At 31.8% G+C, this 57671-nt stretch carries 50 protein-coding genes and 1 pseudogene (1 of these 51 running past the window's edge); 28 read left to right on the top strand and 23 right to left on the bottom strand.

Features of this window, described 5'->3' with window-relative positions:
- Window positions 1-63: 63 nt before the first annotated feature.
- On the top strand, window positions 64-768 hold the full coding sequence (locus tag ACQY1Q_RS10150) for a YggS family pyridoxal phosphate-dependent enzyme (RefSeq protein WP_431005263.1): 705 nt from the start codon (window positions 64-66) through the stop codon (window positions 766-768).
- Between the two features lie 11 nt (window positions 769-779).
- Here the strand turns inward: ACQY1Q_RS10150 and nhaC are convergent, their stop codons facing one another.
- The gene (nhaC, locus tag ACQY1Q_RS10155) at window positions 780-2264 is read right to left on the bottom strand and encodes a Na+/H+ antiporter NhaC (protein ID WP_431005202.1); all 1485 of its coding nucleotides are present in this window, start codon (window positions 2262-2264) and stop codon (window positions 780-782) included.
- A gap of 80 nt (window positions 2265-2344) precedes the next feature.
- Between nhaC and ACQY1Q_RS10160 the strand changes: the two genes are divergently transcribed.
- Entirely contained in the window at window positions 2345-3367 is a 1023-nt protein-coding gene (locus ACQY1Q_RS10160) for a metal-dependent hydrolase (RefSeq protein WP_431005203.1), read from the top strand.
- 49 nt (window positions 3368-3416) lie between these two features.
- Here ACQY1Q_RS10160 and ACQY1Q_RS10165 read toward each other — a convergent pair whose 3' ends face one another.
- Window positions 3417-4631 carry an aminotransferase class I/II-fold pyridoxal phosphate-dependent enzyme gene (locus tag ACQY1Q_RS10165; protein ID WP_431005204.1) on the bottom strand — a complete coding sequence of 405 codons (1215 nt, stop codon included), beginning with the start codon at window positions 4629-4631 and terminating at the stop codon, window positions 3417-3419.
- Between the two features lie 165 nt (window positions 4632-4796).
- Between ACQY1Q_RS10165 and ACQY1Q_RS10170 the strand changes: the two genes are divergently transcribed.
- Window positions 4797-5255 (top strand): Lrp/AsnC family transcriptional regulator, encoded by a 459-nt coding sequence (locus ACQY1Q_RS10170; protein ID WP_431005205.1) that lies wholly within the window; start codon window positions 4797-4799, stop codon window positions 5253-5255.
- Between the two features lie 14 nt (window positions 5256-5269).
- Here the strand turns inward: ACQY1Q_RS10170 and ACQY1Q_RS10175 are convergent, their stop codons facing one another.
- Complete coding sequence (locus ACQY1Q_RS10175; protein ID WP_431005206.1) at window positions 5270-5743, bottom strand: retropepsin-like aspartic protease; 474 nt, start codon at window positions 5741-5743, stop codon at window positions 5270-5272.
- Between the two features lie 45 nt (window positions 5744-5788).
- Here ACQY1Q_RS10175 and ACQY1Q_RS10180 point away from each other — a divergent pair, with 45 nt between their 5' ends.
- Both ACQY1Q_RS10180 and ACQY1Q_RS10185 read left to right on the top strand, forming a co-directional pair.
- Complete coding sequence (locus ACQY1Q_RS10180) at window positions 5789-6553, top strand: TatD family hydrolase (RefSeq protein WP_431005207.1); 765 nt, start codon at window positions 5789-5791, stop codon at window positions 6551-6553.
- A gap of 1 nt (window position 6554) precedes the next feature.
- The gene (locus ACQY1Q_RS10185; RefSeq protein WP_431005264.1) at window positions 6555-7040 is read left to right on the top strand and encodes a methylated-DNA--[protein]-cysteine S-methyltransferase; all 486 of its coding nucleotides are present in this window, start codon (window positions 6555-6557) and stop codon (window positions 7038-7040) included.
- Here the strand turns inward: ACQY1Q_RS10185 and ACQY1Q_RS10190 are convergent.
- Window positions 7037-7483: a nucleoside deaminase gene (locus ACQY1Q_RS10190; protein ID WP_431005208.1), complete on the bottom strand. Its 447-nt coding sequence runs from the start codon at window positions 7481-7483 to the stop codon at window positions 7037-7039. The genes ACQY1Q_RS10185 and ACQY1Q_RS10190 overlap by 4 nt on opposite strands.
- A 103-nt stretch (window positions 7484-7586) precedes the next feature.
- On the opposite strand from ACQY1Q_RS10190, the gene ACQY1Q_RS10195 reads away from it, so the two are divergent.
- The gene (locus tag ACQY1Q_RS10195) at window positions 7587-8342 is read left to right on the top strand and encodes a UDP-2,3-diacylglucosamine diphosphatase (RefSeq protein ID WP_431005265.1); all 756 of its coding nucleotides are present in this window, start codon (window positions 7587-7589) and stop codon (window positions 8340-8342) included.
- Window positions 8343-8478: 136 nt separating this feature from the next.
- Here the strand turns inward: ACQY1Q_RS10195 and ACQY1Q_RS10200 are convergent, their stop codons facing one another.
- Both ACQY1Q_RS10200 and ACQY1Q_RS10205 read right to left on the bottom strand, forming a co-directional pair.
- A complete protein-coding gene (locus ACQY1Q_RS10200) occupies window positions 8479-8874 on the bottom strand; it encodes a hypothetical protein (RefSeq protein WP_431005209.1) in 396 nt (131 codons plus the stop codon).
- A gap of 173 nt (window positions 8875-9047) precedes the next feature.
- Window positions 9048-11759, bottom strand: a complete 2712-nt coding sequence (locus tag ACQY1Q_RS10205) for a TonB-dependent receptor (RefSeq protein ID WP_431005210.1) — start codon at window positions 11757-11759, stop codon at window positions 9048-9050.
- 226 nt (window positions 11760-11985) lie between these two features.
- Between ACQY1Q_RS10205 and ACQY1Q_RS10210 the strand changes: the two genes are divergently transcribed.
- The 13 genes and pseudogenes from ACQY1Q_RS10210 (at window position 11986) to ACQY1Q_RS10270 (ending at window position 24790) form a co-directional block, all read left to right on the top strand.
- Window positions 11986-12975: an AAA family ATPase gene (locus tag ACQY1Q_RS10210; RefSeq protein WP_431005211.1), complete on the top strand. Its 990-nt coding sequence runs from the start codon at window positions 11986-11988 to the stop codon at window positions 12973-12975.
- Between the two features lie 88 nt (window positions 12976-13063).
- Complete coding sequence (locus ACQY1Q_RS10215) at window positions 13064-13393, top strand: hypothetical protein (protein WP_431005212.1); 330 nt, start codon at window positions 13064-13066, stop codon at window positions 13391-13393.
- 3 nt (window positions 13394-13396) lie between these two features.
- Entirely contained in the window at window positions 13397-14266 is an 870-nt protein-coding gene (locus tag ACQY1Q_RS10220) for a DUF58 domain-containing protein (protein WP_431005213.1), read from the top strand.
- 25 nt (window positions 14267-14291) lie between these two features.
- Window positions 14292-15200, top strand: a pseudogene (locus ACQY1Q_RS10225) (BatD family protein); the annotation flags it as partial.
- A gap of 169 nt (window positions 15201-15369) precedes the next feature.
- Complete coding sequence (locus ACQY1Q_RS10230) at window positions 15370-16374, top strand: vWA domain-containing protein (protein WP_431005214.1); 1005 nt, start codon at window positions 15370-15372, stop codon at window positions 16372-16374.
- A gap of 14 nt (window positions 16375-16388) precedes the next feature.
- On the top strand, window positions 16389-17432 hold the full coding sequence (locus ACQY1Q_RS10235) for a vWA domain-containing protein (protein ID WP_431005215.1): 1044 nt from the start codon (window positions 16389-16391) through the stop codon (window positions 17430-17432).
- Window positions 17413-18270, top strand: a complete 858-nt coding sequence (locus ACQY1Q_RS10240; RefSeq protein ID WP_431005216.1) for a tetratricopeptide repeat protein — start codon at window positions 17413-17415, stop codon at window positions 18268-18270. The genes ACQY1Q_RS10235 and ACQY1Q_RS10240 overlap by 20 nt, the downstream gene beginning before the upstream one ends.
- A 93-nt stretch (window positions 18271-18363) precedes the next feature.
- Window positions 18364-20133: a BatD family protein gene (locus ACQY1Q_RS10245; protein WP_431005217.1), complete on the top strand. Its 1770-nt coding sequence runs from the start codon at window positions 18364-18366 to the stop codon at window positions 20131-20133.
- A complete protein-coding gene (locus tag ACQY1Q_RS10250; protein WP_431005218.1) occupies window positions 20133-20891 on the top strand; it encodes a tetratricopeptide repeat protein in 759 nt (252 codons plus the stop codon). The genes ACQY1Q_RS10245 and ACQY1Q_RS10250 overlap by 1 nt, the downstream gene beginning before the upstream one ends.
- Window positions 20892-20945: 54 nt before the next feature.
- Window positions 20946-21233, top strand: coding sequence for a hypothetical protein (locus ACQY1Q_RS10255; RefSeq protein ID WP_431005219.1), 288 nt, complete (start codon window positions 20946-20948; stop codon window positions 21231-21233).
- Between the two features lie 180 nt (window positions 21234-21413).
- A complete protein-coding gene (locus ACQY1Q_RS10260) occupies window positions 21414-22997 on the top strand; it encodes a SulP family inorganic anion transporter (RefSeq protein ID WP_431005220.1) in 1584 nt (527 codons plus the stop codon).
- Between the two features lie 211 nt (window positions 22998-23208).
- On the top strand, window positions 23209-23838 hold the full coding sequence (locus tag ACQY1Q_RS10265; protein ID WP_431005221.1) for a carbonic anhydrase family protein: 630 nt from the start codon (window positions 23209-23211) through the stop codon (window positions 23836-23838).
- A gap of 559 nt (window positions 23839-24397) precedes the next feature.
- Entirely contained in the window at window positions 24398-24790 is a 393-nt protein-coding gene (locus ACQY1Q_RS10270) for a hypothetical protein (RefSeq protein ID WP_431005222.1), read from the top strand.
- A gap of 69 nt (window positions 24791-24859) precedes the next feature.
- Here the strand turns inward: ACQY1Q_RS10270 and ACQY1Q_RS10275 are convergent, their stop codons facing one another.
- The 4 genes from ACQY1Q_RS10275 to ACQY1Q_RS10290 all read right to left on the bottom strand — a co-directional run bounded on the left by ACQY1Q_RS10275 (window position 24860) and on the right by ACQY1Q_RS10290 (window position 31561).
- Complete coding sequence (locus ACQY1Q_RS10275) at window positions 24860-26809, bottom strand: hypothetical protein (RefSeq protein ID WP_431005223.1); 1950 nt, start codon at window positions 26807-26809, stop codon at window positions 24860-24862.
- 87 nt (window positions 26810-26896) lie between these two features.
- Window positions 26897-29149: an inorganic phosphate transporter gene (locus tag ACQY1Q_RS10280; RefSeq protein ID WP_431005224.1), complete on the bottom strand. Its 2253-nt coding sequence runs from the start codon at window positions 29147-29149 to the stop codon at window positions 26897-26899.
- Window positions 29150-29223: 74 nt separating this feature from the next.
- Window positions 29224-30441, bottom strand: coding sequence for a porin (locus tag ACQY1Q_RS10285; RefSeq protein ID WP_431005225.1), 1218 nt, complete (start codon window positions 30439-30441; stop codon window positions 29224-29226).
- A 235-nt stretch (window positions 30442-30676) separates the two neighbouring features.
- A complete protein-coding gene (locus tag ACQY1Q_RS10290; RefSeq protein WP_431005226.1) occupies window positions 30677-31561 on the bottom strand; it encodes a metallophosphoesterase family protein in 885 nt (294 codons plus the stop codon).
- Window positions 31562-31754: 193 nt separating this feature from the next.
- Here ACQY1Q_RS10290 and ACQY1Q_RS10295 point away from each other — a divergent pair, with 193 nt between their 5' ends.
- Complete coding sequence (locus ACQY1Q_RS10295) at window positions 31755-33833, top strand: M20/M25/M40 family metallo-hydrolase (RefSeq protein ID WP_431005227.1); 2079 nt, start codon at window positions 31755-31757, stop codon at window positions 33831-33833.
- Window positions 33834-33980: 147 nt separating this feature from the next.
- Here ACQY1Q_RS10295 and ACQY1Q_RS10300 read toward each other — a convergent pair whose 3' ends face one another.
- Both ACQY1Q_RS10300 and ACQY1Q_RS10305 read right to left on the bottom strand, forming a co-directional pair.
- Entirely contained in the window at window positions 33981-35324 is a 1344-nt protein-coding gene (locus ACQY1Q_RS10300) for a DUF5689 domain-containing protein (protein WP_431005228.1), read from the bottom strand.
- A gap of 25 nt (window positions 35325-35349) precedes the next feature.
- Complete coding sequence (locus ACQY1Q_RS10305; RefSeq protein ID WP_431005229.1) at window positions 35350-38103, bottom strand: carboxypeptidase-like regulatory domain-containing protein; 2754 nt, start codon at window positions 38101-38103, stop codon at window positions 35350-35352.
- A gap of 166 nt (window positions 38104-38269) precedes the next feature.
- Between ACQY1Q_RS10305 and ACQY1Q_RS10310 the strand changes: the two genes are divergently transcribed.
- Complete coding sequence (locus ACQY1Q_RS10310; protein WP_431005230.1) at window positions 38270-39322, top strand: endonuclease/exonuclease/phosphatase family protein; 1053 nt, start codon at window positions 38270-38272, stop codon at window positions 39320-39322.
- 32 nt (window positions 39323-39354) lie between these two features.
- Here ACQY1Q_RS10310 and ACQY1Q_RS10315 read toward each other — a convergent pair whose 3' ends face one another.
- The 3 genes from ACQY1Q_RS10315 to ACQY1Q_RS10325 are packed head-to-tail and all read right to left on the bottom strand — an operon-like array spanning window position 39355 to window position 41868.
- Window positions 39355-39699, bottom strand: a complete 345-nt coding sequence (locus ACQY1Q_RS10315) for a hypothetical protein (protein ID WP_431005231.1) — start codon at window positions 39697-39699, stop codon at window positions 39355-39357.
- Between the two features lie 49 nt (window positions 39700-39748).
- The gene (recJ, locus tag ACQY1Q_RS10320; RefSeq protein WP_431005232.1) at window positions 39749-41437 is read right to left on the bottom strand and encodes a single-stranded-DNA-specific exonuclease RecJ; all 1689 of its coding nucleotides are present in this window, start codon (window positions 41435-41437) and stop codon (window positions 39749-39751) included.
- Window positions 41438-41442: 5 nt separating this feature from the next.
- The gene (locus tag ACQY1Q_RS10325; protein ID WP_431005233.1) at window positions 41443-41868 is read right to left on the bottom strand and encodes an OsmC family protein; all 426 of its coding nucleotides are present in this window, start codon (window positions 41866-41868) and stop codon (window positions 41443-41445) included.
- A gap of 124 nt (window positions 41869-41992) precedes the next feature.
- Here ACQY1Q_RS10325 and ACQY1Q_RS10330 point away from each other — a divergent pair, with 124 nt between their 5' ends.
- Window positions 41993-42583 carry a carboxymuconolactone decarboxylase family protein gene (locus tag ACQY1Q_RS10330; protein WP_431005234.1) on the top strand — a complete coding sequence of 197 codons (591 nt, stop codon included), beginning with the start codon at window positions 41993-41995 and terminating at the stop codon, window positions 42581-42583.
- A 215-nt stretch (window positions 42584-42798) separates the two neighbouring features.
- On the top strand, window positions 42799-43797 hold the full coding sequence (locus tag ACQY1Q_RS10335; protein WP_431005235.1) for a hypothetical protein: 999 nt from the start codon (window positions 42799-42801) through the stop codon (window positions 43795-43797).
- Window positions 43798-43840: 43 nt separating this feature from the next.
- Here the strand turns inward: ACQY1Q_RS10335 and mscL are convergent, their stop codons facing one another.
- The 3 genes from mscL to ACQY1Q_RS10350 are packed head-to-tail and all read right to left on the bottom strand — an operon-like array spanning window position 43841 to window position 45997.
- A complete protein-coding gene (mscL, locus tag ACQY1Q_RS10340; protein ID WP_431005266.1) occupies window positions 43841-44242 on the bottom strand; it encodes a large-conductance mechanosensitive channel protein MscL in 402 nt (133 codons plus the stop codon).
- Between the two features lie 53 nt (window positions 44243-44295).
- On the bottom strand, window positions 44296-45396 hold the full coding sequence (gene alr / locus ACQY1Q_RS10345; RefSeq protein WP_431005267.1) for an alanine racemase: 1101 nt from the start codon (window positions 45394-45396) through the stop codon (window positions 44296-44298).
- The gene (locus tag ACQY1Q_RS10350) at window positions 45389-45997 is read right to left on the bottom strand and encodes a thymidine kinase (RefSeq protein ID WP_431005236.1); all 609 of its coding nucleotides are present in this window, start codon (window positions 45995-45997) and stop codon (window positions 45389-45391) included. Before ACQY1Q_RS10350 ends, alr begins: the two co-directional genes overlap by 8 nt.
- Window positions 45998-46097: 100 nt before the next feature.
- Between ACQY1Q_RS10350 and ACQY1Q_RS10355 the strand changes: the two genes are divergently transcribed.
- From ACQY1Q_RS10355 to ACQY1Q_RS10365, 3 genes are read left to right on the top strand one after another with little or no spacing between them, the layout of a single operon-like run.
- Entirely contained in the window at window positions 46098-47051 is a 954-nt protein-coding gene (locus tag ACQY1Q_RS10355; protein WP_431005237.1) for a hypothetical protein, read from the top strand.
- A 54-nt stretch (window positions 47052-47105) separates the two neighbouring features.
- Entirely contained in the window at window positions 47106-47714 is a 609-nt protein-coding gene (locus ACQY1Q_RS10360) for a DUF4254 domain-containing protein (protein WP_431005238.1), read from the top strand.
- Between the two features lie 7 nt (window positions 47715-47721).
- The gene (locus ACQY1Q_RS10365) at window positions 47722-48774 is read left to right on the top strand and encodes a glycosyltransferase family 9 protein (protein ID WP_431005239.1); all 1053 of its coding nucleotides are present in this window, start codon (window positions 47722-47724) and stop codon (window positions 48772-48774) included.
- Window positions 48775-48806: 32 nt separating this feature from the next.
- Here ACQY1Q_RS10365 and infB read toward each other — a convergent pair whose 3' ends face one another.
- The 3 genes from infB to rimP form a co-directional block, all read right to left on the bottom strand.
- Window positions 48807-51755, bottom strand: a complete 2949-nt coding sequence (gene infB / locus ACQY1Q_RS10370; RefSeq protein ID WP_431005240.1) for a translation initiation factor IF-2 — start codon at window positions 51753-51755, stop codon at window positions 48807-48809.
- A gap of 122 nt (window positions 51756-51877) precedes the next feature.
- Window positions 51878-53134 (bottom strand): transcription termination factor NusA, encoded by a 1257-nt coding sequence (nusA, locus tag ACQY1Q_RS10375; RefSeq protein ID WP_431005241.1) that lies wholly within the window; start codon window positions 53132-53134, stop codon window positions 51878-51880.
- Window positions 53135-53147: 13 nt separating this feature from the next.
- Window positions 53148-53609: a ribosome assembly cofactor RimP gene (gene rimP / locus ACQY1Q_RS10380; protein WP_431005242.1), complete on the bottom strand. Its 462-nt coding sequence runs from the start codon at window positions 53607-53609 to the stop codon at window positions 53148-53150.
- 154 nt (window positions 53610-53763) lie between these two features.
- Between rimP and ACQY1Q_RS10385 the strand changes: the two genes are divergently transcribed.
- Complete coding sequence (locus ACQY1Q_RS10385) at window positions 53764-54591, top strand: universal stress protein (protein WP_431005243.1); 828 nt, start codon at window positions 53764-53766, stop codon at window positions 54589-54591.
- A 341-nt stretch (window positions 54592-54932) separates the two neighbouring features.
- Entirely contained in the window at window positions 54933-55967 is a 1035-nt protein-coding gene (locus ACQY1Q_RS10390; RefSeq protein WP_431005244.1) for a bestrophin family protein, read from the top strand.
- 63 nt (window positions 55968-56030) lie between these two features.
- Here ACQY1Q_RS10390 and ACQY1Q_RS10395 read toward each other — a convergent pair whose 3' ends face one another.
- Together ACQY1Q_RS10395 and ACQY1Q_RS10400 are read right to left on the bottom strand one after the other, a co-directional pair.
- Window positions 56031-56606 carry a TetR/AcrR family transcriptional regulator gene (locus ACQY1Q_RS10395; RefSeq protein ID WP_431005245.1) on the bottom strand — a complete coding sequence of 192 codons (576 nt, stop codon included), beginning with the start codon at window positions 56604-56606 and terminating at the stop codon, window positions 56031-56033.
- Window positions 56607-56617: 11 nt separating this feature from the next.
- Window positions 56618-57671, bottom strand: the 3' portion of a protein-coding gene (locus ACQY1Q_RS10400; RefSeq protein WP_431005246.1) for an efflux transporter outer membrane subunit. Its footprint extends 347 nt past the window's final position; only the last 1054 of its 1401 coding nucleotides appear in the window; its start codon lies beyond the right edge, outside the window — the gene reads right to left on this strand; its stop codon occupies window positions 56618-56620.

Here is a 57671-nt window from a genome sequence, read left to right on the forward strand (position 1 = left end):
CAACGTATATCATAACCTTACTCTACGCTTTTTCTTTCTGGTTTTTATTACTAAATTTAAACAATTGCTAACTTAAGACGTATAAAAAAGGCTTGCTATCTTGCCAATAGATCAGAGCATGAAGTACAACTATTATTAGCCACCAAAACTGTTGATGTTGAAAGAATAAAAATAGCAATTAACCAAGGAGTTACTCTTATAGGAGAAAATAAGATTCAAGAGATAAAACAAAAGTATGAGGGCTTAGCCGCTATTTATCATCAAAAACATTTTATTGGTCATTTACAAAGTAACAAAATAAAAGAAATTCTAACGTACAATGTTTCATGCATTCAGTCATTAGATCGTTTGAGTTTAGCTGAAAAACTCCAAAAAAGATTAACTTTAGAGAATAAGACAATTAACGCTTTTATACAAGTTAACACTTCAGCAGAAGATAGCAAATTTGGTATTTCTCCTAAAAAAGCAATTGAATTTTCTAAACAACTATCTGATTTTGACAGAATTAATATAAAAGGATTAATGACTATTGGTTTATTTAGTTCTGAAAAAGAAAAAATCAGAGACTGTTTTATTCGTTTAAAACAACTTCAACAAGAAATTATCACCACAAACATTCCAAATATTGAAATGAATGAATTATCGATGGGTATGAGTGGAGATTTAGAAATAGCAATTGAAGAAGGTGCTACAATAATACGGGTAGGAACAGCTATTTTTGGTAAAAGAGCTTATCCGGACAGTTATTACTGGAATGAAAATAAATAGAAGCAATGCTTCTATTTATTTGATAATTGTTTTATTTTAATTCTGAAAGCTGCGAACAACAAAGTCATGAAAGGACTTAACCAGTTAAATATGGCAAAAAATGCATAATCAATTACAGGCACTCCTAATACCCCAGAATGGTAAGCTCCACAGGTATTCCATGGAATTAATACAGAAGTAACCGTACCAGAATCTTCCAAAGTTCTACTTAAATTCTCCGGTGCTAAGCCTTTATCTCTATACGCTTGGGCATACATTTTTCCGGGAACTACAATGGCTAAGTACTGATCTGAAGCCGTAAAGTTTAATCCAATACATGTTGCTACTGTACTTGCAAATAATCCAAAAACTGAATCAAACAGACTTAACATAAAGCTACTAATTCTAGCCAAGGCTCCAATAGCATCCATTACGCCTCCAAAAACCATTGCTAATAAGATTAACCATACCGTTCCTAACATTTTTTTCATTCCTCCGGCAGTAAACAAATCTTTTAACACTTCATTATCAGTAGGCACAGAAGTTTCTACCGTAATTGCTTTCATAACACCTTTATACGCTGATCCAAAGTCTAAAGTTTTAACTTCGGCTATTTGTGCAACTACATGTGGTTGAAAAATTAAAGCAAAAATTCCTCCAAAAATAGTACCTGCCAACAACGCAATTAATGGTGGTGTTTTTTTAACAATAAGTGCAATAACTAATACCGGAACTAAAAACAACCAAGGGCTAACATTAAATGCCTTGTTTATATCTGTCAACATGGCCTGAGTATCTGCCTTACCTGTGGCTGTTTGTGTAAAACCTAAAACTAAGAAAAATATAATGGTAATAGCGAAAGTTGGTATAGTAGTATAAGCCATGTAACGAATATGCGTAAACAAATCTGTACCTGCCATTGCCGGTGCTAAATTGGTTGTATCGGACATTGGAGACATTTTATCTCCAAAATATGCTCCAGACAAAACAGCACCTGCTGTCATTCCTAATGAAATTCCTAAAGCATCTCCAATTCCTATTAATGCAATACCTACAGTAGCCGATGTAGTCCATGAACTACCTGTTGCTACAGAAATAACGGCACAAATAATTAAACAAGCTACTAAAAATATGGTTGGATTTAATATTTGCAATCCGTAATAAATCATTGAAGGAATAATTCCGCTAATTAGCCATGTTCCTGCTAAGGAACCTACCATTAACAAAATTAAAATAGCTCCGGCAGTAGATTTAATATTCTCAGCAACTTCCTCCATCATTCTTTCATAAGAAACCTTATTTCTAAATCCTACAATTGCTGCTACAGCTCCACCTAGTAACAATATAAATTGATTACTTCCACTTAATGCATCATCTCCAAAAACAAACACATTATAAGCTAACATTACAATTAACGCTAAAACAGGAATTAAAGCTTCCCAAATGCTCAGTTCTTTGTTTTCTATAATTTTCTGGTCTTCAATTTTAATTTCGCTTAAATTTTTTTCGTCTTGCATTATTTAGTTTTTTGGAAGTGTAATGTTACGATTTTGAAAAGAATTACACAAATTCAATCAGTTTAGTACATTTGCTTTCTATGGATTCTTTAACTCAAATAGTTTTAGGTGCGGCTTGCGGAGAAGTTGCTCTTGGTAAAAAAATAGGAAATAAAGCTATGCTTTTTGGTGCAATAGGAGGAACCATTCCGGATTTAGATGTTTTTATTGGTAAGTGGTTATATAGTAATGAAATTGACGCCATGGCATTTCATCGTGGTTTTATGCATTCAATAGTTTTTGCCTTATTAGGTTGTTTTCTCTTTGGATGGTTAACCTTTAAACTCTATAATCGCAGAAAACGGAAAGATTCTACAACGCTACAAAATTGGGTTTGGCTCTATTTTTTATCCATTTTAACTCATCCTTTACTCGATTGTTTTACGCCTTATGGTACACAGTTATTTTTACCTTTTTCAAATTACAGAGTAGCATTTAATAATATTTCAGTTGTAGATCCTTTATACACCCTGCCTTTTCTTTTATGCTTGCTCATAGCCATGTTTTATAACAGAAAAAATCCTCGTAGAATTAAGTGGGTTAAAATAGGCTTTTATTGTAGTTCCATATATATGTTGTTTACTTTAGGTAATAAGCTATACATGGATCGTATTTTTAAAAAATCATTTAGAAATGCTAATATTTCATTTGATCGGTTTTCAGTTCAACCAACTATTATGAATACTATTTTATGGTATGGTATAGCAGAAACAAAAGATACTTATAAAGTAGGTTTTTATTCATTATTAGATTCTAAAAGTGAATTGGACACTATTTTAACAATCCCTAAAAACCATCAACTTATCGATAAAAATAATCAAGATATAAAAACCTTAGCCTGGTTTAGTAATAATTACTACAATTTGGTTGCTAACAATGCCAATGATACCATACAATATGTAGATTTACGTTATCCGTTATTAGATCCAAAAGATATAAATTCATCTGTATTCAGGTTTCAATTGGTTCAAAAAGAAAACAGATGGGACATTCTTCCTTTTTCCGGAAAAATGCCTTCTACAAAAAGTATGAAGCCTTTTTTAAACAGACTTTCAGGAAAATAATAAACCCAGCTTTAAAGCTGGGTTTATTTCACTTATTCATAAAAATATGTTATACAGAAGCCATTTGTAATACTCCTACTTCTAACATACATTCTTTCATCATATGATAGGTACGTTCAATATCATTATCTAAACCAATAGAAAAACGAATTAATCCATCCGACAATCCCATTTCTTTTTGCTCATCTAAAGGTATTTCAGAAGAAGTAGAAGTTCCGGGCGCTGAAAATAAAGTTTTATAAAATCCTAAGCTTACTGCTAAATAACCTATATTTCTTTCCTGCATCAATTCCATTAACTCATTTGCTTTTTCTAAAGATCCGGCATCAATTGTTAACATCCCTCCAAATCCATATTCATTATTCATCATTGACTTAAACACTTCATGTGAAGGATGCGATTGTAATCCTGGATACACTGTTTTTACCCCGTCATTTTCAAGTTTTTCAGCTAAATACATTGCATTTTTACTATGCTGTTTCATACGAATATGAAGTGTTCTCATATTTTTTAAGATGGAAGCAGAACGTAAAGAATCCATTGAGGCTCCCAATAACATACTAGCTCCGTCAATTACACTTTTCAGTGAATTTACAAATTCTGAAGTTCCGCACACTACACCTCCCATCGTATCTGAACTTCCATTAATAAACTTCGTTAAACTATGTATTACAACATCTGCCCCTAATTGAGCAGGTGATATTGATAACGGTGAAAACGTATTATCAACAACCAATTTTAAATTGTGTTTTTTAGCCAACTGCGAAAGTGCTTTTATATCTGCTACCTCTAATAATGGGTTGCTTACACTTTCACAATAAATCATTTTGGTATTCCTATTGATAGCAGCTTCAACCAAATCTATTTTAGTTATGTCTACAAAAGACGTTTCAATATTTAACCTAGGAGTGAAGTTTTTAAGAAAAGCATACGTACCTCCGTAAATGGTTCTACTCGATACAATATGATCACCGGCTCCGCATATTTGCAAAATGGTTGGTGTAATGGCTCCCATACCTGAAGCTGTAACATTGGCTGTTTCTGTACCTTCCATTGCTGCCAGTGCTTCTCCTAAATATAGATTTGAAGGTGAAGTATGACGAGAGTATAAATAACATCCGTCTGTATTTCCTTCAAAAGTATCAAACATAGTTTTTGCCTTTAAAAAGGTATATGTAGAAGAATCGGATATAGACGGGTTAACTCCTCCAAATTCACCAAAATATTGCAAATCTTGAATATTGTTTGCCGGTTTAAATTCCATAATAAGCTAATTTAACTGTTTATTTGACTACTAAATACCTTTTATTTTGATAAAAAATCAATACTTTACTATTTATATAGATAATTTTTCTATTTTTAAAAACAAATTCAATAAAACTCTTAAAAAAACAAGTGCTTTTTTAATAATTCTTAGATTTTTTTTCACATGAAGTTAGATAGTATAGATAAAAAGTTGCTTACTCTTATACAAAAAGACAGCAAACAAACTACTAAAAGTTTATCTCTTAAACTGAATTTATCTGTAACTGCGGTTTATGAACGTATACGAAAACTTGAAAAAGAAGGTATTATTACTCAATATGTAGCTTTAATTGACAAAAGTAAAATAGACAAATCTTTACTTGTATTTTGCCATATAAGACTTGAAAAACATACAAAAGAATTTATTGCTGATTTTGAAAAAGAAATTAACGATTTAAAAGAGGTTATTGAATGTTTTCATGTAAGTGGCGAGTATGATTACGTATTAAAAATTTACATTAAAGACATGGACTCTTACCGAGAGTTTATGGTAAATAAAATAACAGGTTTGAAACATATTGGTAGTACACATAGTGTTTTTACCATAGGTGAAGTAAAAAATACTACTGCAATAGATTTATAATTCTTTATCTATTTTTAAAACGGAAGTTTTATTACTTTTTTCTTTTTAGGCTTTTTTAAATACAAGCATCTTTTACTATAGTCTATAAAAGCTTTTCCTTTTTCTAAAATATCAGCACCTATTATTCCATGTACTTCTTTAGCATTTTGTTGAGTTAATGCCGAATTAACATGTAATAAATCAAACAATACTAAATCACATTTATGTGTTTTCCATTTCCCTATTTTCAACCAGTTATTTTCAGATTTTTGTGTTTCCATATTAGTTGCCCCTGCACCAGCCGCCTTTATATCACTTTCTTCTGAAATAAGTTTAAAATACTCTTTTAAATCCAACCCTACGCATGAATTAGAGGCACCGGTATCTAAAATAAAACGTCCTTCAACACCATTAATCTCAGCTTTTAACTCAAGATGATTAGTTTCTATTTTTTTCAATTTTATTTTAATGTATTTCTTTTTCTTTAATACTTTTTTCAAACTTGCCATTTCTCGTACTTTTGTCTCGCAAAGATACAACTCAATTATTAATAAATGATTACCGATACGCATACGCATTTATATTCTGAACAGTTTGATGAAGACAGAAAGGAAATGATTAACAGAGCTAAAGAGGCAGGAGTTTCTCGCTTTTTTATCCCGGCTATTGACAGCTCTTATACTGATAGAATGCTTGATTTAGAAAAAAACTTTCCTGAGGATATTTTTCTGATGATGGGTTTGCATCCAACCTCTGTTAACGAAAACTATTTGGAAGAACTTGCATTGGTAAAAGAATGGTTAGATAAACGTAATTTTTATGCCATCGGTGAAATTGGTATCGATTTATATTGGGATAAAACCTTTTTACAACAACAACAAGATGCCTTTAGAACACAAATAAAATGGGCTAAAGAAAAAAAACTACCTATTGTAATTCATTGTAGGGAAGCTTTTGATGAAATTTTTGAAATTTTAGAAGAAGAAAAAGGAAACGAACTATTTGGTATTTTCCATTGTTTTAGCGGTACTTTAGAACAGGCGAAAAAAGCTATTTCTTACAATATGAAATTGGGTATTGGTGGTGTTGTTACTTTTAAAAACGGTAAAATAGACACCTTTTTAAATCAAATAGACAGCAAACACATTGTTCTAGAAACGGATGCTCCTTATTTAGCTCCAACGCCATACAGAGGCAAACGCAATGAAAGCAGCTATATTACCAATGTAGTTGATAAATTAGTGGATATTTATGGAAAATCTTTCCAAGAAATTTCCGAAATTACAACTCAAAATTCAAAAGAAGTTTTTGGTGTCTGATATACAAACAACGTATTACAAAACGCCCATTGGTATTGCTCAAATTACTGGTGATATGCATGGTGTTCAAACAGTTTCTGTTTTAGACAGTGATTTTGAAATACCTGCTAATTCAACTCAAGATGTAGCCAAACCTCTTCAAGAATGCATACATCAATTGGATGAATACTTTAAAGGAATACGAAAAGAGTTTTCTGTTCAACTCAATCCGCAGGGGACCGAATTTCAACAAAAAGTTTGGGATGAATTACTAAATATTCCTTTTGGAAAAACCAGAACGTACTTAGAACAAACAAAAAAAATAGGTGATGTTAAAGCCATTAGAGCAGTTGCTTCTGCCAATGGTAAAAATCCTGTTTGGATACTTATTCCTTGCCATAGAGTAATTGGATCAGACGGATCACTTACCGGTTATGCAGGAGGTGTTTGGCGTAAAAAATGGTTATTGGAACATGAAAGTGAAAGCAAACAACAAACGCTATTTTAATTCAAGTTTCGTTTTTCTATAAAAAACTTCTTCAATAAAAAACTACATTCTTCTTCTAAAACACCTGATATTACTTGTGTTTTAGGATGTATTCTAGTATTTAAAACACTAAAGCCTAATTTAGGTTCTTTGGCACCATATACTATTTTAGCTATTTGCGCCCAATAACTTGCCCCTGCACACATCTGACAAGGCTCTAATGTTACGTATAAAACGCAATCTTTTAAATACTTTCCTCCTAAAAAATCAGCTGCTGCTGTGAATGCCTGCATTTCGGCATGCGCGGTTACATCATTTAAGGTTTCTGTTAAATTATGAGCCCTGGCAATTATTTGACTTTTATAAACAATAACTGCTCCTACAGGAACTTCTCCTTTATCAAAAGCTGTTTGAGCTTCTTGCAAAGCTTTTTTCATAAAATAAACATCATCAAAAGGGTTCATTAAACTAACTTTGGAATTGATCTATTACAAAAGTAACCAAAAATTAAGTGAGCGAACTCTGCTCAAATTATTTATTTTTGTCAAAATTTTAGGTTTGATTTCAATTAACATTTCTGAACATAAAAAGGTATATTTTGCTTCAGACCAACATTTAGGAGCTCCTACACCAGAAGCTAGTTTTCCTCGAGAACAAAAGTTTGTGAACTGGCTCAATCATATAAAAGATGACGCTGAAGCCATTTTTTTACTAGGAGATTTATTTGATTTTTGGTTTGAATATTCTACCGTTGTTCCGAAAGGCTTTGTGCGTGTTTTAGGCAAATTAGCTGAGCTAAGAGACTCCGGTATTCCTATTTACTTTTTTGTTGGAAATCATGATTTATGGATGAAAGATTATTTTGAAAAAGAACTTTCCATTCCTGTTTTTCATAAACCTCAAGAATTCAAACTTAACACAAAACTATTCTTAATTGGTCACGGAGATGGTTTAGGACCTCATGATAAAGGGTACAAGCGCATGAAAAAAGTTTTTACCTTTCCTTTATTTAAATGGATGTTTAAGTGGTTACATCCTGATTTAGGGGTTCGGCTAGGACAATATATGTCTGTGAAAAACAAACTTATTTCAGGAGACAAGGATGCTAAATTTTTAGGAGAAGATAATGAATGGCTTGTTCAATATTGTAAAAGAAAACTAGAGGCTAAACATTATGATTATTTTGTGTTTGGACATAGGCATTTACCATTAGATATTAAACTTTCTGACAACAGTAACTACATTAATTTAGGCGATTGGATTAACTACTACACCTTTGGTATTTTTGATAAAGAAACTCTTCATTTAAAAGAATATAAATAGTTAACTTTTCCCTTAAAATCAAAGGAAAAGTTAACGTCATTTAGCTAAGCTTTAGTTAAAGCTAACTTTCTTTTTCTTTCTATATATTGAAGGCTAATTTCTCCCGTATTTTCTTAAATAGTTACTATAACTCCTTTTACAAAACAATAGACAATACTCCTAACACAGCAAGAATAAATCCGGCTGGTATTTGATACTTTAATAATTTTAATCGTAAAATTTGCCCTTTTTCTTTTGCTACTTCATTCTTTTCTAATAGGTATTTAGAAATTAAACCATACCCCAAAATAAAGCCTACTATAAATTCAACAGCAGCAACTCCTAAAAAAATAAGCCAACCTGTATTGAATGAAGTAAGGTTTAATACAGATTGAACAATTCCCCAAACTCCCCAAAAAGCTAACACAACTCCAATCCATCCTTGGTATGGGGTTAGTTTATCTAATAAATCTTTAGCATTGGGCTTTTTAGCAATAATAGCAGGAGTTGCAGCTAAAACCCCTCCGATAATTGCAATAATTGATCCTAACATATTTTAATTTTTAACATTACAACAACGAATATATTAAGGGATTAACTCATATTATTTTTCAGTTATTATTCGGAGGTTATCAGTTATTATTCGAGTTATATCTCTGGTCATTTATCTGCCTTAACAAAAAAGCACTCTATAAAAGAGTGCTTTTTAAAATATTTACGATAGTTTTAAAACTTAAATGTTAGTCCTGCTTTAAAAGAAGTTCCGTTAAACCCAAACTGATTAACTTCCCAAGGATATCTAAATCTACCTCCTAAGTTTGTTACAGGATCACCTTTAGGATCAATTTCGTCCGGGAAAACATCAAATAAATTGTTCACCTGTGCTCTGAAAGAAATAGATTTAGTAAAATCATATCCAACGGATAAATCTGTTACAATCTTACCCGTAAAGGTTTGATCTTTGTTAGGATCTGCAGCGTGTTGCCAAGTTACTTCTCCAAAATACGTGTTGTTTATATTAGCTGAAAAATTCCCAATCTTATAATCTGCTCCAAATAAAAACTTCATATTAGGTCTGGCACTAGTAATTCTTGATTGCTCTTTTCTATTGAAAATCTTGTCTTTATATCCGGCTAAATTAGTAGGCGTTTTAACTTCACCATCTAATACTGTTTTGTTTACGTTTAATGCCAAGTTAAGTCCTAATTTTCCAGAAGCAAAATCAATATTTTTATAACGCATAGTATAATCAAATCCCTGAGTAATCGTGTTTACTGCGTTGATAAAAAACTTGATACTTGTTACACTATTATCATTTAAAATTTGCTGAACCGTAGCATTTGGATTTCCGTTATCATCTTCACCAGTAATTTCTCCACTAAACAAAACCCTGTCATCTACTCTTACATTGTAATAATCTAATGAAATAGTGAAATCGTTAGATGCCTTTACAGTTATTCCTGCTGAAATATTTTTAGATGTTTCTGCAAATAAAGGTGCAACACCTAAATCCTTAATAACCTGACTTACATTATTAAAAGTTCCTTGATTAGAAATAGTTCCTCCTGAAACAAGTGTTTGTACATTACTTAAATACACCTGATGTAAAGAAGGTGCTCTAAATCCTGTACTATAAGAGGCTCTTAACACTCCTGCTTCTCCAATTTTATATCTTGAATTTATTTTCCATGAAGTATTTCCACCAAAATCAGAGTAATTTTCATAACGAATAGCTCCGCCAATTAAAAACTTACTAGAAACATCCCAGTCAATCGTTCCATAAACTCCCACGTTAGTTCTTGTTTCATCTAAGGCATTACTAGGTTGTAATCCCGGGAATGATTGCGCACCTCCATCAACATAAGATTCTTCCTGACCTGCAGTAACTTCAAAGCGTTCTTGGCGTGCTTCAACTCCTACACCAACACTTACCTCACCAAAACTTCTATTCACATCAAAATTTCCAATGATATTACTAAAAGCATAAGCTCCTGCATTAAAACTAGTAGGGCTATTGGCTCCTAAACTTGGATTTACTGTGTTTCCAATAGTATAATCTACAGCATTACTTCCGTATGTACCGCTTAAATCAGCATTAAACTCTCCTAATTTAAACTCACCTCCGGCTGTAAATAAAAAATCTTTTATATTTGTTTCAAAAGTAGGCTGAAAACCTTGATATTGTCCATTACCATCAAAAAAAGGGTTCTTTTCGGGTGAATTTTGCCCCGGCACACCAGGCCAATAAGGAACTCTATATAAAGCAAAACTTTTCCCTTTTCTTAGGTTGAAACCTCCAAATGCATATAATTTCGTATTATCATTTAAAGGGAATTCTCCATTTAGATATACATCGCCTTTTTTCATTTCTGGCTGTCCAACAATCATCCCTAATCCAGGATTATTTCTCAACCAATCGGTATTCCCATTTAATATGTCATCTCCTGTTGCTACAACTCCATCCGTTGCTAAGTATCCATCAGCAGCTCCAATTGGTATTGCTCCAATACTATATAATAAACCAAATAAGCCATCTTTTCCAGGCTTCCCTGCTCTATTGGTATAATCTTGATAGCTTAACCCTAATGTTGCATTTAAAAATCCACCACTTCCAAAAGTCAATGTATGATTTACATCTGCATCTGCATTAAAACCATCTCCTCTTGAAGTTACTCCTGAATTAAGATTCACTTGTGTAAAATCAATATTCTTTTTTAGAATAATGTTAACAACACCGGCAACCGCATCTGATCCATATTGTGCAGATGCTCCGTCACGTAAAATCTCAACTCTTTCAATAGCGGCAGTTGGTATACTTTTCATATCAGTACCTACCTCACCTTTACCCGGAGTATCGTTTACATAAACCAAAGCACTTTGGTTTTTTCTTTTTCCGTTAATTAACACCAAAGTTCTACTTGGCCCTAATCCTCTTAAATCTGCCGGATCAAAATGTGCTGTTGCATCTGAAATAGTCTGGTTTGTAGAGTTATAAGAAGGTACAGTATAAGTTAGCATTTGATCTATATTTGTTTGCCCTGTTGCCTGTAATTCTCTAACCCCAACGTTATCAATTGGCACAGCTGAATCTAAAATTGTTCTTGGCTTAGATCGGTTTCCTGTTAATACTACTTCATCTAAAACTCCGCTATCTTCCTTCATAACAATCGTTAAATTTGCTGAAGAACTTGCTTCTCTTTCAATGGTCTTAAAACCTAAAGATGAAAACACTAATGTGGCGGGTATTTTTTTCAAATTAATACTAAACTCCCCGTTATCATCTGTATTCACCCCGTTTGATGTTCCACGTTCTACAACATTCACAAAAGGAATGGGCTCTCCTTTTTCATCTGTTACTTTCCCCTTTATTGTTTGTCCTACGGTAAACGTAAAACACATTAAAGTGAAAGCTGTAATTAGTTTGGTTATTTGCTTCATAATTAATAATTATTTAATAAAAGTGTTCAAAAATTACTTTATTAATACCATTAGTAAATCAATAGTAAAAGATATAAAATTTAATTACATACTCTTTGAAAATCATAAAATTTTATTTTTTTCATAATTGAGATCACTTTTTTAGGTTTAACCATACTTTAACAAATCTTAAAGTGTTAATATTGTAGCTTTGTTAAACAAAAAGCTAACATAATTCAAATTACATATGGATGTAGATGTAAGAGCAATCAATGAAAAAATAGAGCAAGAAAGTGCTTTTGTTGATTTATTAACTACCGAAATGAACAAAGTAATTGTGGGTCAAAAATACATGATTGAACGATTGCTTATTGGTCTTTTAGGTAACGGGCATATTTTACTAGAAGGTGTTCCCGGTTTAGCAAAAACATTAGCTATCAACACACTTTCTAAAGCGGTACAAGGAAGCTTTAGTCGTATTCAGTTTACTCCGGATTTATTACCTGCTGATGTTGTAGGTACGATGATTTACAATGTAAAAGAAAACGATTTCTCTATTAAAAAAGGTCCTATTTTTGCCAATTTTGTATTAGCTGATGAGATTAACAGAGCTCCAGCCAAAGTACAATCTGCCTTGCTTGAAGCTATGCAAGAACGACAAATTACAATTGGTGATGAAACGTTTAAACTTGACGAGCCTTTTTTGGTAATGGCAACACAAAACCCTGTTGAACAAGAAGGTACTTATCCTTTACCGGAAGCACAAGTTGACCGTTTTATGTTAAAAACAGTTATTGACTATCCAAAAATACAAGATGAACAACTTATTCTTCGTCAAAACTTAAACAGTAGTTTTGGAAAAGTTAATGCGGTAGTTTCTATTGAACAGATAATTAAAGCTCGTAATTCGGTTAGTGAAGTATATATGGATGAAAAAATTGAAAAATATATTCTAGATATCATCTTTGCTACTCGTTACCCTGAAAATTACAATTTAGAAAAATTACAACCTTTAATTAGCTTTGGTTCATCACCTCGTGGTAGTATCGCCTTAGCTAAAGCAGCTAAATGCTATGCTTTTATTAAAAGAAGAGGTTATGTAATTCCTGAGGATGTAAGAGCAGTTGTATATGATGTTTTACGACACAGAATAGGTATTACTTATGAAGCGGAGGCTGAAAACATTTCATCAATTGATATTATTAATTCAATAATTAACGAAGTTCAAGTCCCATAAAAACCCAAACTAACTATTATAGATAAGTTCTAACCATACTCTACCAAAGAAAGAAAATTTTACCCCCCTTAAATTAATCTAGTTAGAGATGACATACAAATTAACAACGTACAAAACATTAACAGGAACAAAACAAATTTTAGAGTTACCTAAGAAAAAAAGAACAGAAGCTATTATTTACAAAGACAATACTCCTACCTACTATGTAGATTGTTTTGACTTACAAACTGAATCAAATGTAATTATGAACAGTTTAGTATTAGGTCAAAAAAAGAGTATTAGTGATGTAGTAAAAGAAATAGCCCAAAAAAACAATGTTAACATATCAGTAAAAGAGGCTCCTTTATTTTCTATAGAAAAGTCGCATGAATTGACAGAAATAGAGTTACCTCCTCTTCCTGAAAATTGGTTAAGCTAGTTAATGGACACAAAGGAATTATTAAAGAAAGTTCGTAAAATAGAGATTAAGACACGTAGGCTGTCCAACCACATATTTGGCGGAGAATATCATTCTACTTTTAAAGGACGAGGAATGACTTTTTCTGAAGTTCGACAATACCAGTACGGTGATGATATACGTGCTATTGACTGGAATGTTACAGCTCGGTATAACGAACCTTTTGTAAAGGTTTTTGAAGAAGAACGTGAGCTTACTATGATGCTTGTAGTTGATATTTCCGGTTCTGAATTCTTTGGAACAAACCAACAGTTTAAAAAAGACACCATTACTGAAATTGCAGCTACTCTAGCTTTTTCTGCTATTCAAAACAATGATAAAGTAGGACTTATTTTATTTTCAGATCAAATTGAATTATTTATTCCTCCTAAAAAAGGAAAAAGTCATGTATTACGAATTATTCGTGAGCTTATAGAATTTGAACCTAAAAGTAAAAGAACAAGTGTAAATGAAGCTTTAAAATTTCTATCTAATGTATTAAAGAAAAAAGCAATTGTTTTTATTCTTTCTGATTTTATGGATGAAAAAAGCTATGAACACACCCTTAAAATTGCAGGAAACAAACACGATGTTACCGGTATTAGAGTTTATGACAAATATGACCAAGAAATACCCAATCTAGGAATGGTACCTATGCTTGATTCTGAAACCGGAGAAGTTCATTTAGTTAACACCGGTTCTTCTTCTGTAAGAAAACAGTACAAAACAAATGCGCTTCGTTTAGAAGGTTATTTCAAAACTACTTTTAGAAAAAGCGGTGCCGGTGTTATCAATACTCGAGTTGATGAAAGTTACGTAAAAAAACTGCTGGGATATTTTAAACAAAAAGGATAATTGCCAAGAAACGATGTTTATTAAAATGAAACAAAAATTACTCTACATATTATTCTTGTTCACAGTAATTACTGGCTATGCTCAAACTCCTTTAGTAAAGGCTGAAATTGATACGACCAGCATACGTATAGGTGAACAGTTTAACTATAAAATTACTGTTAATGAAACAGAAAATGTAATTATTCCAAAACTAGACAACTTAAAAGGTTTAGAAGTGGTTGATTCATTAAAAATAGACACTATTAACAACAGACTTATCAAAAAATATGTTCTTACCGGGTTTGATAGTGGAGCTTTTTACATTCCAAGACAACAGATATATATTCGAAATCAAGCCTATTTAACAGATAGTTTATTAGTCAATGTTGCAACAGTTCCTATTGACACTACCAAAATAAAAAAGTTTCCTATTAAAGGAATCAAAGGTGAACCATATCAGTTTGATGATTTCAAAGCATATATTTATTGGGGACTTGCTATTTTATTAATTGTAATTACAACGTTATACTTTGCTTTAAAGAGAACCGACAAGAGTACTTCGGAAACTGCTATTCCTAAATTAGCTCCGTACCAGGAAGCTCTATTAAATTTAAAGCTTCTTGATGAAAAGTTATTATGGCAAAACAATAAGGTTAAAGCATATTATAGTGAACTTACTGATATTATTAGAAATTATATAGAAAGAGAACTTAACATTCCTGCTTTAGAGCAAACCACTAATGAACTTGTTTCTATTTTAACGGACTTTAGTGATTCAAAATCTATTGTTACAGATAAAGAAACCATCGATAAATTACAAAAGCTTTTACAACAATCAGACTTAGTTAAGTTTGCTAAATCTAAACCCTTAGCAATTGAAATTGAATCCGATAGAAAAATTGCAGAATATATTGTAAATCATATAAAACCTGTAATTGCTGAAGAAAATACAGAAACTAGTTACAGTACCCCTGTAACTATTGTACAAAAACCTGAAGTTAAACAACCTAAAACACTAACAAAAATTATAGTAATCGTAGCTATTATTGCCGTTGTTGCTTTAATCTCTTTAGGAATATCTAAAGCTATATCAATGTATAAACCTTTAAAACAACCAGTAGAAAATGTTCAATAATTTTGAATTCCATAATCCAGAATTTCTATGGCTGCTGTTGTTAATTCCTTTATTGGCCATATGGAATTTTTTAACCAGTAAAAAAGATAGTGCTCAACTAACCATGGCTAGTACTCACGCCTTTTTGGTTAAAAAATCATTTGTATCCAAGCTAAAACCTTTACTCTATATTTTTAGACTTTTAGCTTTAGCTTTTATCATTATTGGTTTAGCTAGACCTAGAAATGTATCTATTAGTAAAAAAACAAAAACGAATAGAGGTATTGATATAGTAATGGCTATTGACGTTTCGGCAAGTATGCTGGCTAAAGACCTTAAACCTAATAGACTGGAAGCTTTAAAAAGAGTAGCCACAGAGTTTATCAACAAACGTCCTAATGATAGAATTGGTATTGTTGTTTATGCCGGCGAAAGTTTTACACAAACACCTATTACAAGTGATAAATCTATTGTAAAAAGAACCATTTCTGAAATAAAATGGGGGCAGTTAGAAGGTGGTACCGCAATTGGTATGGGATTAGGTTCTGCGGTAAACAGGCTAAAAGAAAGTAAGGCAAAAAGTAAAGTTATTATTTTATTAACGGATGGTGTAAATAATGCAGGGTTTGTAGATCCAAAAACAGCCACAGAATTAGCAAAAGGCAACAACATAAAAGTATATACTATTGGTATAGGAACCAATGGAATGGCTCCTTTTCCTTGGGCTAAAGACCCAAGAACCGGACAAATTTCATTTAGAAATCAGCAAGTTGAAATAGATGAAGATTTATTAAAACATATTGCCAAAGAAACTGAAGGAAAATATTTCAGAGCCACGGATAATACCAAGTTGAAAGCTATTTATGACGAAATAGACAAACTTGAAAAAACTAAAATTGAAGAATTTAAATATTACAACTACACAGAAAAATACCGTTTATGTGTATTTATAGCAGGTATATTTTTATTGCTTGAGTTTATATTAAAAAATACAATATTTAAAAGTTTTATATAATTACATTCTTAATTATGTACAAGATAGAAGAACCAATATATTTTACCTTTTTTACAGTTATTCCAATAATAATTGTTGTTTATTTATTGGTTTTTTGGTGGAAAAAAAGAACGCAAAAGAAATTTGCTTCACCGGAATTACTGGCAAAATTAGCACCTAATACCTCTACCTTTAAATCTGTTTTAAAATTAGTATTCTTTTTACTAGGGCTTTCCTTTTTAATACTTTCATTAGTAAATCCTAAAATGGGAACAAAATTAAAAACGGTAAAAAGAGAAGGGGTAGATATTGTTTTTGCTTTGGACGTTTCAAGAAGTATGCTGGCTGAAGATATAGCGCCCAATCGACTTGAAAAATCAAAACAAATTATTTCTAAAATAATAGATAAATTAGGAAGCGATAGAGTTGGAATTATTATATATGCCGGAAACGCCTATCCGCTATTACCAATTACTACCGATCATGCTGCCGGTAATATGTTTTTACAAAACGCTAATCCTGATATGGTTTCAAGCCAGGGAACAGCTATAAATGAAGCCCTAAATTTAGCTAGAACTTATTATAATAATGACGAGCAAACAAATCGTTTTTTAGTTATCATTTCTGACGGTGAAGATCATCAGGAGGATACCAAGCAAATAGCCCAGAATATAGCTAATGAAGGTGTAAAAGTTTATACTATTGGAGTTGGTACAGAAAAAGGAGGGCCAATTCCTATAAAACTAAATGGCTCACTTATTGGTTATAAAAAGGATAGAAATGGAGAAACCGTAATTACCCAAAGAAAAACTTCCATTTTACAAGATATTGCTGAAATAGGTAACGGAATTTATATTGACGGTAATAAGACGGAAGTTCCCGTTGAAGCTATTGCCAAGATTATAGGAAATGCTCAAAAAAGTGAGTTTGAAACCAAACAGTTTTCAGATTATCAAGACCAATTTCAATGGCCTTTAGCCATAGGATTATTATTCTTAGTACTTGATATATTCTTGTTTGACAGAAAAACAAAATGGTTGAAGAAAATTGATTTATTTAATGAAGAAGCAAACAACTAAAAGAGTGGAAAATTGTATTAAAATAATGTTCAGTTTACTATTTATAGTTACCTCTATAAATGTTAGGGCTCAACAAGACACACTACAATTACAAAGAGAAGCCAGAGCTTTATTACGTGAAGGGAATAAGCTTTATGACAAACAAAAGTTTGACGATGCTTCTATAGCCTATCGTAAAGCTTTAGGTAAAAACGGTAAGTACGAAAAAGCCAGTTATAACTACGGTAATGCTTTATACCAAAATAAAAATTATAAAGAAGCTGTTGCTCAATATGAGTTAGCTGCTAAAACCGATAAAAATAAAGTTTCTAAAGCAGAAGCGTTCCATAATATTGGGAATGCTATGATGGAGCAAAAACAATATCAGCAAGCCGTAGATTCGTACAAAAACGCTCTAAGAAACAATCCGAATGATGACGAAACCCGCTATAATTTAGCCGTTGCACAAAAGGAATTAAAAAAGGAGCAGCAAAACCAGAAAAACGATCAGGATCAAAATAAAAAAGATCAAAATCAGAAAGACAAGCAAGATAAAAAGGATCAAGACGACCAAAACAAAGAAAACGATCAGAATAAGGATAAGAAAGAAGGAGACGATAAAGACAAACAAGATCAAAATAAAGATCCTAAGAACGATCAGGATCAAAACAAACAAAATCAAGATAAAAAAGAGAATCAAGATAAACCTCAGCAACAAAAACCTCAACCGGGTAAAATGACACCTGAGCAAATGCAACAGTTGTTAGAGAGTTTAAATAATGAAGAGAAAAAGACACAAAAGAAAATGAACGTACAAAAATCAAAAGGAAGAAAAGTACAACAAGAAAAAGACTGGTAAATTTTAACACAAAGCTAGGTATAACCAAAGAATATGATGGTTATGAATAGCTTGGTATAAAATAGTTAAATATTATTTTTAAGCATGTTAAAAATGAATAAAAAGTTAGCATTATACATAGTACTCTTTATTACAATTTTTGCTTTTACAGTAAATGCACAAGAGGGTAAATTAGTGGCTAGTGTTAGCAAAAACAAATTAGGAGTTAACCAACGCTTTAGAATTCAATACACAATAGATAAACAGGGGGCTGATAATTTTAAAGCGCCTAATTTCACCAATTTTAAAATTGTTGGCGGGCCAAGTCAATCTGTAAGTCAATCATGGATTAATGGTAAAATGACTTTCTCACAGTCATACACTTACATTTTACAACCTAAAAATAAAGGAGAATTTAATTTACCTCCGGCTTCTATTGAAATTGATGGGGAAACTGTACAATCTAACACCTTAAAAATTATTGTTATTGATGCTGTTGATGTTCCTCAAAACCCCAATGATCCTGATTATATAGCATCTCAAAACATCCATTTAGTTGCTGAAATATCAAAAACAACGCCTTATGTAGGTGAAGGAATTTATGTAGAATACCGCCTATACTTTAGTGAAAATGTAGGTATTTATGACAATGCTATTACAGAATCTCCTCAATACAATGGTTTTTGGAATCAGGAAGTAAAAAGAAACGGAACTCCTGTTAAAGAAGGAACCTACAATGGTGAAAAATACAGGTATGCAGTTTTACACAAAGCGCTTTTAATTCCAACAAAATCGGGGAATCTTACTATTGACCCTATGAAAATGGATATTGTTGTAGCCGTACCTACCGGTAGAGCCGACTTTTTTGGAAATGTAATTACGCGTCAGGTTCGTAAAGAGTTTTCTTCCACCAAAAAAACTGTAGCCGTTAAAAGCCTGCCTACACTTAACAAACCGGAGAACTTTAATGGTGCTGTTGGTCAATTTTCATTTGATGTATCTTTAAGTAAAGAAATTTTAAAAGCAAATGAGTCTTCTCAAATTCAATTAACAGTTAAAGGAAACGGAAACCTAAAACTATTTGAGTTACCAAAAATAGAAACGCCTAAAGAACTTGAAGTATACCAACCGGAAAGAAAAGAAGATGTTTCCATTACTTCAAACGGACTTAATGGTTCAATTAGTAATAATTATACAGTAGTACCTCAATACAAAGGAAAATATAAAATCCCTTCAGTAAGTTTCTCTTATTTCGATCCGAAAGATGAAGTATATCAAACCATTACTTCTGATGACTTGTATGTTGATGTATTGGAAGGAAAAGAATTAGCTACCACAACAGATAATAACGCGGTAGTAAAACAAGATGTAAAAGTTATAGGATCTAACTTCAGATATATTCAAACAACTACAGACTTACAACCTTTTAGTAATTCAGATTTTTTTAAATCAACGTTGTTTTATGTTTTATTACTCTTACCTATAATTACCATTCCAATAGTAATTCTTCTTAACAAGAAAAAAGAAGAAAGAGATAGAGATATTGTTGGTAATAAACAGCGTACTGCCGACAGATTAGCAAAAAAATACTTATCTGAAGCCTCAAAGCAATTAGGAAACAAAGAAGCTTTTTACGAAGCCTTAGAAAGAGCTTTACACAACTATCTTAAAGCTAAATTAAAAGTAGAAACCTCTGATATTAGCAGAGAAAAAATATCATCGTTACTACAAGGCAAAAATGTTGACACCAGTACAATTCAGCATTTTATAGATGTTTTAAACGATTGTGATTTTGCTCGTTATACTCCTATAGATAATGTACAAATGAATCAAGAGTTTGAAAAAGCTAAACAAGTAATTACCCAACTAGATAAACAGTTATAATGAGAAATATAATTTTACTTTTAGTATTCATTTCAAACATTGTATCTGCACAAAACGCTGATGCATTATTTGCAGATGCTAATAATTTATATAAAGAAGGAAAGTACGAAGAAGCGATAACCCTATATAAACAAATTGAAAATACTAAAGAGGTTTCTTCTGAGCTATACTATAATTTAGGAAATGCTTATTACAAACTAAACAAAGTTGCTCCGAGCATCTATAATTATGAAAAAGCACTCATTTTAAACCCTTTAAATGAAGACGCTAAAAATAACTTAATTATTGCTCAGAAATTGACGCTTGATAGAATTGAAGGCTTACCAAAAACATTATTTCAAAAGTTAAATACTAATTTCCTGGAAAAACTACACTATAACACCTGGGGATACCTTGCTGTTGGCTTTTCTATATTAGGTAGTATTCTTTTTCTTGCCTTTTATTTATCGTTTAACTCTACCAAAAAAAGAGTGTTTTTTGTAACCAGCATCTTTAGTTTTTTAGCCTTAATTTTCACCTTAGTTGTTGCATACCAACAATACAATAGCGCTACAAATAAAAAAGAAGCTATTGTTTTTGCCACTGAGGTAAATGTTAAAAATGCTCCTACAACAAATTCAGACGAAGTTTTTACCTTACATGAAGGTACTAAAGTGCTTGTTTTAGATACTGTTGACAACTGGAAAAAAATAAAACTTATCGACGGTAAAATAGGCTGGCTAGAAACCAATACTATACAAGTAATTCAGAATTTTTAATTGCTAGTTAGCTAACAATTAAACTTATTGTTGTATATTAATCGGTTGAAAGACATGAGTAAATATATACTAGCATATTTCTTTATTACCTTAATGGTCATAACGGTAGCCTTACCTACCTATGTTAGTTTATGCGAAGAAAAATGCGAAACCTCTCTGTCAATAGATGCCGAAAAAGATACAGATGAAGCCATTAACAAAGTAGAAATTAAATTTCTGTGTGCTAATGACGTTGTGTATTCCTATCAACACAAAACCAATCAAAAAAAATTACCTTATTTACTTAAGGTTTATACTTCTATAGATAAAAAACAAGAGTGTCCACCTCCTGAATTACTGTAATTTTTTGACTTTTTACATTGAAACTTACTCCTCAAAAACTGTGAACATATAAATTATTCTCAGTCTATTTAAGTATTCATAAAACTATTCTTCTAAGTCAAAACACGTCAGGTCATTTTTTTATTTCAACACAAAATTAATTTAACATCTCAGTTTATATACTGATAAAACACACTCTTTATGTTTAAAACAATCAAAAATGATTTACCTGCTAGTATAGTAGTGTTTTTCGTTGCATTACCACTCTGTTTAGGAATTGCTTTAGCAAGTGGCGCCCCATTATTCTCAGGTTTAATTGCCGGAATTATCGGAGGAATTGTAGTAGGAGCATTAAGTGGTTCTAATATAGGAGTTAGCGGTCCGGCAGCAGGTTTAGCTGCCATTGTACTAACAGCCATAGGAACGTTAGGCGGCTTTGAAAACTTTTTACTTGCGGTTGTTTTAGGCGGTATTATTCAATTAGTTTTTGGCTTTCTTAAAGCAGGTATTATTGGTTATTACTTTCCGTCTTCTGTTATAAAAGGTATGTTAACCGGAATTGGAATTATCATTATTCTGAAACAAATACCACACTTTTTTGGATATGATGCTGATCCGGAGGGTGACTTCGCTTTTTTTCAAGTAGATGGAGAAAACACCTTTTCTGAAATTCTAAAAACAGCCAATTATATAAGCTTAGGTTCAAGTATGATTGGAATTATTGGCTTAGCCATACTTCTTTTTTGGGACAAAGTATTATCAAAAAAAGGAAAAATATTTCAAATAATACAAGGGCCTTTAGTAGCTGTTATTTTAGGAATCATCTTTTTTATACTTACTCAAGGCAATGAAACATTAGCTATTAAAGCATCACATTTAGTAAGTGTACCGGTTCCGGAAAACACAGCTTCTTTTTTAAATCAATTTAGTTTTCCAAACTTTTCAGCAATAACAAATCCGGATGTTTGGATTACTGCTTTTACCATAGCTTTGGTTGCCAGTTTAGAAACGCTTTTGTGTGTTGAAGCTACAGATAAAATTGACCCTCATAAAAACGTAACCCCTACTAATAGAGAGTTATTAGCCCAAGGAACCGGTAATATCATATCAGGTTTAATTGGAGGGTTACCCATAACTCAAGTTATTGTAAGAAGTTCTGCCAACATACAATCGGGAGGAAGAAGTAAAATGTCTGCAATTATTCACGGTTTTTTATTATTAATCTCGGTTATCCTTATTCCAAAACTTCTAAATAAAATTCCGCTTTCAGTATTAGCGGCAATTCTTCTTGTTGTTGGGTATAAATTAGCCAAACCTTCATTATTCAAACAAATGTATGCTTCGGGTTGGAAACAGTTTGTTCCTTTTGTTGTAACCATTCTAGGAATTGTTTTTATGGATTTACTGAAAGGTATTGGACTTGGATTGGCTGTAGGTATTATTATTATTTTAATAAAGAGCTACCAAAACTCTCATTTTTTACACATTGAAGATATAAGCAATGGTATTCATAAAATTAAAATGACTTTGGCAGAAGAAGTAACCTTTATTAATAAAGGAGCTATTTTAAAAGAGTTAGATAGTTTACCTGTAAATACATATTTGGAGTTAGATGTAAGAAAAACGCATTATTTAGATAATGATATTATAGAAATACTCGAAGATTTTGCCTACAAAGCAAAAGAAAGAAATATAAATATTAAGCTTTATTCTGAAAGAGGCGTTGTTGAAAACCCTGAAAGTTTTATTGAGTTTTTTAAGTTAAGCCCCAAAACAGCTTCTTAATGAAAAAACATGGGCATACAATATTACATACTACTATCAAATTTAAAAAAGAATAAAGCTAGTTGTAAACAAACAACATTAACTTATTATGTTTGCCCCCGAAAAAAGAGTACCATGGCTAAAGGGGTTTAAACTCTTAACAAACTAACTGTTTCTCTTTTAATAACAACTAAATAAAAATATAATAACATAACCTATAATAATACACTAAATGAAAGCGCATACAAAAGAAACCCAAGCTACCATGACTCCTAAGAAAGCGTTACAATTTTTAAAAGAAGGAAATTTACGTTTTCAAAACAACTTAAAAGCTAATCGTAACTTACTTGAGCAAGTGAACGACACCAGAGACGGACAGTTTCCTTTTGCTACAATTTTAAGTTGTATAGATTCCAGAGTTTCTGCTGAATTAGTTTTTGATCAAGGGTTGGGTGATATTTTTAGTATTAGAATAGCCGGAAACTTTGTAAACGAGGATATTTTAGGAAGTATGGAATTTGCCTGTAAACTGGCCGGAACCAAGTTAATTGTGGTATTAGGTCATACAAGCTGTGGAGCTATTAAAGGTGCTTGTGATAATGCTGAGCTAGGTAATTTAACCACCATGCTTAAAAAGATAAAACCTGCGGTTGAAGCTGTAACAGAACCTAAAGATACAGCCCAAAGAAACTCATCAAACGTTGATTTTGTAAATGATGTTGCTGAAAAAAATGTACATCTTACTATAGATAACATTTTAGAACGTAGTGATGTTTTAGCTGATATGCACAAAAATGATGAAGTTATGATTATTGGAGCCATGTATGATCTTAATGATGGAGCTGTAACTTTTTACGAATAAGAAATTTGTATCCTTAATATAAACGATAGAGAGAGACTAAACTTTTGTTTAGCTCTCTTTATTATTTTTATACGAATTACCCCTTAAAAAATTGCGAGCCATTCATCTTACATATACTGCACCAAAATAGCAGTTTCATTAATTCTTATAGCTATCTGTTAACAATATCATCCACTCTAGTGGGGCAGCGGGAATATTCTGTACTCACTACAAAACCTTCCTGCGGGTCGCGGGAACACTCTGTACCCACTACAAAACCTTCCTGCGGGTCGCGGGAACACTCTGTACCCACTACAGACCCTTCCTGCGGGTCGCGGGAGCACTCTGTACTCACTACAAAACCTTCCTGCGGGTCGCGGGAACACTCTGTACTCACTACAAAACCTTCCTGCGGGTCGCGGGAACACTCTGTACACACTGCAAGACAAGAGTATAGAATAAAGGACAAACACCTTATTAAGATACAGTTAACAAAATAGTGAGCATTGATAATAAGTTGTTGATTTTCTATATTTGTTTTTTACCCTTCTTTTATAAAAATGGAAAAAACATCTATAATATGAGTAAGAAAAGAGCTTTAATTATTCTATTTTTTATACTTGGAATAGTTTTAATATTTCACTTATTGATTTTGACAGAACAAATTCCTTATGATAAAGTTTGGGCCGGAAAACTTAACTCAGTTGAGGAAATGAAATTCTTTGAAACCCTCTCAATACTTATCAATACATTTATGATAATAATATTATTTATTAAGTATAAACAATTAGAGAAAAAAGTAAACAATAAAATTATAGACCTATTTATTTGGGTCTTTATGGTCTTTTTTGCGCTGAATACAATAGGCAATCTATTTGCAAAAAGTAAGGCAGAATTAATCCTTGGAACTTTCTTAACATTAACTTCTTCTATTTTATGTTTTGTTATTGCTAAAAAAGAAAAAACTCCATAATTCTTCTTATTAATTACTACAGAAATTCAAAATAGACAATTATTATATTTCCTACTGGTAGGGAACTGTTTATTCTTTCACTATTTTTAAGAGTACTTCTTCTGTTTCTATTATTTTTTTAAAATATGCTTGTAAAGCAAAATATTCTTCACTACTGTACACTCTTTTATTAATATTCCAACGACAAAAAAGAGTATAGTTATTATTTTTAAAAGAGTTATTTACAACAAATCTTCCTCCTGAATTAGGCAAGGTTACCGCTTCATTTTTTAGCAATTCTTTAATTGTATACCCCTCCGGTACAGGAATCGTTAAAATGTATGTGTACTCTCTTGGATATCCGAAATCAACAGGGTAATCGCGTTTTTTAAGTTTAAAAGGATTTTCTGATAGTTTGCTGATTAAAAACGGATTGATGCGAAACTCTCCGTTTTTTTCTGAGGTATCTAGTGTAAATGAATAATTTTCTCTTAAAATTTCTTCCGGATTGTCAACGTTTTCAAAACTGTAATCAGCAATTTCTAAATACGGATACTTCGATTCTACAGATTCAACATACTCTTCTTTGCTTTTAGTTTGCATACGCTCTCTTTTATCAAGCGCTTTATAACCTTTAGTACTAATAGTTAACTCACCGGTAACCGAAGTAGATTTATTAAGGTTTAGTTTCACCTTAATATTTTCAGTTGTTTTATTGTTAATTTCAATTTTTTCCCAAAAGCTTTCCTTATCAAAATCTAATACTCTACCGTCTCCGTTAATTGCTTGAAATTGTACTAACCCAAATGGCAAGTTTTTATCTGAAGCGTCTAAATAATATGCATTTCCATCAATAATAGCTTTTACAAATAAATAGTTAAATTCATTTACTACCGGATGTAATTTAGTAGGCACGGCTCTATTTCTGGTAGATGAAAGTACTAAGTACGATTCTATATCTAATGCTTGTAGTGAATTATATAATGACAGGTTAATATCAAAAATATTTCCTTTTTTCTCTTCAAATGCTTTTTTAACTCTGACATTTTGAGAGGGCCAGTAGTTACCATCCCATGTATAATGATTTTTAATAAAGCTAAACACTTTTTGTGCTTTTTCCAAAGGTGAGCTTACGGTAAAAAAATCAGGCGGTAAATTTCTTTTAAAAAAGCTTTTTTTAGTTGCTTGCTTATCTAAAAAATTATTTTTTAGTTTTCTATCAGCATCTTCCCAGGTTTTAGTATACTTCTCAACTTCACCTCTAGGACTGGTATAAGATGCTAACTCAAAAGATAATTTAGATTTAAAATTTTCCGGACTTAACATATAATCTTCTTCTTCAAAGGCAGGAATATCATCTATTCCATACGATAAAACAATACATGCTCCTCCTTTAAATCCCGGAATATCAACACAGTTTTTATTAACTGAAGCATCGTTACGTACAAGTTTTAGAAAACCAACTACTCTAACGTTATATTTCCAGTTTCCTAAAATAGCGGCCGTATAGTCACTTTTTAATTTAGGAATATCCGATTGAAATTTCCAATCGTCTATGGTAGAGTATGGCGTAGTAACCGAGTATTTATATTCTATAACACTTCCTACTTTTACATCGGGCATTGTAAAAGTAACTTCTTTTAATACCTCGCTATGCTCTTTAACAAAAATGTCTTTTTCTAATAAATATTTTTTCTGTATGGTCCCTTTTTCAGATAATGCATACGTCATTCCTTTTACATCGTGTATCTGCTCTTTATCATAAAGAGGAATACTGATGGTAGCCTTATCAAAACCTTCTTTTTTTAAAATCTTTACCTTAAAATAAAAGTCTGTAGTATGTTTATAGTTCTTTTTCTCGTTTAAATAATAATTAGCGTGTTCTTTAAGAACTAAAGCTCTCGCCATAGTATCTTTTTCATATACACGCATTGCAAGCTCATCTCTTGAAACATTTCCTAGTTTAGACGATTTGCTTACTTGAGAATAAGCTCCATAAAAATTAAAGGCCAAAACAGCAATTAAAAAAATCTTTTTCATACGTATTATTACTTTTTACAAACAAAAACCCTTGCGAGTTATTCGCAAGGGTTTCAAAGGTATATATTATTTTTATTTTTTAAAATACTATACTAAGCTTTTAGTACTTACATGAAATTCTTCATAGGTTTCTAAAAGGCTTACTAAACCGGAAACTAAATCTTGTGTTTCAATTAAAATACTAAAATATAACGTAGTGTTTTTAGGACTCGTTTCATCAGTTCTGATTCTTTCAACTTGCTTTTCGATAGAGTGAGAAACATCTTTTAATAATTCTCTCTTTGCATTAATAATATAAGCCAAGTTATCAAAACTACGGTTTTCAAAAGTTTTCTTGATGCTTTCTAATAGTGTTGAAAGTGTGTTGTCAATTTCTTTTAAATCTTTTAGCTGTCCTTTTTTCAAGTTTTTATGATTATTATTAACGTGTTTATACGTTGCTCTTGAAATATAGCTAATTGATTGAGCTACATCTTGTAAGTATCCAAGAATTAAAATATAAAATCTACTGGCTTGTACAGAGTTATCATCTAATGATTTAATAAAGTAAAAAACACCGTCTTTTAAGTTATCAATTTCATCATTTAATTTAGTTACGTGCTTATCTGTTTTACGTAACTTAATTAAATCGTGGTTTGCTAAATCATTAACCACACTTGAATATAGTTTGTTAATTCTTTCAGCAACCTCAGCAATATGATCTGAACTTTCTTCAATAACACCATTGATTGATATTAATTCAGCTCTTTCAACAAATAGTTGCTTTTTCTCTTCTTTCGCTTTTTTAGAGTAAGTAATGCTTGTTTTAACTACTAAAGCTACTACTACCAACAATAATACCGGAATCATAGCCATATGCCAACTAATTAAATAGGCAACAATTCCTGCAGCAGTAAATGCTACAATAGCTGTTAAAAACCAACCTCCAATTACATTAAAAACTCCGGCTACTCTATATACAGCACTTTCACGTCCCCAAGCTCTATCTGCCAATGAAGTACCCATAGCTACCATAAAAGTTACATAGGTCGTAGATAACGGCAACTTCATAGAAGTTGCAAGGGAAATTAAAATACTTGCCATAATTAAGTTTACTGCTGCTCTTACCAAATCAAATGCAGGTAACTCATATACTTTATCTTTTGGCAGTTTTATAACAGGTTTTTCAAACTTTGAATTAATGTAAGTTTGTGTTTTAGTAGGTATTAAGTAATTAATCCCTTGATTAGTAAACATGGCTAATCGCACAACTACTCTTGATAAATTATTAGGTTGAAATTTTTCTTGTCCTTCTCCTTGTCTTGATAAGTTAATTCCTGTTTCAATTACGGCTCTTGCCTTTTTTGAAGTCCATAACGTTATTACCATCACTGCTCCTGCAAATAACAGTAGCCACACATTAGATGGTACTTTTTTAGCTAAAACTCCCATTGAAAATTCATTAGCAGCCATTCCTGATGCCTGCCAAGCTTCATACGAGTTTAACGCTGCAATAGGTACTCCAATAAAGTTTACTAAATCATTTCCGGCAAATGCCATTGCTAATGAGAACGTTCCTACAGCAATTATTACCACCAAAATATTAGTTTTTAACACCTTTATAATAACTGAAGATAATAAAGACCATACTACAAAACTTCCAGCTACAATAGCCATAGTATTTCCTTCTATAATTCCTTTGATATTACTGTAAAAAGGCGTACCCTTTAATCCTTTTATAATAATAAAGTAAGTAATGGCAGTTATGGCAAATCCACCAAATAATGCATTAATATATAAAGGTCTTTTTTCAAAATCAAAAGAATAAATTAATCTTGAAAAATACTGCACGATTGCTCCAACTGTAAAAGATACAATTACGGAAACAACTATTCCCGAGATAATCTCAATTGCTTTCTTGTTATTAATGTATGAAGAAATATCTGCAATAGTTTGCGTATCACTAGCAGAAATTTTTATTAGTGCAATAGCCACAGCCGCTCCTAACAATTCAAATACAATAGATACCGTAGTAGAAGTTGGCATTCCTAATGAGTTAAAAATATCTAACAGTAAAATATCTGTAATCATTACCGCCATAAATATGTACATAATCTCTTCAAACATGAACATATTAGGATTAAAAATTCCTTTACGAGCTACCTCCATCATACCACTTGAAGTAACAGCTCCTAAGAAAACCCCAAGGCTGGCTATAATCATGATGGTTTTAATAGGAATTGCCTTTGAGCCAATGGCTGAATTTAAAAAGTTCACAGCGTCATTACTTACCCCCACTACTAAATCGGCTATGGCTAAAACCGCCAAAGCGACTAACATTAAAATATATGGATCTCCCATTCTCTAGTTTATAATTAAGTTCTGCAAAATTACTAACACCTAAAAGTAGTTATGTTATTTTTATGTTATCTTTTTTAAAAATGAATATCAACTTGCAATCTATACAGTAATCTACTTGCTGTATTTAAAGCATCCAAATAACTAAAATCTGTTTGTACTTTTAACTTATGTCCGGCAATGTATTTGGAAAGACCTACAGTGTATTGATTTACCATTTTTTTGTTAATAATACTTTGGTTAAAATTAATATTGGTATACCTGCCTGACACCTCCCAATTGTTTGTTAATAGGTAGCCACTTTGTAAGTTTAAGGCATTGCCTTCTTGTACAACAACCGGCTTATTATTACTATTTAACAAAATAGAACCGTCTGAATTTTTAGCAATAGGGTCTTTAGCACTTCTATAAGCATATTCTCCCATAAAAGAAAACCCTTTGTATTTAAACATGGTATCTATAAATAGTGTTGAAATATTTGTATGATAAAAACCTACATCATTTTTCATATAGCCTCCCATATTACTTCTGGTTTTAACAGCGTCATGGTTAAAATCATAGGTTACTCCAAAAGCTATTTTAGGTTTAGGTTCTCTTGCTAAATCGCCTCCTTTATAGTCTCCTTTTTTAGTAGTGAAATTTCCCAAAGGAAGTAATTCTAAACGAGTAGTATATTGATATCCGCCTATATTTCCTTTAGTTACATTTCTACCTTCTCCTTGAGAAATAGCCAATACCTCTTTAACTATAAAGTTTTGTGAAAGTTTAAAATAATGTCTTATTTGAATTCCTAAATCACGATCAATATTAAAATTACTATTCAATAATGATCTATCCACTAACTGCATATCTCCTGACGATATTACTCGTTCTCTGTTTCCAGGTAGTTTGGTTTGTCCAAACCAAAGTTCAAAATTTTTGTAAAAATTCCACTTTAAAACAGCATCATAAATGTATCTGGGCGCATTGCTTGTAAATTCATTAGCTCCGCTCATGTCGTTATTAGAAAGTCCAAGCTCTAATTTGTATCTTAATTTGGGCGAAAAAGCAAATCCGTCAAATTTTAATCGGGCTCTTCTTACAGAGAAAGAAGACATAGATTCGGAAGTAGTTTCCAAACTCTTATCTGCCAGTGCTAAGAACTGCATTCTGGCTCCTATTTTCATAGACCAAGTACTATCTTTATCAATTAAGTTAAGTATTCCTTTTCCAAATTTAGAGGTAGGTGCCTGCTGTGCATAGCTATATAACACAACAAACATGCTTACGGGGATAAGCAACGTTTTAAGGTTCATTAATTTTAGTTTTTGTCACGGCAAATAACAAACCTTAATATTAACTTATTGTTAAGTTAATATTAACAAAAAACTGCCTTGGCCAAATGCAGTGTGTCATATATAATAGTCGACAAAAACTAAAAATTAACTTATGACATGTAATCTTAACATTAAGACAAGCAAATGTATTTTATGTTTCTTATAAAAAAATTAAGTAAAGTTTAAATAATTGTTATGTATGCATAATAATGGGCTAGATGTAATACGATAAATCTCTGGGACCTTCTAAAACATCTTTTTTTATTTGCATTACTCCATCATTACTAGTAACCAAATGCCACTTAATTAAGGTTATTTGATTATTTTCTATTTCTAACCCGGTAATGCATCTGGGGTGTACACAACTTCCATCATTAAAATAGGGTAGCTCATTAATAGACGGAAAACGTGGTCGATGTGTGTGCCCGGTAATAACCATTTGATTATTATTTTCTTTTATCCAGCATTCTAATTTTCTTTCTACTTTTATTAATTCTATGTGGTTTTGTGCCGGGCTTGTTGGGTCTTTAACACCAAGAACCTGTAGAGGTCGCCATAATATTTTTACTAAAAAACGGCTTACTTTCCAGAAAGTGTAGTTAAACCAGTCGGCTTGATGACCGTGAAGTAAAAACACCGTTTTTCCATCTTCTTGCTCTAATAGTATAGCTTCAGAAAATGAAACTCCAACCATAAGTTCTTTTTCTTTATCATCTATGGTATCATAATAATAGTGAAGGTTTTTAGCCACTTTTTTAGGGTTTTTATAATCCATATCATGGTTACCCCAAATCAAATGCAATCGTTTAGCTTCATGAAATTTTTTTAACACCAAATAAACATCTTTATTTGCTTTAAAAATAGCACTGAATTTATTTTCCCACAGTTCATCACCATCGCCTAACTCTATATAAGTAAACCCGTTATTATAATATTCTGACAACGCGTAATGATATATTTTTCTATTGTGTGAAAAATCATCCGCAAAACTATTATCTCCTCTGTGGCAGTCAGAAAAAAGAATAAATTTTGATTCTTTAGAAAGCTGTAATCTTTTGGCGTTTAAAAAAGCTCTGGTTATTCTATGTTTAGATGACATTTTATGATGACCCTTTATTTACAGATAAAGATGCGAAAAATTTTGAAATTTGGCACAACTCATTCTATTCCAAAACTAACCTATTATAAAACTAGGTTAACAATCATCGAAAAAGTAAAAATATTTTTTCTTTGTATACTCATTTTAAATAACTTACGTTACAATTAAAATTAACTTAAAAACCCTTCTAAAAATGAAAAAAAAGTATTTATTAATTTCGATGGTATTGCTATGCCTTAATTTTTTTAATGGTTATAGCCAGGAAAAGATGTTTTATGGTACAATTGAAACTTCTGACGCCCTAAAACTACAGAAAGTAGCCCCCACTGACATTCAGATTATTTCTTCAGTAAACGGTTTTAGTGCTGTAAAACTTAGTCATGATGCAGCCGAAAAATTACACCACATGATTTTAACTCATGGTCCGGGATTTATTTATGAGGCTTCTGAAGAGCATGCTTTGCAAACAATTAACAAACTGCAAAACAGGAAAGCGCTTTACAAGAAAGCGTCGTACACTATTACAGAAGATCAGCTTGTAAAACAGAGTTTGGATTTGGTAAATAACACAAACATTTCCAATCATATTAAAGAACTCGAAAACTATGGTACCCGATACCATACAACTCAAAAGGCAAAGCAGGCGGTTCAAGACTTAAAGCAAAAGTGGGAAGCTATGGCTAACGGCAGAGCTGATGTTAGTGTTAAAATTGTAAACCACACTAGTACTACAATGCCTTCTGTTATTATGACTATTCAAGGAAGTGATCTTCCGAATGAATATGTAATTATTGGTGGACATATTGATTCTATTAGCCCGGAAAGAGACACTAATGCTCCCGGTGCTGATGATAATGCTTCCGGCATTGCCACTATTACTGAAATGGCCAGAGTACTTTTTCAAATGAATTTTCAGCCTAAAAGAACTATAGAGTTTATGGCTTACGCCGCTGAAGAAGTTGGTTTAAGAGGTTCAAAAGAAATTGCTCAGGATTACAAAAACAGAGGTGTTAATGTTTTATCATACGTTCAGTTTGATATGACTAATTATAAAGGTTCACCTAAAGATGTTTATATTTCTGATGACAGCTATAACAGTAGCACTCTTAATGCTTTTTTAGCAAGTCTTATGGATCATTATAATGTTTCGGGAAGTCATCAGTTTACTTATGATTATACGAGATGTAATTACGGTTGTTCTGATCATTATAGTTGGGCACAACAAGGGTATGATGCTGCTTTTCCTTTTGAAGCTTCTTTTAGCGGTTCTAGCCCTTACATTCATACTGTTAATGATACTTCAGATCGTTTCCCTACTGCTAATGCTACCCATGCTGCTAAATTTGCTAAACTTGGATTAGAGTATTTAATTGAAGTTGCTAAAAATAAAGGCAGTGTTACTACTCCATCTTATTGTACTGCTAAAGGAAATAGTGTGAGTGATGAGTACATTCAAAAAGTAGTCCTTGGTACAATTAACAACAGCTCAGGAGCTACTAATGGTTACCAAGATTTCACTAGTATTACTACTGATTTAAAACAAAATTCTTCTAATACTATTTCAATTACTCCTAAATGGACCGGAACTGTTTATAAAGAAGGGTATGGGGTTTGGATTGATTACAATCAAGATTCTGATTTTGATGATAGTGGTGAGCAAGTATGGGTTAAAAGCGCTTCTTCAGATAGTTCTGTTAGTGGTACTTTTACAGTACCGTCAACGGCTAAGTTAGGTACTACAAGAATGAGAGTAGCCATGCGTTATAATACAACTCCTTCTTCTTGTGGTTCATTTGATTATGGTGAAGTTGAAGATTATACTGTAAAAATTACTGAAGGTGGTGGTACTAGTAGCGATATTTGTGAAGGTGTACCACAATATGATTCTTCAAAGAGTTACCAAGTAGGTGATAGAGTTGTTTATTTTAATGTTTTATATGAAAGAACTTCTGGTGGATGGAATAGAATTGGAACTTGTGGCAGTGCAAAAATTGCCAAGTCAACACCAGAAAAAGTATTGGTAAATGATAAAAATGTAATTGCATTTTCTCCAAACCCGGTTAAAGAAAGTTCTATAACTTTAGTTATTCATAATGAATTATGGAAAAACAAAGAGGTTACTATTCACAATGCAAACGGAAAGTTACTTCAAAAAGTAAAAATGGTTTCAGCTTTAAAAACTGTTGATGTTTCAAAATTACAAACCGGTATTTATTTTATTTCTCTTACTAATTCAGGGAAAATCTATACACAACAACTTATTAAAAACTAATCTTCCCTTCCTAAAGTGATACTTGTATCTTTAAAAGTTTTCTATTGAATGTTTTGTTAGTTTACTCAAAAGACAATTCACTTTATTAAAAAACAAAACCCGAACTCAATTGAGTTCGGGTTTCTTTTTAAGTAGTTAACTATAGAATTACTTAACTGCTACTTTTACATTTTCTACATGTAAAGTCATATTTTGATTAGCTGTATCACTTCCTGTATATTTGAAAGCAATATAAGCTGTACCGTTATATCCTGATAAATCTATTTCTCCAGAATCTGTGAATGTAAACCATGTTGAATAATCTTCAATATAACTTACTTTAAATGTTAAAGGAGTCCAAGTTGCTTTAGTTACACCAGCCTCAGTTCCATCAAAATCAGTAGAAATTAACACTTCTAATGGGTTATGACCTGCATCCGGATAAGCATGTTCTGTTTGGAAAGTTAACACTTCACCATCTTGAGTATCTAAGTTGATTCCCGGTGTAATTAACCATCCGATGTTAGATGCATCTCCTGATTTGTAAGGGTTAAACTCAGCATATCCATTACCTTTGAAAACTTGCTCAGTCCAAACTGCAGAACCAGCCTCAGCATAATTAATCCATCCGTCGATATCTAAAGTAGTGTTATCTACAGCTGATTGGAAATCTTCTTCAAATAAAGGATCACATCTGTCTTCTGTAAAGTTTACATCATTAGTATCTCTAATGAATAATTGGTAGTCACTACGATATTTACTTAAAACAGCAGTAATTGTTCCTCTTTTATTAGGAATAGATTGTGCTTTAAAATCAGCAAAACCACTGTTTCTCATAATGATAGTTGCATTATCAGCACAACTTTTAAAGATTCTGTTTACTGAAAAAGTATTGTTAAGGTTTGCATATGTTTGATTTTTCTCTTGACTTTGCATTCCTTCTAATTCAATTAACATATTAATATGTGAATCGTTAACTTGAGTAATACTAGCTACTTTTTTAGGAACAATAGTTGCTACTTCAGCAGAACGGATAATGAAGTTTTTATAATCTGTTGATGAAATTCTATCAACGCTGGCTCCATTAATCTTACCAATTTCAAGAACTCCGTTATTATTATGCATTCCTAATCCTAAAAGCTTCACATATACTTTTCTTCCAACTTCATAAAAAGTATAAGTATCAACATCATCAATAGCTATTTGTATTGCTGCTGTTGGATTTTCTGCTTTATCTTGGATAGAAATAGTTTTGTATATGTTTCCAGATTCGTCACTAGATACTACATATCCTTCAAAAACCATTTCTCCTCCATTGTTTACAGTACTAAAATCTACAACACCGCTTCCTGGATAAGTATCTTTTATAGATTGTAAAGTATTGGTAACTGTTATACTTGGTTCTTGAACTGTTACGTCCGGTAAACTATAATCGTTATTATCTACACATGAGGTAGCTACCATCAAAAAAGATGCTACCGCTGCTATTTTAAATATATTTTTTGTTTTCATTTTGTTAATTCGTTTGCGTTTTTAATTAAAATCTGAAATAAACATTCATAAAGTAGGTTGTTCCTCTACCATACCAATACTTGTTACCAAAAACAGGTGTTGATAAGTCTGCATCTGCTTTAGCAGTTCTATAGTTAGCATTTCTTCCTTGTTCAAAACCTCCTGATTTGTACTTTTGATCAAATAAGTTGTTAATACTAGCAAAGAAACCAATGTAATAATCACCTATTTTCCATGATTTTCCTCCAACAGCATTTACTACTAAATAGCTATTGAATTCTTCTTGCGCTAATAATCTTCTTGCAACCGCAGAATCATAATCTGTAAATTGAACACCATCAGAATCTAAAGAGAAGTTAGATGTTCTTTTTAAAGGTGCTACATCTACGTAAGTATCATCTAAATAATTAGCTGTAGCTCCAAACCACCAATAATCAGGGTCACGATATTCAAAACCAACAGAATATGCTTTTTGTGGTCCTGATGCTACTCTATAATCTTTAAGATATGAAGTAGTTGGTGCTAATGCCACCCCTGCATCTGAAGTAAGATAAATTGATGGATTATTATTATATGTATATTGTCCGATATTAGCAGCTCCTTTTAACTTAAGAGTTGGAGTAACTTGCGCTTCAATTCCAACCTCAGCTCCAAAATGTCTTTTTTCAATTCCTGTAAGAACTTCTTGAACAAACGCTGTACTGTCTCCTCCGATACCGTCAGCAAAGAAGAATGAAATTTCAGTTGCATCTTTAATTCCGGTATAGTAACCCGTAACTTTAGCTTGTACAATTGGAGAACGTAAAATATAACTAGCATCAAATGACATGATTTTTTCACTAGTTAAATTCAATACTGTATTGTTATTTTCTCTTGGGTTAGAGAATGAGTTTCTTAAAGTAGGTGCTTTAGAAATATATCCTCCGTTAACGTCTAATAAATGACGTCCTGAAATTTTATAAGTAAATCCTCCTTTAGCGCCGAAGTTAGTAAATTCTAATTTTTCAGATTTCCCAAATGAGTTATCAGCAAAAGCTCCGTTTTGGTATAAACCTTCTCTTTGGTGAGTTGTTCTTGAAACATCACCTGCTAAGTAAAAATCTACCTTATTATATTTAAACTGAGCTTGTAAAAAACCATTATAAATACTTGAGTTTAACTTATAGTTATAACTAAAATGATCTCCTTCTCCTACAGTTCTATTAGGGTTTCTTAAATCACTTTGTTTTTGATCTAAAGTTCCTCCAAAAGTATCAACATCTAAAAATCCAGAACCCCCTAATAAATCTAATACATTAGCAAAGTTATCTGATCTAACTTGTGAGTATTGTAATTTACCATTAAGAGTAATATTGTCATTAAGTTCAGTAGATAAAATGGTATTTGCTGTAAATTGTTTTTCATCATTTCTATCTTCATATAAGATATACTTTGAGTTAGTACTTTCTGAACCTGTTAAGTTTTGACGAATCATTTCATCCCAATCTAACTGACCATCGTTTAAAAACTGTTGTAATAAATCATACTCATTACCAGTTCCGTTTCTTAAAGCATAACTGGGTAAGTTTTGATAGTATGTTGGGTCAGGGTTTGATCCTCCTCCTACAGGAAAACCATTTATTAATCTGGCTCCGTTATAGTTTATACGGCTATTACCCATTCTACCCCATTGATAAGATACGTTTGTGTTTAAGGTAGTATTATCAGCTAAATTCCAATAATGGTTTAACATAATGATTGGCTCGTATAAGTTTCTAACACGAGAGTTTCTCATTTTTCCGTTTTGGTACCCAAAATACGGGTTGTATTTTATACCTTTTATATCATATACTTCTTCAGTATTCGGAGATGATTTTCCTCTTTCATTCTCAGCTGCAATTACTGTAAAGTTTAAACTATGGTTATCGTTTATTACTTTTTCTATAGAAGCAAAAATTGAATTTGCGTCGTAGAAAGTTCCATCAACATAACCTTCGTTACCAGCTCTTCTACTTCCAGAAACTGCAATTGCCCAACCATTTTCTAATAATCCTGAAGTATAAGTACCCATAATACGGTGTACATAACTTCTATTTGATGAAGCATAAGAAATTCTGGTTCCTTTTCTATATTCAGAAGCTCTAGTATTGATATTAGTAGATCCTAAAACTCCTCCGAAAGTATAATTAGATGGAGTTAAACCGTTACTAAATTCCTGATTACGTAATACATCATTTAAACCTCCCCAATTACTCCATTGTGGTCTTCCGTTGTAAAGTTTGTTCATTTCAATTCCATTGATTAAAACTTTACCATTTTCAGAATCTAATCCTTTGATTCTGTAAAATGAAGAACTCCATTCAAAAGCAGCTGTACGTAAATACACATCCATAGACGATTGTAATAGTCCGGAAATGTTGTCTGCTGAACTTGTATCATTGTTCAATTCATCATCGCTCAAAGTAATTGTGCTAAGGTCTCTATCTTCAGATACATCTTCATACATCATAATAGTCCCTAAATCAACTGTATTACCCGATAATTGAACTGGAAAGTTTTGGGTTTCGTACCCTTTAAATGAAATTACTACAAACTGTCTTCCACCTGGTACATTTTGCAGCATAAAACTACCGTCATTTCCTGTAGTTTGTGTAATACCTGCATCTTTTACACTAATAGAAACACCTTGTAGAGGTTTTTCAGAATCGCCACTTATAACGATACCTTTTACAATGTTTTGCGCACTCATACTTAAACTAAAGAAAAGCAGCATACACATTGTTACTCTAAAATTTCTCATAAATTATTGGTTATAAAATAATTGATTAATCCCCACTTCTATAATAAAAAGGGAGGCAAAGCTACAAAAAACCCAACTTCTGTACATTAAATAATTGTTATATATTCAACATTTTTCGAATTATGGTTTGTTTTTTGTATTATTTTTGCCCGGTAAATTTATATAAATGAAAAAAAATATTTCCTTTTTAATATTAAGTCTTGTGTTATCATTTTGTTACGCACAAAATTCTAACAAAAAATTTAAAATAAGAACGGTAGCTTTTTACAATTTAGAAAATCTTTTTGATACTGTTAATGATACCGAAAAAAATGATGAGGCCAGCCCTATTATGGAACTTGAAGGCGACAGAGAAAAGGTTTATTGGGATAAAATAGACAAGCTTTCGACAGTTATAAGTCAGTTAGGAGAAGAAAAAGCGCATACAAGTCCATCTATTATAGGTGTTGCTGAGATTGAAAATAAAAAAGTATTAGAGGATTTGGTTAAATCTGACAAGTTAAAGAAAAAGCACTATGGAATAATTCATTTTGATTCACCTGATAACAGAGGTATTGATGTTGCTTTATTATACCAACAACGTTATTTTAAACCGATTCATTTTGAAGCTTTTAACCCTAATATATATGAAGAAAACAGAAAAGTTCATACCAGAGATATTTTATTAGTATCTGGTTATTTAGATGATGAATTGGTTCATATAATAGTTAACCACTGGCCTTCTCGTAGAGGAGGAGAAGCTAAAAGTAGACCTTTACGTGAAAAAGCAGCTTATAAAGTAAGTCAGATTATTGAAAAAATTAAAGAAACCGATTCTAATCCGAAAGTATTAATAATGGGAGATTTTAACGATGATCCTATTAACTCTAGCTTTAAAAATGTATTAAAAACCAAAGCAGAAAAAAAAGATGTTACTCAAGGTGATATCTATAACCCATATGAAGATATGTTTAGAAGAGGTTTTAATACCCTTGGCTATAGAGATAATATTAACTTATTTGATCAAATATTATTTACTTCACCATTATTAGATAAAGGTGAAAAAGATTTTTCATCGTATAAAATGTTTAAATCCGGAATTTTTAATAAGCGCTTCTTAACGCAAAAATCCGGTCCTTACAAAGGATATCCTTTCAGAAGTTTTTCTAATGGTAAATACACTGGCGGTTACAGTGATCATTATCCGGTGTATTTATATTTAATAAAAGAAGATAATTAACAATAAAAAGAGCTTGAAATTTCAAGCTCTTTTTAGTTTTTACATATATCATTCAAATACATATTCATTTGTACTTGAAATAGTGTACCTCTGAGTAAGTCTTCAATTTGCCCTAATTCAACCTTAGAAACAGCCATACTTATTTTATTTGAAGGGGTTTGTAATAATAAAGATCTACAAGCTCCGTATGCTTCGCAATTTGAACATCCTTTCTGCATTTTTGCATCACAAACCTTATCAATAAACATTTCTATTTCTTTTACTGTTAAATGAAACCCTGTATCTCTAAATATGATTTGGATTAAGTTAGTTTTAACTTCTTTCCACTGAAATGAAATACCTATATCATTGGTATATATTTTATATATACTATCCATAATCTGTTTAATTATGAAGCAAATATAATCAATTTAGAATTATTCTAAATTACTGTTTTAAATCTTTTAACACTAATTGAATAGAAGTATTTCCATTCCAAGTATTTTCATCTAAACTAAATACAATATCAAAATCATTATTAATACAATCTACTTTTTCTCCCAAACCAAAACCAATGGCTCCATAGGTTCTTTTATCTGCTCCGTATATTATATTTAACTTCAAATGACTGTTATCCATTCCTACTTGTTTTCCATATCCATTGTCCCTTACACTAGATGTATAAAAAACAGGTTTCATATTTTGAGGACCAAATGGTGCCATTTGTTTGATAATTCTATAAAACTTTGGGGTAATATCACATAAATCTAATTCAGCGTCTATAGATATTTCAGGAATTAGCAAGTCTTTATCAATTGTTCTTGACACTACTTCTTCAAATTTTACTTTAAAGTTTTCATATTGTTCAGGAAGTATCGTTAACCCAGCGGCATACTTATGCCCACCGAATTGCTCAATAAATTCAGTACATTCATCCAAAGCATTATACACATCAAATCCTTTAACAGATCTTGCTGAAGCAGCTAATTTATCACCACTTTTGGTAAAAACAATTGTAGGTCTGTAATACGTTTCTGTTAATCTGGAAGCAACAATTCCAATAACACCTTTATGCCAACTCTCATCAAAAACAACGGTTGTAAATTTTGTTTGTTCGTTGTTTTTTTGGATCTGTTGTAAAGCTTCTTCTGTAATTTTTCCGTCTAATTCTTTCCTATCAGCATTAAACTGCTCTATACCGGATGCTTCAGTCAACGCTGTATCAAAATCTAATTCCGTAAGTAAGCTAACAGCAAAATTTCCATGCTTTATTCTTCCAGCGGCATTAATTCTGGGAGCTATAATAAAAACCACATCGGTTATAGTGAGTTCTTTTTTTTGTAATTGGTGAATAATTGCCTTAATACCACTACGTGGATTTGAATTAATTACTTGCAATCCAAAATATGCCAGAACTCTATTTTCACCGGTTATAGGAACAATATCTGCCGCTATTGCGGTAGCTACCAGATCTAAATAAGGCATTAAGTTTTTTACATCATTATTTTTCCGTTCTTCAAGCGCTTGAATCAATTTAAAACCAACGCCACAACCACATAGTTCTTTATACGGATACTTACAATCTTCTTGTTTCGGATTTAAAACAGCAACAGCCTTAGGAATTTCTTTCCCAGGTTTGTGATGGTCGCATATAATAAAATCGACCCCTCTCTCTGTAGCATACTGTACTTTATCAACGGCTTTTATTCCACAGTCTAAAGCTATAATTAACGAAAACTCATTATCAACAGCAAAATCAACTCCTTGAAAAGAAACTCCATATCCTTCATCATATCTATCAGGTATATATGTTGCTACATTAGCATAGGTTTCTTTAAGGTAAGAATAAACTAATGAAACGGCCGTTGTACCATCAACATCATAATCGCCATAAATTAAAATATTTTCATTATTTGACAATGCTGATTCTATTCTTTCAACCGCCAACTTCATATCTTTCATTAAGAACGGATCATGCAAGTCGTTTAATGAAGGTCTGAAAAACTTCTTAGCCTCATTAAATGTTTTGATACCCCGTTGTACTAGTAAAGATGCTAACGTTGTATCTATTTCAAGTTCTTTAGCAATTTTTATAACCTCTTCTTCATCAGGTTTGGGTTTAAAAGTCCAACGCATGCAATTTATTTTTTATGAAAATGAGTCGCTGTTTTTACTGTTGCAAATTTTCTAAACATTTCCATTACACCACAATATTTTTCTATGGATAAGTTAACCACTTTTTCTATTTTTTCTTCATTTAAATTATCTCCTGTAAAATGATAGTCTACAAAAACGGTATGATAATATTTAGGATGTTCTTCTGTAAGCTCACCTGTAACCACTATTTTAAAATCTTCAATTTCAACTCTCATCTTTTTTAAAAGTGAAACCACATCTAAACCAGAACATCCTGCTAAAGATGACAGCATCATTGCTTTAGGTGACAATCCACAATTATCTCCTCCATTCTCTTTTGTTGTATCTATTAAAACAGTATGTCCAAGAGGGTTATCACTTACAAACTGCATATTCTCTTTCCAAACTGTAGTAACTGTATGTTGTGTCATAATTTATTTATTTTTGTTATCTATGTAATCTCGTAAATTATTTATCGACTTTTTTTCTTATTCTGTATTTTTAAAACAAACTTACAGTAAAAAAACATCAATAAAAACTAAAAAACAATCAACTATGCCATTAGTAAAACCTTTATCAGCCGATCATGATCTTGAAACAAAAGAATTGGCTGACTTTTTTAATGAAACATTAGGCTTTTGCCCTAATTCTGTTTTAACAATGCAGCACAGACCAGCCATTTCTAAAGCTTTTATTAATTTAAACAAAGCTGTAATGGAAAATGAAGGAAGAGTTACTTCTGCATTAAAAAGAATGATTGCTTGGGTTTCAAGTAATGCTACTGGGTGTAGATATTGTCAAGCGCATGCTATTAGAGCAGCTGAGCGCTATGGAGCAGAACAAGAACAATTGGATAATATATGGGAGTATAAAACACACCCTGCTTTTTCTGATGCAGAAAGAGCCGCCCTTGACTTTTCTTTAGCCGCAAGTCAAATTCCTAATATGGTTGATTCTTCTATAAAAGAAGAATTATATAAATATTGGAATGAAGGAGAAATTGTTGAAATGCTAGGTGTAATTTCTTTGTTTGGATACTTAAACAGATGGAATGACTCTATGGGAACCAGTATTGAAGATGGTGCTGTTGACAGCGGAAAAAAATATCTTGAGAAACACGGATGGAATAAAGGTAAGCATATATAAAATTTTTTTATATATTAGAGCAAAACAAAAGTCTTCTCTCTGCATAGAGAAGACTTTCTTTTAACCTTAAATAGATGTCCCCCCCACAGTTCACCTAAACTAAGTCTTATCAGCAAATTAAAAAAGATTTAGACAATAGGTGGTTGCAAATAATGCAAAATAATAAAATCTCTTTTTGCATTTTTTAAGTTGGACAACGCTATTTAAGGAACATTATGGGTATAGAAAAAGATAAACTCTTCGGCGTTATTAAGCAAAAGTTGCCTAAAAACGTACTTTTTACAGAGGAAATCGCGGATGTATTGGATGTAAGTTATGACGCTTCATATAGAAGAATTAAAGGTAAAACTTCTCTTACATTTAAAGAGGCAGTTAAACTAGCTAAGCATTATAGAATTTCATTAAATGAATTGTATGATTTACCATCAGACAACTCCTTAGTCATTAATAAAAATAGATTTCAGGATAATATTGACGGGCTTATTCAATTTTACAAAGAACTGTCTTTCTACACAAAATCATTTAATCTGAATAATAAAACACGAGTAATTTACTCAGCAAAAGATATTCCCTTTTATCATATTAAAACCAGTAATTTATACTGGAAATTTAGGGTATATGTTTATTTGAATTTTTCTCAAAGCTCTTTTGCTAATTCAAAAACATCATTTTGTAATTTCAACCCTAAATTCTCAGCTATTGAAGAAGCTAACAATTATAGAGAGGTGCTTAGGCAAACTGAAATTATAGATATTTGGAGTGATACAACAATCAATAGTTCACTACATCAAATATTTTATTTCTTTAGAACTAAAATGTTAAGAAAAGAAGAAGCTTTATTATTATGTGATGATATTGTTTCTATAATTAAAGATATTGAACTTGCTGTTTCATCTGATATGAGTGTTAACAGTAAAAAATTCACTTTTGACCTTTATTATAGCAAGCTTTTGAATTTAAATCACACTATTTTTTTTAAAAATGAAAAAAAGAAAGGTTTATTAATGCCTTATAGTTCTTTTTCTCACATAAAAATTGAAGATAGTAATATCTGTGATGAAGTTGACGTTTACCTTCAAAAACAGTTACAATTAGCCAAAAAAATATCAGGTGAAGCGGAAATAGACAGGAAAGTGTTTTTCACCACAATGTATGACAAAATTGAACAGCTTAGAAGCGAAATAAATTCTAAAATTTTAATTTCATTTCTATAAGAAAAAAGGCCTTGAGAAAATTCTCAAGGCTTTTTTTAAACTTTTATTTTTTTAGCAAATCTCTGATTTCTGCTAATAATTCTTCTTGTGTTGGTCCTTTAGGAGCTTCCGGAGCAGGCTCTTCTTTTTTCTTAAGTGCATTTACTCCTTTTACTATCATAAACATTACAAAAGCCACTATGATAAAATCTATCACATTTGTTAAAAATTCACCGTAAAGTACAGCTACTTCTCCGGTAATTTTTCCGGCTTCATCTGCAACGCCTTCTTTTATTACAAATTTTAAATCTTTAAAATCTGCATTAAACAACAGACCGATTAAGGGTGAAACAATACCTCCTGTAAAAGAAGATACTACTTTGTTAAAAGCAGCTCCCATTACAAAACCTACTGCAATATCCACCAAATTGCCTTTCATGGCAAAATCCTTAAACTCTTTGAGCATTCCCATATTTTTGATTTTTAATTGTTAAATTGAAACTTAAAAATATAAAAAAATTACGTTCTCACCAATCTTTTAATACGCTGTGATAACCCTGTTAAAATTTCATATGGAATTGTTTCACATTTATGGGCTATGTATTCTACATGTTGTTGGTGATTGAAAATAACCACTTCATCTCCTTCATTACAGTCTATTTTAGTAACATCAACCATAATCATATCCATACAAACATTTCCAATTATAGGAGCTACTTGATTGTTTATAATTACAAAACCATTTTTATTTCCAAGTCTTCTTGATAAACCGTCAGCATGTCCAATAGGAATCGTTGCACTTCTGGTAGGTTGACTGGCAACAAATGCTCTGTTATATCCTACTGTTTCTCCCGGTTGAATTAGATGAATTTGTGAAATAATAGATTTAAGGTTATGAGTGTTTTTTAATTGAGCTGTTTCATCAGGATCATTCCCAAACCCATACAAACCAATCCCCAAACGCACCATATCAAACTGGGCTTTTGAATAATTAACAATTCCTGAAGTATTTAAAATATGAAGCATCGGTTCATATCCTAAGTGACTATACATTTGCTTTACGATATAAGCAAAATTATTAATCTGCCCTACTGTAAACTCTTGTTCGTTAACATCTTCACTAGCCGCTAAATGTGAAAAAATTGACTGTACTTTTACATTATTTGATTTTTTTAGCTCAGTAATTATGGTAGGAACATCTGAATGCCAAAACCCTAATCTATTTAATCCTGTATTGAATTTAAGGTGTACGGGATAGTTCATTAAAGGTTTTTCATCTGCCAATTTTAAAAAGGCATCAAATATTTTAAAATTATATAAGTTGGGTTCTAAGTGATACTCAACTATTGTTTCTAAATTTTGAATTTGAGGATGTAATACTAAGATAGGAGTTTTAATTCCTGCTTCTCTTAATACAATACCTTCATTTGAGTAAGCCACAGCAAAATAATCAACTTCATTTTGAACTATTTTAGCAATTTCTACAGATTCACTTCCATACCCAAAAGCCTTGACAACTGCCAAAATTTTTGTTGTAGGATTTAATTTTTGTTTAAAATAGGCTAAATTATGTAAAACAGCTTTAGCATCTATTTCTAATATGGTAACATGATTATTCATCGGTTGATTCTTTTTCACTTTTAGCGTTTTTCATTGCTTTGTAATAAGCAGCTCTACTTAAAGGTTCGTATTCTTGAGTTTCTCCCAACAAGACTAAATCATCACTCTGTGCTTTTCTATAACTATAATGTGCTAAATTTCCGGTACGTGTACAAACAGCATGTACTTTAGTTACATACTCAGCCGTAGCCATTAAAGCCGGCATTGGTCCAAAAGGATTTCCCTTAAAATCCATGTCTAAACCTGCAACAATTACTCTTATACCTCTATTAGCCAAATCGTTACAAACCGCTACAATTTCATCATCAAAAAACTGAGCTTCATCTATACCTACAACATCTACATTATTTGCTAGCAATCGTATATTAGAAGAAGCCGGAACAGGAGTAGATCTAATTCTGTTTTCATTGTGTGATACCACTTCTTCATCATCGTATCGGGTATCAACTGCCGGTTTAAAAATTTCAACGCGTTGTTTAGCTAACTGGGCTCTTCTTAAACGCCTTATTAATTCTTCTGTTTTCCCAGAAAACATTGAGCCACAAATTACTTCTATCCACCCAAATTGTTCTGTATAATTTACTGTATTTTCAAGAAACATTTTGTAATTTTAAGCTCTGTTATTAATATTTGTTTTACTTTCGAATAAGGAACAAATTTATTAAAATTTAAGAGCAAAACTTAAAAACACATAACAACTTATGCACAAAAAATTAGCCTCAGATTTAACTAGTTTAGCACACAGTATCTTACAAATGAAAAACAAAGAAGATGTGCTTGAGTTAAAGAAAAAAGCATATGAAGTTTATGAAAAACTTTCTGTTTTAGCCTATGTTGAGGAATATATTAATACAACTCCTCATGCAACAGTTACTAAAGAGGAGTTAATTGAAAAAATAACTAAAGCAGAAGAGCAAAAAGAAGAAGTATTAGTTATTAATGAAGTAGAGGAAGAGGTTATAAAAGTATCTGAACCTACCTTTAATACAGAAGAAATTACCGAAATTAGCGAAGAAACAGCGCCTGAAATTGAAACTTCACTAGAAGATCAAATAATTAGTACTGACGAGCCTGAAGAAAATAAAGATGAGGAAATAATCATTTCTTCAAATGAAGAAATTGAATCAGAAAGCACAATAATTACTGAACCTGAGATAGTGCCAATAGAAGAGGAAAAAGAAGTTCTACAAGCTACTAACGAAGTTGAAACACCTATTGTTCCTGAAGAAATTACTGAGCAACCTTTTGATGAACTAGAAGGTCTTTTATTTGGTGATTCACCTGAAAACACCAAGAATGATGTTAAAGATGTAGGTGAACGTAAAACACCAACTTTAGAAGAAGAATTAGAAGACACCTTACCTGTAGATGTAATGGCAAATCTTTTTGAAAAAGCAGAACCTAAAAAATCTTTAAACGATCATTTTCAAAGTACCATCCAAATAGGTTTAAATGATAGAATTGCTTTTGTGAAACATCTTTTTGAAGGAAATCAATCGGATTTTAATCGAGTTATTTCTCAGTTGAACACTTGTAAAACAGAAATCGAGGCAAAAAAATTCATCAATAAACTTGTTAAACCGGATTACAATTGGACTGATAAAGAAGAGTATGAGGCTCGTTTAATGGAAATTATTGAAAGGCGTTTTGCCTAAACTGCCAATTGATAATTATATAGTACCTTTGAATTTTTAAAGTTACCCGAAAAGATGTTTACAGCAAAAGCAAATAAAATTTTTAAAGAAGCCATTGATAACTATCATGAAATAGATGATGTTTATCAACCTTTTATGAATAAATACAACGAGAAAGAAGATTTACTTGCTCACTTACTATATAGAAAATGTTGGATAGATACTGTTCAATGGCATTATGAAGATATTATAAGAGATCCTCATATAGATCCTGTAGCGGCCTTAGATTTAAAGAGAAAAATTGATGCATCCAATCAAGATAGAACGGACATGGTTGAATATATTGATGCTTATTTTTTAGATAAATTTAAAAATATTACTCCTAAAGAATCTGCCACTATTAATACGGAAAGTCCTGCCTGGGGCATAGATAGACTTTCTATACTTGCTTTAAAAATTTACCATATGAATGAAGAAGCAACCAGAGCTGATGCTTCTGAAGCTCATAGAGATGCTTGTCAAAAGAAATTAAACATTTTAGTAGAGCAACGTTCTGATTTATCTTTAGCTATTGATACTTTACTTGAAGATATTGAAAAAGGTGATAAGTATATGAAAGTATATAAACAGATGAAGATGTATAATGATGCTGATCTAAACCCTGTACTTCGTTCACAAAAGTAATAACTACTTGAACTCAAATAAAACGCATATTTTAGTCATCCGTCTCTCTGCAATGGGAGACGTTGCTATGACTGTTCCTGTAATAAGAGCTTTGTTAAACCAAAACAACTCTATTAAGATAACTATTTTAACCAGATCTTTTTTTGCTCCTTTTTTTAAAGAATTTAAGAACGTAACTATTTACACTCCTGATTTAAAAGGTAAACATAAAGGATTTACTGGATTATTTAAGCTTTACAAAGAGCTCTTAAAACTTAATATTGATTGTGTTGCAGATTTACATAATGTTTTAAGATCTAACATTTTGGTAAAACTATTTAGGTTAAAAGGAATACAATGTGTACAATTAGATAAAGGCAGAAAAGAAAAAAAACAACTTACATCAGCTTCAACTCATAAAGTACTTTTCCCTCTAAAAACTATGCATGAAAGGTATGCTGAGGTTTTTAACACGTTAGGATTTTCGGTTGATTTAAAAGCAAGCTATCCAATAACCAAGGGTAATATACCTAAGTATATAAAAGAAGAACTCCAAGGCTCGAAATTAATAGGAATTGCACCTTTTGCTGCTTATAAAAGTAAAGCTCTACCAATTACCAAGATTCAAGAGCTTATTGAGCAAGTGTGTACATACCCAAACGTTCAAATTTTTCTTTTAGGTGGAGGTATTCAGGAAAAAACTATTTTAGAAAATTTAGCTACAGAGTATAAAAATGTACATTCTGTAGTACAAAAAGGAAGCTTTGAAGAAGAGTTAAACTTAATCTCTAATCTTGATGTAATGGTTGCCATGGATTCCGGTAATGGACATATTGCTGCTATATATGGTGTTCCTGTTATTACTATTTGGGGGGTTACTCACCCTTATTTAGGATTTGTTCCTTTTCAACAATCCATGGAACATCAAATTACTCCTGATTTAAAAAAATACCCTTTAATTCCTACATCAGTTTATGGAAAAGACTACCCAGAAAGTTATTTAAACTGTTTTGACACTATTGATGTTCATCAAATTACAAATATTATTCATAAGATATTAAATAAAAAAGAGAGTGTTTAAACACTCTCTTTTTTATTTATATAAACTTCTTTTTATTTAAGTTTCTTTTTTACTGCTACTTCAATGTAAGCCTCAATAGTATCTCCTTCTTTAATATCATTGTATCCTTTAATTTGAAGACCGCAATCATATCCTTTAGTTACTTCTTTAACATCATCTTTAAAACGTTTTAAAGAAGTTAATACTCCATCATGTACAACAATACCATCTCTAATAATACGCACTTTAGCATCTCTGGTTATTTTTCCTGTTATTACCATACATCCTGCAATGTTTCCAATCTTAGAAATTTTATAAACTTCTCTGATCTCAACATTACCTAGAACTTCTTCTCTCATTTCAGGAGATAACATTCCTTCCATTGCGTCTTTCAAGTCATTAATAGCATCATAAATGATAGAATATGTTCTGATATCTACTTCTTCTTTATCAGCTACATTTCTGGCATTTCCTTGTGGACGTACATTAAATCCAACAATAATGGCATCAGATGCAGATGCTAATAATACGTCTGATTCTGTAATGGCACCAACTCCTTTATGAATAATATTAACTTGAATTTCTTCAGTAGATAATTTTTGGAATGAATCTGTTAAGGCTTCAACTGAACCATCCACATCTCCTTTTAAGATGATGTTAAGTTCTTTGAAATCTCCAAGTGCAATACGTCTTCCAATTTCAGCTAATGTTAATGTTTTTTGAGTTCTTACCGATTGTTCACGTTGTAATTGAGAACGTTTTGCCGCTATTTGTTTAGCTTCTCTTTCATCATCAAATACATTAAACTTATCACCAGCTTGCGGTGCTCCGTCTAATCCTAAAACTGATACCGGTTTTGAAGGTCCTGCTTCTTTTACTTTCTTACCTCTCTCATCAAACATAGCTCTTACTTTACCGCTATGTTTACCTGCTAATAAATAGTCTCCTATACGTAAAGTTCCGGCTTGTACTAAAATAGTAGTAACATATCCACGTCCTTTATCTAACTGAGCTTCTACTACAGTTCCTACGGCATTTTTAGTTGGATTTGCTTTCAATTCTAATACCTCAGCCTCTAACAATACTTTTTCTAATAACTCATCTACGCCTTGTCCTGTTTTTGCAGAAATTTCCTGAGATTGAATATTACCTCCCCAATCTTCTACTAATAAGTTCATTGCAGAAAGTTGAGTTTTAATATTTTCCGGGTTTGCGTTAGGTTTATCAACCTTGTTAATAGCAAAGATTATTGGTACTCCTGCTGCTTGAGCGTGTGCGATTGCTTCTTTTGTTTGAGGCATTACATCATCATCTGCAGCAATTACTATAATTACTAAATCTGTTACCTGAGCACCACGAGCACGCATAGCGGTAAACGCTTCGTGACCAGGTGTATCTAAAAATGTTATTTTTTGACCATCTTCTAAGGTAACACTATAAGCTCCGATGTGCTGGGTAATTCCTCCACTTTCACCTGCAATAACGTTGGCTTTACGTATATAATCCAGTAAAGATGTTTTACCGTGATCTACGTGTCCCATTACGGTAATAATAGGAGCTCTGTTGGCTAAGTCTTCCGGTTGATCTTCAACTTCTTCAATAGCCTCTTCTACTTCAGCACCAACGAACTCTACTTTATAATTGAATTCTTCTGCTACAATTTGAAGTGTTTCAGCATCTAAACGTTGGTTCATCGTTACCATCATTCCTAACATCATACAAGCAGAGATAATGTCTGTAACCGGCTTATCCATCATTGTTGCTACCTCACTTACCGTAACAAACTCAGTTACTTTTAATACTTTGCTTTCTTCTTCCTGAGCTTTTAATTCAGCTTCAGCTTGCTGACGGTGTAAGTCTCTCTTATCTCTACGATATTTAGCTGCTTTTCCTTTGCTAGATTTTCCTTGAAGTTTCTCCAAGGTTTCTCTAACTTGCTTTTGAATTTCAGCCTCTGTAAGTTCTTCTTTTGGTACAATAGGTCTTCTTCCTTTTTGCCCACCTCTGTTGTTAGCGCCTCTGTTAGCTCCGCCTCCTCGGTTGTTTCCTTGTCCTTGCTGTGGTCGAGAGTTATTGTTATTATTATCTCCCTGACCTGCATTTGGCTTGTTACTAACTATTCTTTTACGCTTTTTCTTATCGCCTTCTTTTTTAGCATCTTGTGCTTTTTGTTCCGGCTTTTTCTTTTTAGGTCTTTCAAATTGTTTTAAATCAATTTTCTGACCTGTAATCTTAGGTCCATCAAGTTTTTGATATTGAGTCTTGATTTTTTCAGCGTTTTCAGGAGTAACTTCAACTGGTTTTTCAACTGGTTTTGGCTTTTCAGCCTTTTTTACTCTATCAAACTGACTTTGCTCAACTGCTTTGTCAATCTTTGATGGTGCAGCAGGTTTTGTAACCTCTGCTTTTTCCTTGTTTTTGTGTGTTTCCGTAGTTTTTACTTCTTCTGGTTTATTTTCTACAACAGGCTCAACCTTTTTTTCCGGTGTAGCAGCAGCAACCTCCTCTTTAACTGGTTTAGGTGCTTCTACTTCTTTTAAAGGTGTTTCAACTGTTTTTTCTTCTTTTATTTCAACTGTCGGTTCTTTCTCTGAAACAGAAACAGGTTCTTGTTTTGTTTCTTCAACAGGTACATTTTCTCCTGTTTCAATATTTATTTTACCGACGGTTTTAAGCTCTAATTTTGCTGCTTTGGCTTTTAAAACTTCTTGTTTTTTAGCTTCGTCTTCTATACGTTTCTTCTCTTGTTCAGCTTCTAATTGTTGACGAATTGCCTCTTTTTCTTTTCTCTTCTCTTCACTTACCTCTTTAGAAGCAACTTTCTTAGACTTGTCTGTTTGAAAACCATCAAGTAACACTTGATACTCTGCATCAGAAATCTTAGTAGTAGGACGAGCCTCTACCTCATAGCCATGCTTAGCTAAGTGTTCTACAGCTCTATCTAAAGAAATGTTTAATTCTCTTAAAACCTTGTTTAGTCTTAATTTTTTGCCTTCAGCCATAAATTATTTTATACTTTTTTTCTAAAGAACACACTTTACAATTTTCATTATAGTTATGTTCTTTTTCTTCTTTTGTCGGTTTTCAAAAAAACAGGGCCCGACATCCTTTTAATATTTTATTTCTAGTCTTCGAATTCTTCTCTTAAGATTCTCTGAACTTCTATAATTGTTTCTTCTTCTAAGTCTGTTCTTTGAAGTAACATTGATACATCTTTCTCTAACACACTCTTGGCTGTATCTAATCCAATTTTCTTGAATTCTTCAATTACCCATGCTTCTATTTCATCAGAGAACTCTGTTAATTCAACATCTTCTTCTTCAATACCTTCTCTTTGAACATCTATTTCATACCCTGTTAACTCACTCGCTAAACGAATATTAACACCTGCACGTCCAATAGCTTTAGATACTTCTTCTGGTTTTAGTAAAACGTTTACACGTCCTTTTTTACTTCCTTTTTCTTCTTCAAATTTTTCTATTTCAACTGAAATTACTTTTGCCGGACTTAATGCTCTGGCAATAAATAATTGTTCGTTTTTAGTATAGTTGATAACATCAATATTCTCATTTCCTAACTCACGTACAATTCCGTGTATACGAGATCCTTTAACTCCTACACAAGCTCCAACCGGATCAATACGATCATCATATGAATCAACAGCTATCTTAGCTTTATCTCCCGGTATTCTTGCTACTCCTTCAATAGTAATTAATCCGTCAAAAACCTCAGGAATTTCTTGTTCAAATAATTTTACTAAAAACTGTGGTGAGGTACGAGATAAAATAATTGCTGGTTTATTTCCTCTTAACTCTACAGATTTAATTACTCCTCTAACAGTATCTCCTTTTCTAAAGAAATCTGAACGAATTTGTTCACTTTTTGGCAATACTATTTCGTTTCCTTCATCATCCAGTAAAATTACGGCATTATGTCGAATATGATGTACTTCAGCGCTATAAATTTCTCCTTCTAAATCTTTAAACTGTTTAAAAACGTTTGTACTATCGTGCTCATGAATTTTTGAGATCAAGTTTTGACGTAATGCTAATATAGCTCTTCTTCCTAAATCTATTAACTTTACTTCTTCAGAAACATCTTCACCTATTTCAAAGTCAGGTTCAATTTTTCTAGCTTCCGATAATTCGATTTCTTCGTTATCATCTTCAGACATTCCATCTGCCACTACAACCCTATTTCTCCATATTTCTAAATCTCCTTTATCCGGGTTTATAATAATATCAAAGTTTTCATCAGATCCGAATCTACGCTTTAAAGCTGACCTAAACACTTCTTCTAAAATAGACATAAGTGTTACCCTGTCAATACTTTTAATATCCTTAAACTCTGAAAACGATTCGATTAACGCAATATTTTCCATCTCATTATCTTAATTAAAATATAATCTTCACTTTTGCTTCTTTTATATCTTCATAAGGTAAAACAATTGTTTTTTCAACAGTTTGTTTCCCTTTTCCTACAGGTTTCGGCTCACGCGCTTCCCATTGTAACGTTATATTATCTTCAGTTACGCTTACCAATTCTCCTTCAAATTTTTCTGCTTCAGTTTTAACTTTTAACGTTCTGTGTAAGTTTTTTTTATACTGACGCTTTAACTTAAGAGGATGTGCAATATCAGGAGTAGTTACTTCTAACGCAAAATCTTCTTCTTCTCTGTCTAAGTTGTGTTCAATTTTTCTACTAATACGAACACATTCACTTAAAGGCACTCCGTCGTCACCATCAACAATTACTTTTATTTTGCTATTTGCCAAAAATTGCAAGTCTATCAAAAATAACGAATCATTTTCACTCAATGCTTCTTGCAGTAATTCTTTTACTCTTTCCTGATTCATTTTAGATATAAAAAGAGGGGACTACTGTCCCCTTCATTAATTAATTCTTTTAAATTCTCCGCAAATATACTAACTTATTACTTAACACGCAAATAGTTTTTCTTTAATTTATTTTGTATTTTTAAAGTGTTACTCTCATTAACCCCACTGTATTATGAAAAAAATATTAATCCCGGTTGATTTTTCAAAACACTCAGAGTATGCTTGTGTTCTTGCAGCAAAAATTGCTAAAAAATCTAATAGTGAAGTTCATATAATTCATATGGTTGAATTACCTTCCGGCATTATAGATATGGGAGCCGGAAGCAACTTTAGCATCCCGGAAAGTATGCTTTATTTAAGAAAGGTTAGAGAAAAACTTTTTGATATTAAAAACAATTATTTTCCAGATTTTGATGACATTCAACATGCTATTCGTTTTCAAAATCCTTTTGAAGGTATTAGAGATTATTCAAAAAAGATAGGTGCAGATTTAATCGTCATGGGATCAAAAGGGCAGACTGCTTTAGAAGAAATTTTTATAGGGTCGAATACTGAAAAGACGGTAATTAGCATGGATATTCCCGTTTTAATAACCAAAAAAGATAACGATAATTTTAAATTTAAAAAACTGGTTTTTGCCTCAACCTTTGAAAAAGATGAAGCTGATGCCTTTGAGGGTTTTTTAAGTTTTGTTGAAAATTTTAAAAGTAAAATATACCTGCTAAAGATAAATACACCACAAAATTTTGAAAATACTTCTGATTCAAAAAAGAAAATTGAGGATTTTATAAAGGACTATAATCTTGATAATTACTCCATAAATATTTACAACGACAAATCTGTAGAAGAGGGAATTTTAAATTTTTCAAAAGAAAAAGATATCGATTTAATTTCTTTAGCAACACACGGAAGAACAGGACTATCAAGATTTTTTAATGGTAGTATTTCGCTGAATTTATCAAAAAATGTACTAAAACCTGTTTTAACTTTTAAGGTTTAATAAATTTTAAAAAGGAAAGTATAAATACTTTCCTTTTTATTTTATACAAAAGCTTATACTCTATTTTCACTTCACTATGAATATTCCAAAATAATTTTAAATGCTTTTACAAATTGGCTGAGATTTGAATAGTCAACAATAAAGTTAAATCTTAAATTTTTGACTCATTTATTCCTGTTCTCCGGAAAGCAAACTAACTGGCTAAGGCAATTAAAAATTATTCATTTTATTTTTTACAACTTCCTTTTAGTTATCTTTCCACCTTTTGATTTGGAAAGTTTTGTTTACTTTTTACAATTTATCTCTTATTTTTAAACAGTTATTTTATTGAATTTCTATAAATGATTACAACCAAAAGCATTAGTTTTCAAAAACTCCTAAAATGGTCAGGGCATCATTTTTTATGGCTAATTCCTTTTATGGCTACTGTAGCTCTCTTGTATACATACAATATTCTGAATTTTAGAATTCCTTGGATTCCGGTTTCAGTTATTGGTACTGCTGTGGCTTTTTACGTTGGTTTTAAAAACAATCAAGCTTATGACCGAATGTGGGAAGCTAGAAAAATTTGGGGAGGTATCGTAAACGAAAGTCGTACTTGGGGAATGATGACCGATAGTTATGTTAGTAATCTTTTTACTGACAATCAACTGAATTCTACTGAACTACATTCTATAAAAAAACGTTTAGTATACAGACATATAGCTTGGTTATATTCTCACAGAAGTCAGTTATTAGTTGCTACCCCTTGGGAACATTCTTCTCAAGATGGCCATATTGGTAAGTATGCAAAATATTATCAAAAAAAGTTTGGTATTGGTTTAGTTGATGATGAAGTTACCAAAACTGAATTGCAATTATTTTTATCAGAAGAAGAGTATAATCGTCTTATCAATCATGCTAATACAGCAACACAAATTATTAATGAACAAGCCAAAGATCTTCAAACATTAAGAGAAAGAAATATTATTGACGATTTCAGACACGTAGAAATGGTTGAAGTGCTAAGAAGTTTTTACACTTTGCAAGGCAAAAATGAACGAATTAAAAAATTTCCGTTACCAAGACAATATGCTAACATGAGTCGCTACTTTGTAGGTATTTTTATTGCTTTGTTACCTTTTAGCATGATTCCGGAAATGTTGGGATTAGGTACATGGGGCTTTGGACTTTCTATTCCAATTACTGCATTAGTTGGGTGGATTTACATTTGCATGGAAATTGTAGGCGATTATTCTGAAAATCCTTTTCAAGGAATGGCTAATGATATTCCTATGCTTTCATTATGTAGAACTATCGAAATTGATTTAAGAGAAATGCTTGGTGAAACAGATTTACCTCCTAGTATAGAATCTAAAAACGGAGTATTAATGTAAAAAAAGAGGTTGTTTAACAACCTCCAAAAGCACTAAAAATAGAGCATATAATTATTTTATTTATTAAAAATTTGCATTTACAGCAATACCTCTAAGACTATTTATAATCATATGCTCTAGTAACACTTCTTTTGAATATTTATCAATAATACTGTGAATAGCAACCATTCTTTTATCTAACTCATGTAAGTACAATAAACAAAATAAGTGTAAATCTATTTCAACTCTAATCAATCCTTCTTTTTGAGCTTGTTTTAATTCATTTAACAATGTAATAAACACAAAATCTTCAGTAAATCTGTTATAAACTTCATAGGCTTTGGGATAGTATTTTTTTAACCCTACAACAAACGTTGGTTGAAATCTGATTAAATAATCAAAAGCTTTGTCATAAATCTTAACCATTTTTTGAAAAACGGATGTTTCTTCTTCTAGTATCGGATTTATATCATGCGTAAATTTTGCAATTAATTCATGTATACTTTCAACAACTAAATCTTCTTTTGAAGTAAAATGCTTGTATATAGATCTTTTAGAAATTCCTAAAAGGCTTGCTAATTCATCCATAGTAATATGTTTACTACCAAATTGAATGAATTTATCTACCGCATATCCGACTAGTTGTTTTTTACTTATCATAAAACTATTATTTACTTCCAACCACCTCCTAAGGCCTCGTATAAATTTACCACACTTAATAATTGATTTAATTTATTATTAATAACATTTAACTCTGCATTTAAAGCACTTTCTCTAGCTGTTAATAAGTCTAAATAGTTAGCATATCCATTTTTCAATAACTCTTCAGAGTTTTCTTCTGCTCTTCGCAAAGCTTCCACTTCATTCTTTCTATACTCAAACTTCTCTGTTTCTGCGTTGTAACTATAAAGCGCGTTAGAAACCTCATTTCCTGCAGTTAATAAGGTCTTTTTAAAGTTCAACAACGCTTGTTCTTGTTGTGCTTTAGCTACCTCATGTTGTGTTTTAATTTTTCTTTGGTTAAAAATTGGCTGTGTTAATCCACCAACGATGTTAGCAAATAATGAATTTGCACTTAACAATTTATCTAGCTCTAAACTCTGAAACCCACTACTTGCTGTTAAGGTTAACGAAGGATAAAAATTACTTCTAGCTACATTTGTTGCTTCAAATGCTCTGATTACCCCATATTCAGCAGCCATAACATCAGGTCTGTTACTTAACAATGTTGCCGGAACTCCTAATTTAATAGCTGTTGCAAACTCTTGCTCTCCTAATTTATTTCTCTCAATTACTACTGAAGTTCTTCCTAAAAGTAAGTTTAATGCGTTTTCAGTTCTAAAAATTGCTGCATCTAAATCTACTTTTAAAGCTCTGGCTTTATTATACTGAGCAATATTTTGATCCACTGCCACCTGTGTAACTTGCCCTGCATTTTTTAATTCCTGAATTGTACTAACACTGCTTTCTCTGGTAGCAATTGTTTTTTCAGTAATTTCTAACTGAGCATCCAAAGCCATTAATTGATAATAAGTTGATGCAATAGCAGAAACTAAACGGGTTTTTACCGCTTGATGTGCAGCTACACTTTGCAAATATCCTGCACTTCCAGCTCTCTTATTACTACGTATCTTTCCCCAGATATCAGCTTCCCAAGAAAGATTTCCTGTTAATTCGTACTGATCTATAGAACCGTTAAAAAAAGATCCGAACTGACTGTTCTTT

It is taken from the genome of Tenacibaculum sp. TC6, from assembly GCF_050606265.1.
Lineage (GTDB): Bacteria > Bacteroidota > Bacteroidia > Flavobacteriales > Flavobacteriaceae > Polaribacter.

Bases quoted from the DNA above. Each gene is read 5' to 3' on its own strand.
- nhaC (WP_431005202.1), bottom strand. From the start codon at position 2,264: ATGCAAGACGAAAAAAATTTAAGCGAAATTAAAATTGAAGACCAGAAA.
- ACQY1Q_RS10160 (WP_431005203.1), top strand. From the start codon at position 2,345: ATGGATTCTTTAACTCAAATAGTTTTAGGTGCGGCTTGCGGAGAAGTT.
- ACQY1Q_RS10165 (WP_431005204.1), bottom strand. From the start codon at position 4,631: ATGGAATTTAAACCGGCAAACAATATTCAAGATTTGCAATATTTTGGT.
- ACQY1Q_RS10170 (WP_431005205.1), top strand. From the start codon at position 4,797: ATGAAGTTAGATAGTATAGATAAAAAGTTGCTTACTCTTATACAAAAA.
- ACQY1Q_RS10175 (WP_431005206.1), bottom strand. From the start codon at position 5,743: ATGGCAAGTTTGAAAAAAGTATTAAAGAAAAAGAAATACATTAAAATA.
- ACQY1Q_RS10180 (WP_431005207.1), top strand. From the start codon at position 5,789: ATGATTACCGATACGCATACGCATTTATATTCTGAACAGTTTGATGAA.
- ACQY1Q_RS10190 (WP_431005208.1), bottom strand. From the start codon at position 7,483: ATGAACCCTTTTGATGATGTTTATTTTATGAAAAAAGCTTTGCAAGAA.
- ACQY1Q_RS10200 (WP_431005209.1), bottom strand. From the start codon at position 8,874: ATGTTAGGATCAATTATTGCAATTATCGGAGGGGTTTTAGCTGCAACT.
- ACQY1Q_RS10205 (WP_431005210.1), bottom strand. From the start codon at position 11,759: ATGAAGCAAATAACCAAACTAATTACAGCTTTCACTTTAATGTGTTTT.
- ACQY1Q_RS10210 (WP_431005211.1), top strand. From the start codon at position 11,986: ATGGATGTAGATGTAAGAGCAATCAATGAAAAAATAGAGCAAGAAAGT.
- ACQY1Q_RS10215 (WP_431005212.1), top strand. From the start codon at position 13,064: ATGACATACAAATTAACAACGTACAAAACATTAACAGGAACAAAACAA.
- ACQY1Q_RS10220 (WP_431005213.1), top strand. From the start codon at position 13,397: ATGGACACAAAGGAATTATTAAAGAAAGTTCGTAAAATAGAGATTAAG.
- ACQY1Q_RS10230 (WP_431005214.1), top strand. From the start codon at position 15,370: ATGTTCAATAATTTTGAATTCCATAATCCAGAATTTCTATGGCTGCTG.
- ACQY1Q_RS10235 (WP_431005215.1), top strand. From the start codon at position 16,389: ATGTACAAGATAGAAGAACCAATATATTTTACCTTTTTTACAGTTATT.
- ACQY1Q_RS10240 (WP_431005216.1), top strand. From the start codon at position 17,413: ATGAAGAAGCAAACAACTAAAAGAGTGGAAAATTGTATTAAAATAATG.
- ACQY1Q_RS10245 (WP_431005217.1), top strand. From the start codon at position 18,364: ATGAATAAAAAGTTAGCATTATACATAGTACTCTTTATTACAATTTTT.
- ACQY1Q_RS10250 (WP_431005218.1), top strand. From the start codon at position 20,133: ATGAGAAATATAATTTTACTTTTAGTATTCATTTCAAACATTGTATCT.
- ACQY1Q_RS10255 (WP_431005219.1), top strand. From the start codon at position 20,946: ATGAGTAAATATATACTAGCATATTTCTTTATTACCTTAATGGTCATA.
- ACQY1Q_RS10260 (WP_431005220.1), top strand. From the start codon at position 21,414: ATGTTTAAAACAATCAAAAATGATTTACCTGCTAGTATAGTAGTGTTT.
- ACQY1Q_RS10265 (WP_431005221.1), top strand. From the start codon at position 23,209: ATGAAAGCGCATACAAAAGAAACCCAAGCTACCATGACTCCTAAGAAA.
- ACQY1Q_RS10270 (WP_431005222.1), top strand. From the start codon at position 24,398: ATGAGTAAGAAAAGAGCTTTAATTATTCTATTTTTTATACTTGGAATA.
- ACQY1Q_RS10275 (WP_431005223.1), bottom strand. From the start codon at position 26,809: ATGAAAAAGATTTTTTTAATTGCTGTTTTGGCCTTTAATTTTTATGGA.
- ACQY1Q_RS10280 (WP_431005224.1), bottom strand. From the start codon at position 29,149: ATGGGAGATCCATATATTTTAATGTTAGTCGCTTTGGCGGTTTTAGCC.
- ACQY1Q_RS10285 (WP_431005225.1), bottom strand. From the start codon at position 30,441: ATGAACCTTAAAACGTTGCTTATCCCCGTAAGCATGTTTGTTGTGTTA.
- ACQY1Q_RS10290 (WP_431005226.1), bottom strand. From the start codon at position 31,561: ATGTCATCTAAACATAGAATAACCAGAGCTTTTTTAAACGCCAAAAGA.
- ACQY1Q_RS10295 (WP_431005227.1), top strand. From the start codon at position 31,755: ATGAAAAAAAAGTATTTATTAATTTCGATGGTATTGCTATGCCTTAAT.
- ACQY1Q_RS10300 (WP_431005228.1), bottom strand. From the start codon at position 35,324: ATGAAAACAAAAAATATATTTAAAATAGCAGCGGTAGCATCTTTTTTG.
- ACQY1Q_RS10305 (WP_431005229.1), bottom strand. From the start codon at position 38,103: ATGAGAAATTTTAGAGTAACAATGTGTATGCTGCTTTTCTTTAGTTTA.
- ACQY1Q_RS10310 (WP_431005230.1), top strand. From the start codon at position 38,270: ATGAAAAAAAATATTTCCTTTTTAATATTAAGTCTTGTGTTATCATTT.
- ACQY1Q_RS10315 (WP_431005231.1), bottom strand. From the start codon at position 39,699: ATGGATAGTATATATAAAATATATACCAATGATATAGGTATTTCATTT.
- recJ (WP_431005232.1), bottom strand. From the start codon at position 41,437: ATGCGTTGGACTTTTAAACCCAAACCTGATGAAGAAGAGGTTATAAAA.
- ACQY1Q_RS10325 (WP_431005233.1), bottom strand. From the start codon at position 41,868: ATGACACAACATACAGTTACTACAGTTTGGAAAGAGAATATGCAGTTT.
- ACQY1Q_RS10330 (WP_431005234.1), top strand. From the start codon at position 41,993: ATGCCATTAGTAAAACCTTTATCAGCCGATCATGATCTTGAAACAAAA.
- ACQY1Q_RS10335 (WP_431005235.1), top strand. From the start codon at position 42,799: ATGGGTATAGAAAAAGATAAACTCTTCGGCGTTATTAAGCAAAAGTTG.
- mscL (WP_431005266.1), bottom strand. From the start codon at position 44,242: ATGCTCAAAGAGTTTAAGGATTTTGCCATGAAAGGCAATTTGGTGGAT.
- alr (WP_431005267.1), bottom strand. From the start codon at position 45,396: ATGAATAATCATGTTACCATATTAGAAATAGATGCTAAAGCTGTTTTA.
- ACQY1Q_RS10350 (WP_431005236.1), bottom strand. From the start codon at position 45,997: ATGTTTCTTGAAAATACAGTAAATTATACAGAACAATTTGGGTGGATA.
- ACQY1Q_RS10355 (WP_431005237.1), top strand. From the start codon at position 46,098: ATGCACAAAAAATTAGCCTCAGATTTAACTAGTTTAGCACACAGTATC.
- ACQY1Q_RS10360 (WP_431005238.1), top strand. From the start codon at position 47,106: ATGTTTACAGCAAAAGCAAATAAAATTTTTAAAGAAGCCATTGATAAC.
- infB (WP_431005240.1), bottom strand. From the start codon at position 51,755: ATGGCTGAAGGCAAAAAATTAAGACTAAACAAGGTTTTAAGAGAATTA.
- nusA (WP_431005241.1), bottom strand. From the start codon at position 53,134: ATGGAAAATATTGCGTTAATCGAATCGTTTTCAGAGTTTAAGGATATT.
- rimP (WP_431005242.1), bottom strand. From the start codon at position 53,609: ATGAATCAGGAAAGAGTAAAAGAATTACTGCAAGAAGCATTGAGTGAA.
- ACQY1Q_RS10385 (WP_431005243.1), top strand. From the start codon at position 53,764: ATGAAAAAAATATTAATCCCGGTTGATTTTTCAAAACACTCAGAGTAT.
- ACQY1Q_RS10390 (WP_431005244.1), top strand. From the start codon at position 54,933: ATGATTACAACCAAAAGCATTAGTTTTCAAAAACTCCTAAAATGGTCA.
- ACQY1Q_RS10395 (WP_431005245.1), bottom strand. From the start codon at position 56,606: ATGATAAGTAAAAAACAACTAGTCGGATATGCGGTAGATAAATTCATT.